Below are 57671 nucleotides of genomic sequence, written 5' to 3'. Positions count from 1 at the left end.
TGTCCGGTTCGGCGCCAGCGCCAGGAATTCCGCGCCCTTGATGAGCTCTCGAAACGCCCTGTTCAGCGCCAGGTAATCGAAGGCCTTGCCTGCATCGCCGACAATGACCGCCCTTCCATCCCCGCCCGCCACATCGTGGAAATCCACCACCAGGTCCGGGTGAACCAGGAGGTATGGCGATCGATTGTGTTGACCAAGCCATTCACGCGCTATTTGCGCTGGAGTTAAAAGCTCGCTGAATGAGACAGAAAAGCCAAGCCTGTCGAGCTGCTTAAGAATGGATTCTTTGCTCGACCGTGTCGTGTTGCTCACGAAGCGTACAGGAAGGTTAGCCTCGTGCAGGCGGGCAACAGCATTCGTTGCGCCCGGAATAACCTCTTTGCCATCATAGAGGACGCCAGCAAGATCCAGAAGCACACCGCTAATCATCGAAGCAGAATGGACGTGGACAAATTGGGCGTCAACGTCTTCAAGCGACCTTCCAACGATCAACGTTCGTCTCGGAAGGCTTCAGGGGATGAGGAAACCGGCCTGTCCGAAAACTATCCTGACTTTTACAGTACCCCGCAGTTACTGAGAAACGATCCTCTGAAAAGCCGTGCTAAACGCTTCTTGGAAGGGAAGTGACCGCGGTAATAACCGTCCTTCTTGTGCTTTGGTAGAACCACGATGTTCAGGAGATCCGAAATGCTCGAGACTACGCCTACCCTTCTATTCACGATCGAAGCACATGGCCGACTTGTTTATGGTCCGATAAAGACCACAGCTGACGCTCTGGCCGAGAAGCTTCGGACTATCGGCAAGTTCAGCGACGACGAGGTTGAACAGGTGTTACATGAGATCGACAACCTTGGGAGCGTCGAGGTCAAGCCGGACGAAGGGAAACATGAAACAATCACCATCTCGAAGATACTCGCATCTTGAACATGCCGTCCGATGGCATTGTCACATTATTTGAGAGAGGTGAGCATGAGCAGCGATGTGAATGTCCCGGGATTCAAGCCGACATTTGTGTCAGAATTCTTGTTATTAAATCGACTATCTGCCCTTTGCTTAATCAACACATACAATAGGGGCAGGCAGCAGTAACCGTTCGTTTGAAAATGCCGATAAGAACGGTTTTTGATTGTGCCCAGAAGTCTTCAATACTAGAAATGGACCAACGGAGAAATCCGCTTCGCACCCGCTAGCAGGGGCACGCCCTCCCCGACGGGTCCAGAGCTGTTTCTGTTGGCGGACCCGTATGTTTGCCTAAGTTTTGGCGAGCGGCGTAAGCCAGCCTACCGAAGATCATTTCTTGAAACGCTCTGCTTCTTCGGACCCGGCCGTCGCATCGCCGGTGCTGTAGGAATGTGCACCTGCACCTGCAAGTTTCCCGCCGTCAACGATCAGATACTCCTCGCGAATGGACCGCCCTTCGAACCAGCATTCAAGGATTTCTCGTGTTCCCGCCGCGTAGCGCGCCTGGGCGGACAAGGATGTTCCGGAGATGTGCGGCGTCATTCCGTGATGCGGCATAGTCCGCCACGGATGGTCTTTCGGTGCCGGTTGCGGAAACCAGACATCCCCTGCATACCCGGCCAACTGGCCGCTTTCCAATGCTCTGGCGACAGCATCACGATTGCAAATCTTGCCGCGGGCGGTGTTCACCAGATAGGCGCCGCGTTTCATTTTCGAGAGCATTTTCTCGTTGAACAGGTTTTCCGTTTCCGGATGAAGCGGGCAGTTGATGGTCACGACATCACAGACCTTGACCATGTCCTCGACCGTGTCATGCCATGTCACGTTAAGTTCCTTTTCGACGGTGTCCGGAAGCCGGTGCCGGTCATGATAGTGAAGATGCATGTCAAAGGGCTTGAGACGACGCAGCACGGCCAGACCAATACGGCCTGCGGCGACTGTTCCAACGTGCATCCCCTCGACGTCATAGGAGCGGGCGACACAATCAGCGATGTTCCAGCCGCCTTTGACTACCCATTGATGGGAAGGAATGTAGTTTCGCACCAATCCCAGGATCATCATGACAACGTGTTCGGAGACACTGATGGAGTTGCAATAGGTAACCTCTGCGACGGTAATGCCACGGTCGATCGCGGCCTGAAGATCGACGTGATCAGATCCGATTCCCGCCGTGAGCGCCAATTTGAGCTTCGATGCCTTGGTAATGCGCTCTGCAGTCAAATATGCCGGCCAGAATGGCTGTGAGATGACGATTTCAGCATCAAGCAGTTCCTTCTCGAACACTGAATCCGGACCATCCTTGTCGGCGGTGACCACAAGCGTGTGGCCAAGCGATTCAACATATTTTCGGAGACCCAGTTCACCCGAAAGGCTTCCGAGCAGCGTTCCGGGTTGAAAGTCTATTGCCTTGGGTGAAGGGAATGTTTGGCCTCCGGGATAGTGGTCGATTTTCGGAAGACCGTCCCGTGCATATGTTTTCGGATAGCCGTCGACCGGATCATCGTAGAGAACACAAATTATTTTGGCCATGATCGTTTCCTTTGCTACACCGGAAACACACCTGACTAAGCCTGAGGCAAAGCCAGCTACATGGATCGTCATGCGGTGAGCGAGAGGTTCTCAGATCGAGCCCGAGAGACCCCGGCTCCTTGTGTTTCCTCGTTCGGAGGTTGCCGCGTTCCGCAGGCCTGTCTCACCGAACACTGGAATTTTCTCACGATAGGTGGATGTGTTCAAATCACTTCGAATGACCGAATCTCTTCGGCGTCAAGGTCGATCTCTATAACAATGGGCATTGCGATGGGATAACGTCCTCCGCTTCTCGCGACGGTTGCAATCACCCCACTATGGCACGTCGATGCCACCGAGGCGTGTGTGTGTTGGGTGCGCGAATTTCAATGCGCATATGGCAGAAGCAAACGCTCTGATGTAAGCTGGACCATGGGCCTGATGAGAAAATTCATCGCAGATTGGTTCGGATATAATCGTGCCGCCCTTTCCGTTGCCGTAGTGTTACTCGGTAGCTTTTTGTCCGTATTGCCGAACGATGCACAGAGCGCACGTACAGTGCTGGTCCTGCAACTCGAAGGCATCGTTGGCCCAGCCTTATCCGACTATATATTGCGTGGCTTGCGAACGGCGGCAGAGCGCAACGCGCCTCTCGTTATTCTGCAAATGGACACGCCCGGCGGTCTGGACACGTCCATGCGCGACATCATTCGTGGCATCCTCGGCTCCCCGGTGCCCGTAGCCACTTATGTCAGTCCAAGCGGCGCACGCGCAGCCAGCGCCGGCACCTACATTCTCTATGCCAGTCACATCGCGGCGATGGCGCCCGGGACCAATCTTGGCGCAGCGACGCCCATCCAGATCGGCGATTTGCCATTTCCAGGGAGCGGCGAGGACAATAAGAACAAGGATCAGGACGCCAGGACAAAAAAGGATGGGGACGACACGGTCACTCCCCCTACGCCGCACAGCCCGATGGAAACGAAAGCGATCAACGACGCGACGGCCTATATCCGCTCACTGGCTGAACTGCGCGGCCGGAACGTCGACTGGGCCGAAAAAGCGGTGCGTGAAGCGGCAAGCCTTTCCTCCAGCGCGGCGCTCAACGAAAATGTGATCGATATCCTCGCAACGAGCGTGGATGACCTTCTGGCGCAGGCCAATGGCCGCAAAGTCAGCGCGGGAGGAAATGAGATTACGCTCGATACCAGAGGTCTTCCTCTTGACCAGATCAACAAGGACTGGCGCACGGAGCTGCTGATGGTGATCACGAACCCGAATGTCGCGCTGATCCTGATGATGATAGGTATCTACGGACTTATCTTCGAATTCATGGCTCCGGGTTCGTTTTTTCCGGGAACCATCGGCGCGATTTGCCTTCTGATCGGCCTATACGCACTCGCTGTGCTTCCTGTGAATTTTGCTGGTCTTGGTCTCATTATCCTCGGTCTTGCGATGATGGCTTCCGAAGCGTTCGTGACATCTTTCGGCGTTCTGGGCATTGGCGGCGTCATCGCTTTCATATCCGGCGCCACGATATTGATCGATACCGACATTCCAGCTTTTCGCATTTCCTGGCCGCTGACCGCAGGCGTCGCCCTGACCAGTCTGGCGCTTTCCTTGATCATCGTCCACGTGGTCTTTTCCTCGCACAAACGCCCGGTGGTGACGGGCAGCGAGGAGATGGTGAGAGCGCATGGCGAGGTCCTGGAGTGGCGTGGACGCCGCGGGCATGTCCTTGCCCATGGCGAACGGTGGGCGGCAGTATCCGAGACGCCGCTGAAAAAGGGACAGCAGGTCCGTGTGGCAGGCATCGAGGGCATCGTCCTCAAGGTCGAACCCGATCAGCCGGAGAGCAATTAGTGGAGGACTTTCCAATGCTTATCACTGTCTTGATTCCGATTCTCATCATCCTGCTGATGCTCTTGGCTGCCGCGATCAAGATATTGCGGGAATATCAACGCGGCGTGGTGTTTACGCTTGGCCGCTTCACCGGCGTTAAAGGACCGGGCCTGATCATCCTCATCCCCTTCGTCCAGCAAATGCTGCGTGTCGATCTGCGGACAGTGGTGCACGATGTGCCAAGCCAGGACGTAATCTCGAAGGACAATGTCTCGGTGCGCGTCAACGCAGTTCTCTATTTCCGTGTGATCGATCCCGAGCGGGCGATGATCCAGGTCGAGGACTTCCTGATGGCAACGAGCCAGCTTGCCCAGACGACGTTACGTTCTGTCCTTGGCAAGCACGATCTTGACGAGATGCTGGCCGAGCGAGACAAGCTCAATAGCGATATTCAGGAAATTCTCGACGCGCAGACTGACGCATGGGGCATCAAGGTTGCAAATGTCGAGATCAAACATGTTGATCTCAACGAAACGATGGTGCGCGCCATCGCCAGGCAAGCCGAGGCCGAACGCGAACGGCGAGCCAAAGTCATCAACGCCGAGGGCGAGCAGCAAGCTGCTCAGAAATTGCTAGAGGCCGCCCATATCCTGGGGCAGCGCCCTGAAGCCATGCAACTGCGTTATCTCAGCACGCTGAATGTGATCGCCAATGAGAAGAATTCAACGATCGTGTTTCCATTCCCGATGGAACTCGGCGACTTCTTCAAGGTTGCGGCAACTAAATCCAGATAGCGGTGTACAAGTGAACCGCGCCAATGCGAACGACCGTATTTGTTTGGCGAGCGGCCATAGTGGCATCGATCGTCAGGAGTTTTCTGACGGAGGCAATAAGAGTGACCATTTTGGGTTTGCCGACCGCAACATGCCATTGCGGACGCTTGTCACAACGTGATTATGGCGGGCGGATAGCGTAGTCGCGAATGCGTTCCTGCGCTGCGAAATCCGAAGCATCTGCACCGATTGTAGAGATCCATAGAATAATCAGCGACTTCGCCACCTTCGTAGAGATCTCAGTACCAGGTCCGCCTTTCTTGTAGTGTAGCAATCCAGTCTATGGCCATGACTCCTCCATTCCACCCGTAGATTTACGGGAGATATCGGAGAAACCGTCAAGCGGCGGCGCCGTCATTTTCTTACCGTGATACCTATCGGAGAATAGGACTTTCTCCATTTGTCATGCGGAGTGCACCAGTTTGAGCAAGGAAGGTTACGGCGTCGACGAAAACGCGAATCACGAGAACACTCAATCCCGGCGGCCCGCTGGTGGTCTTGTCCAAGAGCCGAGAGCCTCAGCCAAGCTAATCGTAGATCGTCACCAGGAGGTTTGTTACGATTATCAAACCGATGGCTGTAAGCGACATAAAGGCAATGAGGTCATTCATCGACGGCCCCCTCCGTGGAGGCAGTATACGATGTAATTATAGACCTTTACGGCAATCTGGAGAAATGGTCTTTTGTCGTTGCGGCTCAAGTCGCAGTCCTGATAAAAGCCTGGCCAGACATAGATCCAAATTTGGCGTGAGATAAGGCTGGTAGTCTTTCCTGGAACTGATTCCATCACGCTTCCGTGGCAGGTCAAGATGCCAAATATCATTCGGCGAAGGCCGCTTGCGACGAAGACGACGGATATAGCTGGGACCAAACTTCCTGCCCCATCGACGGATCGTTTCATGGGAGACGACGACGCCGCGCTCCAGCAGCATCTCCTCCATCAGCCGCAGGCTCAAAGGAATCGATGAAAGCGATGGTTCTTGTAACTGACGTCGGGCTTACTCATTTTTCAACGAATTAGCCCCGAACAGTTAAGTCAAAAATAACGTGGCAGCTCCCGCTGTTCTACCGCAAAAACCAACCGAACAGCGATAGCGAGGTGAGAACTGATCCTATCCAAACGAATTCTCTGGCCCTGAGAAACCGTTCTTGGCCGCTTTGCCATGATTGATCCCCTTTGGCTTTTAATCGGTGTGGGTCTGAGCGCCAATGGACTCTGAAGAATGACCCGACCACGCGCGCCCATTTGGTCAAACCGCACCTCGTTGTCAGAGTTTAACGAGCATGGCAGTGGTGTACATGAAGGCGGTACCTGCTGCTAATCCGCCAAACGCTGACGGTGACAGCAATGCAGTAATACCTTGGTTTTGCGGCCGAGCGATGAGCGCGCTGATTTCGACAATAACCTGGGCGATAGCCCCTGCGCCGATGGCTAGAGCAATGGCGGTCCATTGTGGCGCGTATGCGAGACTGCCCACCCATATTCCGGCAACGGCGGGGCTACCAGCCAACAGTGCCAAGCCTGCGAACGAGGCTAGCGTGGGGCTCTTCTTCAACATAGGAGCCGCAATTCCGATGCCTTCTGTGATGTTGTGCAGTGTAAAGCCGAGCACGAGGAACGTCCCGAGCCCGGCCGCGCCAGCGGTAAATGCCGCGCCTATCGCCAATCCCTCGCCGAAATTGTGCAGACCGATGCCGAGAGCGATGTATGTTGCTAAAGCCAGTCCCGTCGGTGTTCCGTGCCGCCGACCAATACCCATCAGCACAAGGAAGCTGGTAATTGCGACGAGCACAACCATGACGCTACCCTGGAAGATTGGCGCTGACTTTTCAGCAAATTCAAGCGCCTCGACCACGGTGTCAACCAGCAGGAAGGCCAGCAGCCCAACAGTCATGGCCAGAAGAAATGTCATTGTTCCGGGACCCGCGCCACGCAGGGCGGGATAACACATCAGGCCGATGGCGACGGGTAGAATTCCCACGAATGCACCGAGAATGGCTTGTGACCACAGGCTTCCGGATGTGGCGATCGGTGTCGGCACCGCCACGGCAATCTCGTGCTCGAACGTCGCTCCGGTATTTGTGACAAAATTCACCTTATGCGTCTCCCCGAGTACCCACGGGAAGGGCAAGCTGATCCAGGTTGTGTCGCCCCTTGCAATGGGACCCTGCGGGTCTTTCTGGAATTCCCAATAGGCATCATCGACCTGAACCTGCGCAATCACCATCGGATCGGAGCCTCCGGCGCGAACGAGCAACCGCAATCCGTTGTGGTCAAGGATCGTCCGCTCGATCGTCAGGTTTTCGACGGGTGGTGCCCCGTTGTTAAAACCTTGGAGAGGATTTGCCTGGAACAACCAGACGATTGCCATTGCCAGAATGGCGACGGGGACCAACAACCAGAGCAAAGGCGACAATCCAGACGATGCCGGCGCGCGCGCCGGGGTAACGTTGACAGGTTCGTGCATCATGACACCGTCTCCCTGACATCGAACATGCCCATCCAGCCAAGTTCCGTAAATTCCGATTGATGCGCATGGAACATGTAGAGGCCGGGCTCATGTTCCTTGAACGTAAACTCGAGAATGCCACGCTGCGCCTGGCACTGCATGACCAGGTCGACGGTCTTCAGCGTTGGCGTCAACGTCGTTCCCTGATCGTAATAGTCAAAGAAATTGGCATGCAGATGGAACGAGTTAATCGGGTCAAACTCGGTGATATTGACCAAGTATATACGAACGGGCCGGTCACGCACGATCTCGATCGGTTCCTTCGCATAGCAATGAGCAATCGTATTGCATGCGTAGAATTCATTTTCGCCGTCGAAGTTCGTATCGAACGCGTTCATGACCATGGCCAATTCTTGCCACTGCGCATTTTCTGGCGAACCAAGAAGACGTGATTTTGCAATGTCGGCATATTCCGGATGCCGCGCTGGATCAGGATCGACCACGAACAGACCATACATGCCTTTGTGCAGGTGTCTGGTCAGCGGCAGAGCATGGCAATGATAAAGATGGCAGCCAAATGGTTTTGCATCGAATTCATAAACGAACTCTTCGCCTGGATCGATGACCCCCGCGCCGGGAACGCCATCCATCCGCGCGGAATGGATCCCATGGAAATGCAGGGAATGGGGATGTGATCCATTGTTTTTGAGAGTGATTTTAAGACGGTCGCCCTCAGTTGCGCGAAGCGCAGGACCCGGTACTCGGCCGTTATAAGTCCAGGCCGGGAACATGACACCCGGCGCGATCTCTATCTCCTTCTCTTCGACAGTGATCTCGAAACTACGTTGTTTGCGGCCGTCCGGGAGTTCACTGACGACGCCAGTGTACCAATCCGTTAACATCGTTGTCGGATCGAAACCATTACGGGCATTGTCGACCGAACCAACAGTGATCATCGCTCCGTGCGCTGACCTATGGGCAGATGTCGCCGCGTCGGCGTTCGGTGTCGATCCTCCGTGATTTCCATGGACTTCCTGCGCCGTCGCACCGCTGGAACAGATCGCTGATGCGCCGATCGTCGCGATGCTTCCGCCCAACAGACGCCGCCTGCTCAGATTCGTCTGTGCCCATTTCAGCATTATTCAGTCGGCGCTCCGATTAGCTACTTAAATGAAGTAAAGCATCATACTCATAGTATAGCAAGTGCTATATTTGGTTGATTGCCCCATTCGCCGAGACTTGAAAATTTCCTGCAGTGTGGAAATTTGTCAGATATGATGGAAGAATAGCCAGGGCTATGTTAGAAAATTCTTGCTTTAAAAAATTTACCGAAAGTGAAGAATCATATGAGTCCCGATGACAAACCGCACAGCGATTCCGAGAGTTTGCTCGTTGACCCCAGCACACACATGGAGAGTTTCCGGCGAACCCGTCACAACCGGCGGACGGAGTTGGTCGAGGATTATGTCGAGCTGATCGCGGATCTTATCGAGGACGGGGGCGAGGCCAGGCAGGTCGATATAGCACTGCGTCTTGGAGTGGCTCAGCCGACCGTAGCGAAAATGCTGAAGCGGCTGGCTGCGGACGGCTATATTCAACAGCGCCGATATCGTGGCATCTTTCTGACGGATATCGGCAAACAGCTCGCGGAACAGAGCCGTGAGCGCCATCACATAGTTGAATCGTTTCTATGCGCTATTGGCATCAGTATTGAGACGGCAAGAATTGATGCAGAAGGCATCGAGCACCATGTCAGTCCGGAAACCTTGGAAGCCTTTAAACGATTTGTCACGCAGACTATCGCTTTCTCTTGAGCCGTCTGATGGTGGAAGGTTGATATCTTGAAGGCAATAATCCCAAGTTCAGTTTGCGCGATCCGCTCGAACTGATCCGTCGGCTCAAATGGCAGTTGTAGCGGTCTCCGTGACAGCAAGCCGGAAATGTGAGCAACCGAACCGAGGCACTGCTGCAATTGTGCCTCTCATTCGTCGTTGACTTCGCAGGTTATGAGAGGAGAATGTCTTTTTATGCCTCACCACGCAACATGAGGGGCGCCTACGATGACAATCGCAACGAAACTCCGGGACTATATCGACGGTCAGGGTATCCCCTACGACACCGTCGCTCATCACCGTACAGCAACAACCAGCCAGTCGGCGCGGGCGGCACGTGTTCCAGGCGGCAGGCTGGCCAAATCGGTGGTCGTGCATCACGAAATGGGGTACGTGCTAGCCGTTGTTCCGAGCACGCACCGGATCGAGCTCTCCACATTGCAGGATGTGGTGGACAGGCGCCTTGGTCTCGCCTCAGAGGAGGAGGTCAGTTCGCTCTTCGCCGATTGTGACATTGGCGCGGTGCCGCCAATCGGGTCGGCCTACGATGTGCCGGTGATCCTCGACGAAAGCCTCGGCGACGCCAGCGACGTCTATTTCGAGGGCGGTGACCACAAGACACTGGTGCACGTCAGTGGAACAAACTTTCGCAACCTCATGAAGGATGCGCGGGTCGCCCGCTTCAGCCACCTATCGTAGATGTCGCGATCTTGGTCGCGCCTCGGCGGCCGACGCGGAGTTAACGCCTGTGGCTGGGGCCTAGCTAGGCCCGCCCAACCCATTTGATCATGCCAAAGAAGCTGGGCGACAACAGTGGTTGCAATGATCCTGGCGCGGATCAGCGAATGATCCGCACCCAAAAGTGCGCATCAAACCACTCGTATCAGATGTCCTGAGTCCGGACACACCGTGCCAGCGACGACATAGTTGTGATGGCATTGCATGTGGTGCGTCGCCGTCGTACCGTGCATTAGCGGAAAGTGCTCAGTACGGCCGGAGCCAAAGTCCGGTCGCGCGTTTCAACCCCGTTGAATAAGTAGTCGCGGATCATGGAACTTATCGTCGCCCTTGGCCTGATTGCCTTCAAGGTCGCGTTGTTGATTGCGATCCTCCTGCTGCTGCCCTTGCCGTTAACCTGGCTGGAACGCAAGATTGCCGGGCGCATGCAGCAGCGGATGGGGCCGATGCGGGTGGGGTGGCACGGCCTGCTGCAGCCGGTGGCGGACGGAATCAAGCTGTTAACCAAAGAGGACCACATCCCGGCAGAGGCCGACCGCTTCCTGTTCAAACTGGCGCCAATCCTGGCTCTCACCCCGCCTTTTGTGGTGTTCGTCGCGATCCCATTCGGCGAAACCGTCTCGGTCCTCGGCGCCGAGATCACACTCTACGTCTCCAACATGAATGTGGCGCTCCTTTTCGTCTTCGCGGTGATCGGGCTCGAGGTCTATGGCGTCATCTTCGGCGGTTGGGCCGCAAACAGCAAATACGCGGTCCTTGGCAGCCTCAGGACCTGTGCGCAGATGATCAGCTACGAGATCCCGATGGGGTTCGCGGTCATCGGCGTGGTAATGTTGGCGCAATCCATGAGCCTGCTCGAGATCGTGCGGGCGCAAGCCGACGTCTGGAACGTCGTCTACCAACCGGTCGGCTTCTTCGTGTTCTTCGTCGCCGGACTGGCCGAAGCGCAGCGCATTCCCTTCGACCTGGCGGAAGCGGAGGGCGATCTGGGGGCCGGGTTCCATACCGAATACAGCGGTATCCGCTTTGCCTTCTTCATGGTCAGCGAATATGCCATCGTGTTGCTGGTGTCTGTCCTGGTGGTGATCCTGTTCTTCGGCGGCTGGAACGGCATGCTGGTCCCTCTGCCACCGCTCCTCTGGTTTCTGCTCAAGGTCGCGTTCTTCGTCTATTTGTTTATCTGGTTCCGCTTCACTTTCCCGCGCTACCGCTACGACCAACTGATGGCGATCGGGTGGAAAGTCTTGCTTCCTCTGTCGATGGCGAACATAATAATAACCGGTATTGCTTTCTTATAGGGGCCATAGCGGCCCCGTAGCGAGGCGGCGATGTCGCACGCGCGGCACGGAGTTGGAGCATGGATCGGATGGGCGTTCTTCGCTGATCTGGTGAGTGCATTGGCTTTGACCTTCGGCTACATGTTCTCCAGATCCGTGACCATGCAGTATCCGGACAAGGAAAAATGGTTGCCCTACCCGCGTTACCGCGGGCATCACTTCCTCACGCGCGACGACGAGGGCGAGATCAAATGCGTGGCCTGCGAACTTTGCGCACGGATTTGCCCCTGCGACTGCATCGAAGTCATTCCCTATGAGGACGACAAGGGCAGCCGGCACCCGGCAAAGTTCGAGATCGACATGGCCCGGTGCCTATTTTGCGGGCTGTGCGAGGACGCCTGCCCGGCCGACGCGATCGCGCTTGGCCAACAGTATGAGTTTTCGAGTTTTTCCTCGCGTGACCTAGTAGTCGGGCGGGAAGATCTGCTCGGCAAGCCGGGCAAGGCGAGGACCGGTGGCGGTGTGGTCGCTGCGCGCCTGAACACCGAGCAAGATGTTCTCGTCGAGACGAGCGAGCGGCGGGGATACAACTGGTGGCGGAATATCCGGCGAACGTAACCGCGCGCCGCCAATCAAGCCGGAGCGCGCAAAGAGGAGGCTTAGATGCACGTCTGCCAAATCTTGAAGAGTAAGTCTCCCGAGCTCATTTCGGTCACACCAGATGAGCCGATGGTAGAAGTCCTGCGGCTGTTTCGAGACAATAACATCGGTTTTGTGGTCGTCAGCCGTTCGCCCGGGGAATGCCTGGGCACTCTGTCGGAGCGGGACTGCTGCAATGCGGTGGCTGAATACGGAACCGAGGCGCCCATAATGCGGGTCGCCGACATCATGAACCGCAGTGTGGCGACCTGTTCGACAGAGGATTTTCTGCCCTTTGTGATGGCGATCATGACCGAGCGGCGCACGCGCCATGTATTGGTCATGGATGGCGGCGCCGCTGTCGGTGTGGTGAGCATCGGCGACGTGGTCAAGCACCGCCTCGACGAAGCGCTTCGCAACGAGCAGGCGCTACATGAATACATTGCCGGGACCGCTCATCACTGACATCGCCGGCTTGAGGTCCAGACGCAGGGCAGGTGTCAGTGAGCCCGTAATGCCTCAGCTCAGATCCCGGGCCCCGCCCCGACTCCGACGACGGTGGCGATCTCGAAGGCTGCGTGCGCCTTTTGAACGTTGACCGGACATGGATATTCGCCCCGCCGCATCAGTCCGTTGAGACGCAGGGCTCTGTAATTTTCGGGAACGAACACGAGGCCCGTGGGAAACCGCTTGTTGACCTTTAGCTGCGCGGTCAGCTCGCTTTGGGCGGATCGCACGACCACCTGATCGCCATCCGAAAGGCCTAGCTGCACTGCATCCCGCGCGCCCATCTCGACATAGGGGTCATACGCGACCGTATTCAGGATTTCCGAATGTTCGGACAGATATCCGTTGTGGAACAGGCAGTTGCCGGTGATCAACATGAGCCGGTCGGTTGCAATGGGGGCAAGCGGCGGGGCGAAGAACTCGCCAACTGGCGGCACACGGGACGCCTTGGTGAATGCTCCGTCAACGCCAAGCTGGTCCTGCGTTAGCCCCCCGTAGGCCGGAACCAGCCGAGCAATCTCGTCGAAAATCTCGCTTTGAACCGATGGCCGCAACGCTTGGTTGCGAAGCGCCGCGACGAAGTCGAAGATCGCCAGATTGCCACGCGCATCGAGGGCGGGTTCGCGGAACTTGCTGACCTTCTGGACCCGGCCCTCGTTATTGGTAAAAGTGCCAGATTCCTCGCCATAACTCGCAGCTGGCAGCACCACATCGGCCAGGCTCGCCGTATCGGTGAGGAAGGCGTCCTGCACGATCAGGAGATCGGCGGCACGAAGCGCCCGCTGCACGAATTCCCGGTCGGGATAGGACATCAGGGGGTCGCTTCCGGCGATATAGAGCATCCCCATTCGCCCCCTGTTACAAAGATCCAGCATGCCGTCGAAATCCGCGCCAGGTTGAGACGGGATCTCGGCGCCCCAGGCCCGATCGAGAGCCCCGCGCGCCGCATCATCAGTGACCGCGCGCAGCCCCGGCAGCACCGCCGGCAGAACTCCCATATCCCAGGCGCCCAACTGATTGACACGGTCGAAGAGCAACTGCATCGCAAGTCCCTTATCCAGTACGCGGAGAACCTGCAAAAGGTTGTTGAGCTGTTGCAACGTCGCGCGCGCTAGCGGCGACCTCAGGAGGTCAGCACTGACCAGCACCGTAACGCTCCGGCCTTCCAGCAGCGCTGTGGCCAGACGGTCCGTTTCGTCACTGCCGGCGGTCGCTGTTGTCGCGCCGATCTTCGCAAGCATCTCGACTGGCAAGGCTTCACCGGCCGCCGCCACGATGCTGGCCACCACCGCGGCAAGGCTCGCAGCCTCACCGCCCGGCGAAACGCGAACGACCGCCAGGGCATCAGCGTCCAGACGGGATGGTCGCGCCGAGAGCATGAGCAACCGAACCTGCCCCCGCCGTGCGCCGTCCCGCAGCAGGTATTCGGTGATCGGGTTTTCGTCGGTCACGTTGCCACCGACGACAAGCACGCAGTCGTTGCCGATCACTTCCTCCAGCGGCGCGCGGGTGTAGAAGCCCGCCACCAACGGGCCGAGCGCGTCGAACGGCGTGGACCAGCGCGACGCGCAGTCTATGTTGTTGGTCCGGAATACCGTCCGCATCACTTTCTGGAATTGATAGAGCATCTCGTTGGGAAGGCGCGGCGATGCCAGCCCGCCCGCGGCCTTTCCCTCGACGGCCGACAGGCGCCGTCGCAGGTAGTCCCCCGCTTCTTCCCAGGAAACCGGAACGAGGGCGCCATCACGACGGACCATAGGCCGCTTGATCCGGTCCTGGCTCATGACGAAATCGAGGCCGAAGCGCCCCCGCACGCAAAGCGTTTCGCGGTTAACCCCGTGCTCCGCTTTTGAGCGGACCCGCATGAACTCCCCCTTGCGCGTGCCGACTGTCAACTGACAGCCGGTGCCGCAATGCGGGCAGACGGTGTCGGTCTCGGCCAGATCCCAGGGCCGCGCTTTGTAGCGATAAGGAAAGCTCATCAGTGCGCCAACCGGACAGACCTCGACGCAATTGCCGCATTGGTCGCAACTCGCGAGGCTGCCCTCGAAGCCGGTCACGGCGGTATCCATGCCTTTTTCGACAGTACCCAAGGCGACCGCACCGACCACCTCCTCGCACATCCGGACACAGCGCTGGCACTGTATGCAGCGGTTGACGTTCATGATGATGACCGGGCTGAGGCGGATGTCCTCGGAGTGGAACACACGTTTGGTGTCGCGGAAGCGGCTTTCGCGGGGCCCGTACGCCATCACCATGTCCTGGAGCTCGCACTCGCCGCCCTTGTCGCAGATCGGGCAGTCGAGGGGGTGGTTGGCGAGCAGCATGTCGAGCATGGACGAGCGTGTTTCATCAATCAGCGGCGTATTCGTCCGCACGACCATTCCGTCAGTGACGGCGGTGGCGCAGGAAGGCTGCAGCCGCCGGTGGCCCTCGATCTCCACGAGGCACATGCGGCATGAGGCCAGCGCCGGCAGCCGCTTCAGATAGCAGAAGGTCGGGATGTCGATGCCTAAGCGCTCGGCAGCCTGCAGCACCGTAGAGCCCGTCTCCACTTCCAGCGTTTGTTCATTTATCGTGACACGAACCATGACTTTCTTACCGCCTTCTCCCCTGCTCTTCAGTGAAACGGGCACCTGTGCTCCTCGATATGGGCGACGAACTCATGCTCGAAATGCGTCAGTGCCGCCCGCAAACCGATAGCCGCGCCGTCGCCCAGAGCGCAGAACGTGTTGCCGAAAATGCCCTTGCAGAGCGCCTCCAGCTGTTCCAGATCGCCCGGCACCCCCTGCCCCGCCTCGACCCGGCGCAGCACTTTCACAACCCAATTCAGTCCTTCGCGGCACGGGGTACACTTGCCACAGGACTCATGGTGGAAGAATTCGATGATCCGGGTGGCGACCTTGACCATACAGGTCGAGTCGTCGATCACGATTACCCCGGCCGAGCCGAGCATCGAACCGGCGGCTGCCAGCGAATCGAAGTCCATACCAACATCCAGCCCGTGCGCCGGAATCAGCGGCGCCGAGACCCCGCCGGGGATCACTGCCTTTATTTTGCGACCCGGCAGCGGCCCGCCGCCGCTATCTTCGACCAGTTCTCGCAGCGGTATACCCATTGGCAGCTCGTAAAGGCCCGGCTTCCGCACCTGCCCGCTAAGACAATAGAGCTTCGGGCCGGGGCTTTTGTCGGGACCGATGTTGCGGAACCAGCCTGCCCCCCGCAGCACGATATGCGGGACGCAGGCCAATGTCTCGACGTTGTTGATCACTGTCGGGCTTGCGTAGAGCCCTTCGACCGCCGGAAACGGCGGTTTCAGGCGTGGCTGCGCTCGCTTGCCTTCGAGCGAGTCGAGCATTGCGGTCTCCTCGCCGCAGATATAAGCGCCGGCACCGCAATGGATGTGCACGACGAAATTGAAATCCGAGCCCCTGATCCGCGTTCCCAGATAACCCTTCGCATGGGCCTCAGCGATCGCCTGCTCCAGCCGCTGGATTGCCAGGGTGTATTCCCCGCGGATGTAGACATAGGCGGTTTCAGCACCGATCGCGTAGCCACTGATCGCCAGACCCTCGATCAGCTGATGCGGGTCGCGTTCCATGATGATCCGGTCCTTGAAGGTGCCCGGCTCGCCCTCATCGGCATTGCAGCACAGGTATTTCGGCTTGCCGGCACGCTTCGGCACAAAGCTCCATTTCAGTCCGGTTGGAAATCCGGCCCCACCGCGACCCCGCAGGTTGGATTCTTTGACGAGACTGATGATCTCGTCAGGCGTGTGTTCATCAAGCGCTTTCGCCAGCGCCTGGTAACCGCCGCCGGCCCTGTAGGTGGCGAGCAGATGGCCGTCCGGCACGTCCACGTTCCTCAGAAGGATCGGTTCGAACATGGCGCTACTCTCCCGGTGGCACTGTGGCGGCGAGATCAGCACCAGTCGCTTGCCCCGCTGTCGCCCGCAACCTGTCCAACAACGCGTCGATCCGCGCGATGTCGAGATCGCCTTGATAGTCGTCACCGAGCTGCATCACCGGGGCCATTTCGCAAGCGCCGAGGCATTCGACGGTCGAAAGTGTGAACAGCCCGTCCGGGGTGGTACCGCCCTTCGTGATTCCCAGCACCTCCTCCAGATGCCTCAGCAAATCCTCGGCGCCACGCAGCATGCAGGATACATTGTCGCAGAGTTGCAGGTGGAACACACCCACCGGTTCTGTATGGAAGAGGGTGTAGAAAGTCGCCAGCTCGTAAACCCAGATCCGCTCGACATCGAGGATATCCGCGACCTCTTCCAACACGGGGCCGGGCAGGTAGCCATGTTCCTTCTGCGCGATCAGTAGCGCGGGCATGATCGCCGAGCGCTGGTCCGGATACCGCGCCGCCGCTGCTTTAATCTTTTCGCGCATGTTCATCGCGTCCAAATCCCTGCTACTTGTCGACCTCGCCCATCACCGGGTCGAAGCTGCCCAGCACGGCGATCATGTCCGCCAGGTACTGCGCATTGCTTGCCACAAACAATCCCTGAAGGTTGACGAACGACGGTGCCCGCACCTTCATGCGGAACGGCTTTTCCGAACCGTCGCTGATGATGTAAAATCCGAGTTCGCCCTTTGGCGACTCAATTGCCGAATAGACCTCGCCTTTCGGCACCTTGAAGCCATAGGCCGACAGGTCGAAGTGCTGAATCAGCGCCTCCATCGAGCAATGCACCTTGTCCTTGTCCACCGGGAAAGCGATCGTCGGCATGTCGATCTGGAACGGCCCCTCGGGCATCTGGTCGAAGCATTGTTCGATGATGCGGACGCTCTCGCGCATCTCCTCGACCCGGCATTGCCACCGGGCATAACAATCGCCCTCATTGCGGGTGATGACGTTGAAGTCGAGCCGGTCGTAGATCTCATAGGGCTCGTCGCGGCGGATGTCCCAGTCGACGCCCGAAGCTCGCAGGTTCGGGCCGCTCAGGCCGAGATCGATGCCGTCCTCGGCGGAGATCACGCCAATCCCCTGCGTGCGGTTCAGAAATACCCTGTTGTTTTCCACGAGCCGTTCATAGTCGCGGATCCGGTTCGGGAAGATATCGCAGAACGCCCTGATCTTGGGGATAAAACCGTCCGGCAGGTCCTCGCGCACACCGCCGACCCGGCAGAACGAGGTATGCATCCGCGCGCCACTGATCATCTCAAGCAGGTCCATGATCATTTCACGCTCGCGCATGGCGTAGAGCAACGCGGTCATTGCGCCGAGGTCCAGCGGCAGCGCGCCAGTGATCAGGAGATGACCCGAGATTCGCGCCAGCTCGGCCATCATCACGCGGATATATTGCGCGCGGATCGGTGCCTCGATGCCCAGGAGCTTCTCCACAGCCAGCGCGAAGGCCAGGTTGTTCGACGGCGGGCAGAGGTAATCGAGCCGATCTGTCAGCGGAAAAATCTGGGTGTAGGTGAAGCTCTCCGCCAGTTTTTCGGTGCCGCGGTGGAGATAGCCGATGTGCGGGTCCACCCGCTTGACATATTCGCCTTCCAGTTCAAGGACAAGCCGCAGCACCCCATGCGTGCTGGGATGCTGCGGACCGAGGTTGAGAAGCACCTCCCTGGTGTCGAGCGCTTCGCCTTCCGGCCTGCTCAGTTCCGTGACTTCGGTCATCTCAAGTTCCCGGTGAAGCGGCCTCCCTATGGAATGTTCTTGGTGGCGAGGTCGGGCTGCGTCGGCGGCGTGCCTTCGACACCAAACGGGTTCAGCTTGTCCTTGTAACCCCGGAGCGGAAAGTCCTTGCGTTGCGGAAAGCCCTCGAAGCCTTCCCACATGTAAATCCGGCGCAAGTCGGGGTGGCCCTCGAACCTTATCCCGTACATATCCCAGGCTTCACGCTCATGCCAGTTGGCGGTCCGCCAGACCCCTATCACCGACGGGACGCGCGGCGGATCGCCGAGCCGGGACTTGATGCGAACGCGCCATTTGTTCGGCAGGGAATAGAGGTGGTACACGGCCTCGAAGCGCGGCATCTCAGGGTAATGATCGACCCCGCATATGTCCGACAGGAAATTGAACCGGAGCGCCGGGTGTTCCTTGAGAAACCGGCAAAACTCGACGATCATTTCAGGCGGAGCGGCGAAGGAATGAACACCATGTGCAAAACCAAGATCGTCGATTGCCTCGCCGAAACGCTCCGTGATCGGGGCGCGATCGAGGGGCACCTCCATGCTCATCGCGCCGCAACCCTTTCCAGAGGAGTCCCCGCTAACGCCCGGGTTTTCTTGATCTTCTCCTGAAGCAGAAGGAAGCCATGCATAAGCGCCTCGGGCCGCGGCGGGCAGCCGGGCACATGCACGTCGACCGGCACGAAGGTCTCCGCCCCCTGCACCACGGCGTAGGTGTTGTAGACCCCGCCCGATATAGCGCACGTACCCATCGCGATAACCCAGCGCGGTTCCGGCATCTGGTCATAGAGACGGAGCACGACGGGAGCGAATTTCCGCGTCACGGTGCCAGCAATAATCATCACGTCGGATTGGCGCGGCGACGGCCGGAACACGACGCCAAACCGGTCGAGATCGTAGCGCGCACAACCCGCCGCAATCATTTCGATTGCGCAGCAGGCGATACCGAACGTCTCGGGCCACAGCGCCGACCTTCGGCTCCAGCTGATGACGCTGTCGGCCGTGGTGAACAGCACGCTGTCGCGGATCGTATTGTTTACGCCTCCCATTCCAGCGCTCCCTTCAGCCATGCGTATGCGAAGCCCACGACGAGCAGCAACATGAAGACGAACATCTCGACATAACCGACCAGCCCGATGTCTTTCAGGACAACGGCCCAGGGGAACAAGAACATCGTCTCGACATCGAAGACCACCAACAGGATCGCGAGGATGAAGAACTGCACTCTGAAACGGCCTCCGGCTGCCTCGCCCGCCGGGTCCATCCCACATTCATAGGGCATGTTCTTCGCGGGATAGGGATTGGACGGACGCAGTAGCGAGGAAACAAAAAGCGTCACGCCCGCCACCAGAACAATTCCAGCGACCATGAAAAGAACTGGCAGGAATTCCATTGCAGCTGTCATATCGCATCGCCCCGGTCATCCACCGAGGGCTTTGCTCAGGCCGCGACCGAATCCGCTCTGGACCGGTGATGCGGTCGCCCCGGGAAGTGACTTGGGCAGTCCTTTCCTGAATTGAAAGTGTATTCCGTCGGGCAGTTCATTGCAAATCCAATCGATCAGCCGCCAAATACCGACTGTTGAGCGAGTCTCAAAAACCACGCCGGGAATAGGCCAATGCCGATCGTGCCGGCGGCGGTGAAGGCGAGCGCGGCGCGGACCAATGGCGTCAGTGCCGGGTCGAACGCCCTCTCCGGCTCGCGCATGTAGATCACCATGACAATGCGGATGTAGAAATAAGCGGCGACGGCGCTCAGCAGCACTGCGATCACCGCGAGAATGACGAAGCCTCGCTCGACGAGCGCGACCAGCACGTAGAACTTGGCGAAGAACCCGGCCGTCGGCGGGATGCCGGCCAGCGAGAACAGATAGAGTAGCATCAGAAGCGCCAGCCCGGGATGCGGCTTGGCGAAACCGGAGTAATCTTCAATAACCTCGCCGGAGATGTTGCCGTTCCGCATCATGATGACGATGCTGAAAATGCCGAGATTCATGAAGGTGTAGATCAGCAGGTAAAGCATCACGCTGGCGATCCCATCCGCACCGCCAGCCACCACGCCGAAAATGGCGAATCCGGCATGGGCAATGCTTGAATAGGCCAGGAGGCGCTTGAAATTATCCTGCACCAGCGCCACGAAACTGCCGAGCGCCATCGTCACGACGGCAATGACCGCGACGACGATCCAAACGTCCGTTGCTGCGACCAGCGGATTGAGGAACACCCGCAGGATCACCGCGAACGCCGCCGCCTTGGGGCCCACTGACATAAAGGCGGTGACCGTCGTCGGCGCGCCTTCGTAGACGTCCGGCACCCACATATGAAACGGCACCGCGCCAACCTTGAAGACCAGCCCGGCGACGATGAAGACCACGGCCAGCAGCAATCCGGGATCGAGCGGATCGCCTGCCACGGCCGCAGCCATTCCATCCAGCTGCGTGGTGCCCGCAAGCCCATAGACCAGCGAAACGCCGTAGAGGAAAATCCCCGTCGAGACCGCACCAAGGATCACGTATTTCAGCGCCGCTTCGTTCGACCGCCGCTGCTGCCGCAGATAACCAGTCAGCACATAGGTGCATAGCACCATCAGTTCGAGGCCCACATAGATCGACAGGAGATCTGTCGCCGAGGCCATGATCATCATTCCCGAAAGCGCAAAAAGCAGCAGGACATAGTATTCGCTGCTGCCGATTCCTTCGACATCGGCGTATTTGGGCGAAAGGAGGAATGTCAGAACGGTCGCCAGGTAGAACATGACCTTGAAGAAGGCCGCGAAGCGGTCGGCAATGAACATGCCCGTGTAGGCTGGCCGCACCTCACTCGCCAGCATAAGCGTCCCTACGGCGGCAATCAGCACGATCGCGACAGAAGCCCAGACAAGGAAATGTTCCTGCCCTTTCCGCACAAACTGCCCCAGGATCAGCAGGATGCAGGCGCCAGTGACCACCACGATCTCGGGCAGGCTCGCAAGGATCGACTGAAGGAGGTCGGCGGCGGTCATTGGCCACCCCCTTTGGCGTGCACCTGCGCCAGCAAATGCTTCACCGAGGCGTCCATGATGTTGAGAAAGGGTTTGGGATAGAGACCGACCCAAAGCACGAAGACTGCCAGCGGCAGGATCGCAGTCATCTCGCGGGCGTTCACGTCGCGTATCTTGAACCGGGCGCCGACACTGGCCGGACCAAGCGCGACTTTCCTGTACATGCCGAGCAGATAAGCGGCGCCCAGCAATGCGCCCAAAACGGCAGCCGCACCGACGGCCAGGTTGGCAGCAAATCCTCCCGACAGCACCAGCAACTCGCCCACGAATGAATTCGTTCCCGGCAGCGCCATCGACGACAGCGTGAACAGCGCAAGAAACGTCGTATAAACCGGGGCCGCCTTCATCAACCCGCCATAATCGGCCATGCTGCGCGTATGTGTGCGCTCATAGATCAGGCCAACAAACAGGAACAACGCGCCCGTCGTCACGCCATGATTGAACATTTGCAGGATGCCGCCCTCGAGCCCGCGGAAGTTCAGCGCAAAAATCCCCAGCGTCACGAAGCCCATGTGACTGATGCTCGAATAGGCCACCAGCTTCTTCAGATCGTCCTGCGCCAGCGCAAGCAACCCGCCATAGACGATCGCAAGCGCCGACAGTACCAGCATCAGCGTCGAGTAATGCACCGACGCCTCCGGCAGCATCGGCAGCGAGAACCGCAGGAATCCGTAGGCGCCCATCTTCAGGAGCACGCCGGCGAGGATGATGCTACCCGCCGTCGGGGCCTGCACATGGGCGTCGGGCAGCCAGGTATGGACCGGGACCATCGGTACCTTGACCGCGAAGGCGAACAGGAAGGCGAAGAATAGCCAGGCCTGGACCTGGAATGGCAAATCCTGCGCTGTCAAGGCGAGTATGTCGAAGGTCTCGCCGCCGTGGAAATAGAGTACGATGACACCGATGAGGAACAGCAGGCTGCCCGCCAGTGTGTAGAGGAAGAATTTGAAGGCCGCATACACCCGGCCTTCGCCTCCCCAGACACCGATGATCAGATACATCGGGATTAGCATCGCCTCCCAGAAGACGTAAAACAGGAACAGGTCGAGCGCGCAGAACACCCCCAGCATCAGCGCCTGCATGACCAACAGACTGATCATGAACTCCTTAACCTTTCGGTCAATCGCGACCCATGAGGCGAGCACGCAAATCCAGCCTAGCAGCCCGGTCAGGAACACGAAGAGCGCGCTGATTCCGTCGATGCCGAGCGCATATGTGATCCCGAGCGCGGGCACCCACGGCCGCGTCTCGGTGAACTGCATTGCGTGGGTAGCGGTGTCAAAGCGGGCCAGCATAAGGATGCAGAGGGCGAGGTCGATGACGGTGACGGCCAGTGCCGTCCACCGCACCGCATTGTCGCTGCGCAGCAAGATCAGAACCGCTGCCCCCGCGGCGGGCGTGAAAACGATGAGACTAAGCAGCGGGAACGCCATTGCCCCCCCTACCGCCACGCCACGGCGAAGACGACGATGGCTGCGATCAACCCGACGATCATCGCCAGCACATAGTGGGTCACGACGCCGGTCTGGAGTCGTCGCAGTGCCCCGCCACCACGCAGGATCGAGCGGGCGACGCCGTTCACGACGGCGTCCACGCCGGCGACATCGATCCGCAGTCCCGTTCGTGCCGCCCCATGCAGGAAGGGCAGCACCGCGGTCTCGGAAACATTGCTCACCGCTTTCTCATAGCGCGCCAGCGGCTTCTCCGCGAGCCACATGAAATACTTCGCTCCCTTGCGGTAGAACCAGTCAGTGTCGATGCTGATTGTGTTCTCGGGGTCGAGGGACTTGAGGAAAAGCACGAACCCCAAGGCGGTGAACATCAGCACGCCGAGGCTCTCGGTAATATGGACGCCCGTATAGGGTTGGAAATCAACCGGATAGGGCAGCAATGCATAAAGCGGCTGGGGGAACACGCCAATCGCCATGCAGAGCACCGCCGCCATGCCCATCGCAACCAACATGTTGCGGGGAGGTTCCCGCGCCTCCAGCTTCTGGTCCGTGCCGAAGAACATGTAGTACGGGAGCTTGAGTCCGGTGTGCAGGAACGTCCCCGACGATGCCATCGTCAGTGCCAGCACCACCAGCGCGCGGTGATCCTGTCCGGCCGCGGCCACCACCATCGACTTCGTGACGAAGCCCGAGAAGAATGGAAATGCCGAAATCGCGAAGGCGCCGACCATGTAGAGCGCGACAGTAAGCGGCATGGTCCTGTAGAGTCCGCCGAGCTCGGTGAGCTTTCGCCGCCCGGTGACGTAGATCACCGCCCCCGCCCCCATGAACAGCAGCGACTTGTATAGGATATGCGCGAAGGCATGGCTTGCGGCCCCGTTCACCGCCATTTCGGTCCCGATCCCGATCCCCGCCACCATGTAGCCCACCTGGCTGACGATGTGATAGGCCAGGAGCCGTCGGCAGTCGTTCTCCAGCACTGCGTAGATGACACCATAGAGCGCCATGATGGCGCCGAGCCAAACCAACAGCTCGGTCCCCGGAAACGCCCGCGCCAGTACATAGACGGCAGTCTTCGTGGTAAAGGCGCTCATGAACACGGCCCCGGTGACGGTCGCCTCCGGGTAGGCGTCCGTTAGCCATGCGTTGAGCGGCGGCACTGCGGCGTTGAGGGTGAACCCGGCAAGGATCAGGTAGGCGGCGGCGCCCATTTCGCCCTCAATCGGACCGAAGAGCAGCGAACCGGTGGCGACTCCGTGGAGAATGATGCCACCAAGCAGAACGACGCCGCCGGTGATGTGGACCATGAGGTAGCGGAAGCCCGCGGCGACCGCCTTCCGGCCGCCTTGGGCGAAGACCAGATAGGCAGAAGCAAACGCCATACCTTCCCAGAACAGGAACAGTGTCAGGTAGTCACCGGCGAATACCACGCCGAGTGCACTGCCGACGTAGATGAATGCAGCCACATGCTGCCCGGCATGCGTTAGATGCAACGCGTAGACCATCCCGATCAGCGCCATGATGGTGAAAACGGTAGCGAAGACGATACTCAGCTTGTCCACCTTCGCGACCAGGATTTCCTGCCCGATGATTTGCGCAGCGCCGTAGTTGCCCGGCTGTATCGTGAGCACGACGACGATGGCCAGCGCCGGGATCAAAAGCAGGTACGCCTTGCCGATTGGCCCTCTCAGGAAGGGGATCGGCAAGGCGCCGAGAATAAACAGCAGCGTGGGATGGACAAAGTCAGTCATAGTAGTCCTCGCGCCGCATAATCCCACACTGATGGCCAAGGAACTTGGAAACGAAAATCAGCAGCACGCAGGAGCCGAAGCCGTAGACCGCCGACCAGCCCGGCAGGCGGTCCCACAGGTATTCGGCATGTTCGCGGGGGACCAGAAAATCGGCGATGACGACCAGAACGAGCACCAGATAGAACAGCCGGCGTCGCTGGCTCGCGTATCTTTCGTCACCAAAGAAATCAACCGCGCGTTTTATCATCTGACAACTCCTTGCGCCAGGGCGAGAAAATAGTCGGGGAAGATGCCCATCAACACCGACAGGATGGCCGTCGCGACCAGCGGGACCGTCATCATCGGAATTTCGCGAACAGTCGCCGGGCTTTCCTGAGACGACGTCCCGAAAAAAGCGACATAGCTGACCGGCAGAAAGTAGGCGGCGTTCAGGACCGAGCTCACCAGGAGCACGATCAGGAACGCAATATCCCCCGCCTCCACAGAACCCAGCGCCAGATACCACTTGCTGACGAAGCCGGCGGTCGGCGGCACTCCAATCATGCTGAGGGAGCCGACAAAGAACGCCCCCATCGTCCAGGGCAGCCTTCGGCCAATACCGGCCATGTCGCTGATGTTCCGCTTGCCAGACGCGCAGTAGATCGACCCGGCACAGAAAAAGAGCGTGATCTTGGAGAACGCATGAGCTGCAATGTGGATGATCCCGCCGACCATCGCGACCGGTGACAGGAGAACAGCGCCCAACACGATGTAGGAGAGCTGGCTGACCGTCGAATAGGCGAGCCTCGCCTTCAGGTCGTCGCGCGTCAGGGCGTAGATCGATGCCATCAGGATTGTGAACGATGCAAGATAGGCCGTGGCGATGCCGAGGCCGAGGCCGTCCACGAGCCCTGTGCCAAAGATGTGAAACACCACGCGAAGCACGCAGAACACGCCCATCTTGACAACCGCAACCGCATGCAGGAGCGCACTGACCGGAGTCGGCGCCACCATCGCGGCAGGCAGCCAGGCATGCATCGGCATCACCGCAGCCTTGGCGAAGCCGAAGAGATAGCAGAAATAGACGACCGTCAACAGTGCCGGCGAGGCATTGATGCCAGCCAGCAGCCCGCCGGCCACAAAGTCGAGCGTCCCCGCAATGTGGTAGGTCAGCGCCAGCGCGGCGAGAAGCACACTCTTCGACGCCCCCATCAAATAGACCAGGTATTTGCGGCTGCCCGCCCATCCTTCTTCGTCTTCGTGGTGGTAAACGAGCGGATAGGTAACGAGGCTGAGCACCTCGTAGAAGATCACCAGCGTGAAAAGGTTGGCGGAGAAAGCACCCCCGACGGCCGCCGCGAGGCTAGTGGCAAAGCAAGCGAAGAATCGGGTCTGCGCGTGCTCGTTCAAGTGCCGCATGTAGCCGATGGAATAGATCGCCGCCACGATCCACAGCAGCGACGAGACCGTGGCGAACACCATGCCAAGCGCATCGACCCGGAAGGCGAAGTCTATCCCTGGCAGAATCTCGAACAGGTGTAAATCGATCGTCCCACCTGCCAGCACGGTGGGCGCCATCGAGACGACAATCGCGAACATGGCAATCGCGGCCAATGGCGAGACGACATCGCGGAGTTTCTCGCGGTTGTTCAGAAGGAGAATTGCAAGGGCCGCCAGACCTGCGACAGCGACGGCAAGCAACGGCCGGATGGATGTCACCGGGTCCAAGCCGCTATCCCTTCATCATGGTCACGTCGTCGACCTTGAGGGTGGACTTGTTCCTCACGAGGGCGACCAGGATGCCGAGGGCGACGGCAACCTCCGCCGCGGTGATTGCGATGACGAAAATCGCGAAGATCTGTCCGCGGAAATCGTCGTAGTAACGCCCGAAAGCGATGAAGTTGATGTTGACCGAATTGAGCAGCAGTTCGAGCGACATCAGCACGACCAGAATATTGCGCCTGAGCAGCACGCCCGCTGCTCCTATCACGAACAGAACCACTCCGAGCAAAATGTACCACCAGAGCGGAACCATTACCCCGACTCCTTCCGTGCCAGCACGATGGCGCCGACCAGAGCCGCCAGCAGGATGACGGAGGCAACTTCAAACGGCAGGAGATAGTCGGCGAAAAGTGTTGTGCTGAGCTGCCTGATATTATCGCCGCCGCCCATAGCTGCAGGCTCCGCGACCGCAAAGCGGTCACTCCAGAGCACCAGGGCAACCATCTCGCACCCAAGCAAGGCGACCAGCACCAGAGCCGGCAGGTTGCCGCCCGGCACGAACCGTTGCAACACGGCTTCGCGCACATCGATCATCATGATCACGAACAGGAACAAGACCATGATCGCGCCGACATAGACGAAGATCTGGATGACCGCGAGAAACGGCGCTTCAAGCAGGACGAAGATTGCCGATATCTGCAGGAAGCACGCCATCAGCGCCAATGCGCTGTGAACCGGATTCCGCGCCAAGACCACCGCCAGGGCCGTGATCACGGACACCGTAGCGAACAGAAGAAAGAACCCCTGATCCATCGACGCCGAGCCTCCAACACGAACTGTCACTCGGCGCGAGACGGGCGTATTTGAAACAGCGCCGCACTTCAGATGCGTTCACAAATTGTGCCCTAGTATCGGATTTTTCACAAGATTATTGTCATCGGCGGAGTAAATAGACGACCTAAAGCGCAAGCTTTGCCCTGACTTCAAGAGCTCGTCCGAATGAACGAGACGGTGCTTAGAACCAGCCTTTCGGACCATTACACTTTTATATGGAATTTGTCCGAACTGACTAGCGCCAGAATGCGATCTTCACCTTCGCCAGACTACTTCGATGATGCGCGTGGTAACCGACCGCAGGTCAATTCCAGGCAACTTTGGTGAAAACTTCTAAGCGTTTGTTCAAAGTCGGTTCCCACGGATAAACGTTCGTTTGAAAATGCCGATATCAGCGGATCTTCCACCGAGCCCGATTGGTTCATAAGATTTCTACAATCACTCTTTAGAGCATATCGGGATGAGTGATTTCCAGTGAGCGCCTTGAATTCTAGAGAGAAATAGCTTGGCCCAGACCTAGGCGTTTGGCCTCGCGGTAAGCGAGGTCGGCTGCCACCATATCCTCCATGGCGACGCCCATGGCTTTGTAGATCGTGATCTGCTGATCTGACGTCCGACCTGGTCGCAGTCCCAGCAACATCGCACCAAGATCGGTGCCTGCCTCCGGATCGATATTTGCAAGTTCGCAACAACCCACGGGTGTTGGCGAGAAGGCGTCCCGCGTTTCAACGAAGAGCTTGCCGCGAGCGATCAAATCGATCGGAAGTTCGCCGCCGGGTGGCGCAACACCAACCGAGGACACGTGCGTTCCTGGTTGAACCCATTCTGCGGATATCGCGGGAACGTAGGAGTGCGTTGCGAGGCACACGACATCTGAAGAGCGTACCGCGGCCTCGAGGTCCTCGACGGCTGTGATACCTGAATGACGTGACGACAGAGCCTGCACATCAGCAAAATCCTTCGAGAAAACTCGGATTTCCTGGAAATCTCGAACTAGTGGCAACAGGTGAAGGTGCTGGCTAGCTTGAACGCCAGCGCCCACTACGGTCGCGACCTTGGCATTACGCCTGGCGAGCTCTCGCACTGAGAGGACAGCCGAGCCAGACGTGCGTACGGCCGTGATATAGGTGCCATCCATAATGCAAACAGGCATTCCTGTTTCTGGATCGAAGAGATGTATTGTTGCGAGGTGACTTGGGATGCCCCGGGCGATATTGCCTTCGAACACGTTGACCAGTTTTACGGTCAAATGCATGCCCTTTATCCAGGCCGGCATGGCCAACGAATAGCCTGCATTCGGAATATCGAGTTGTGGCCGCGCTGGGTTGACGACTCGATCTTCGGAAAGCGCTTTGAACCCGTCCGCTAGCGCATCTAGCAGCTTGCGCAGGTCGATACATTGTTTGATCTCCGCTTCGCTCAGCGAGAGAATCTTGATCTCACCCTTTGTGTGATTGCTCGAGGCAGGTTGTGTACTGTCCATGATGTTGCCTGCCTTCGTTCCGGTTATGCGTTTAGTGCTTTCCAAGCATATTGAGCAAACCGGCGTGATGAAATATAGTGATTTCGATCTCTTTGCGTGATTATCACGCATTCAGACCGGGGAAAGTGTGAATCCAAAATGAACGATCTGGACCGTATCGACCGGATGTTGCTCGGGCTATTGCAAGAAGACGGTCGCCGGACCGTACTTGACCTCGCCGAACGCGTTGGACTGTCACCGACCGGCGCATCACAGCGCATCAAGCGGCTTTTCAGTGAAGGCTTTATCCGCGCCGTGCGGGCTGTGCTGGAGCCCTCAAAGATTGGACGCGGCACTCTCGTCTTTGTCGAGGTAAGACTCGATCACACCGCGCCGCACGTCTTCGACCGCTTTGCAGAGGCTGTTGCGAAGGCACCCGAAATCATCGAATGCCATATGGTGATTGGTGGATTCGACTACCTGGTCAAAGCACGAATAGCTGACATGGCGACGTTTCAGGAATTCCTGCAGCGGGTCATTCTGCCGCTTCCTGGTGTCAGGGAAACGCACACTTACGCATCAATCGGTGATGTGAAGCCTGACGCATTGTTGCCGCTATGACGCCTCCGGTTTTCTGGCCGGTTGAAGCTGAAATATCTCGGTCAAGACGGAGTTTTCGGCATGAAGCCGTCATAACGTATCGCCTTAAAGGGTTTCGAATGTGCGGTTCCAGTCGAGACAGATTTTCAAAGCACGGACGTAGCAATTGAAGATTTGTGCCCGTGGGAGATGCGAGAAGTCGATGACCTGAATGGGCACGGGATGGACCCGATCCGAATAGGTAAAACCAGAACAGATCTTGTAACCCACAGCCCGCGAACAAGATCTGGAGCCAATCCGCGAATCACTAGCGGTCTCTCGAAATGCCGCAATCAAAGGCCTCACAGAAGAGCGTATTTGATCACACGCTCACACAGACGAACGATTATTGTTGGAACATCTTCATCGCAATTCCATTTGAGCGGACATGAGAATACTCGTTGGAATGTCCACGTTCTTTCTGCTCGTTTCCGTCATCGTCGCTGAAGCTGCAGAGGTCGAACCCGACGCGATCAATTCTGCATCCCTGTCCGCAATCCCGGCGGAACGCGCTTCGAAACCATCGACGGATCCCGATCCTGCGATCGTCCGCCTTCAGGTTCTCCTCGACCGTGCGGGTACATCGCCGGACGTGATCGACGGCATTTATGGAAAGAACGCTACCAAGGCGGTGGCCAGTTTCGAAAAGATGACGGGGATGCCCGGGACGGCACAATCGACCCCGATGTAATCAGCAGGCTGGAGACGGGTGGCCCGATTATCGGCACCTACACGGTCACGGCGGACGACGCGAAAGGCCTCGTGGACCATATTCCCGCAGACTACGGTGAAAAGGCGAAGATGCCCAGCTTGGGTTACACCAGCGTCGCCGAAAGGCTTTCAGAGCGTTTCCACATGCATATCGACTTGCTGACTGCGCTTAATCCAAGTTCGGATTTCGTCCCTGGCGAGACAGTCCAAGTAGCGATACCGGGTCCCGCGCGCCAAGGAAATGTGGCCCGCATCGAAGCCGACAAGACGGCTGGACAGGTCACGGCTTACGATAATCGCGATGTCATTTTAGCGGCGTATCCCGCGACAGTTGGCAGCGAGGACAATCCTTCTCCAGGGGGAACGCACAGGGTGAAGGGCGTCGCGCGGATGCCCGTCTTTAGGTACAATCCAAAGGTCAACTTTAAGCAAGGGAAGAATGACAAGGTCCTCACCGTTCCCAAGGGCCCAATGGGCCGGTCGGAAGTGTCTGGATCGATCTAACCGAGCCAACCTATGGCATTCATGGAACGCCCGATCCCGAGCTTATCAACAAAGTCGGGTCGCATGGCTGCGTTTGCCTGACGAACTGGGACGCCGAGGAGCTAGCTGGAATGGTGAAGCCGGGCGTCGTTGTCCGGTTCGTCAACTAAAGGTATCGGCCGCCGTGTTCCGATCAGCCTTGAGTGATGTCAGAAAGTGGTCGTCTGGCGTGCGATGGTGGTTTCTTTTCTGCAAGACTATAGTGGGGCCGAGCCAACGGTTGCGTCAACGACGCTTGTCTGATTCATATCCCTTGCTCGGGATGAGCTGATTTGATTCGTTTTCGGTATTTCATCCGGCAATCCCATCCCGTGCCAACTATGCCAGTTCGCTGCAGGCAAGGAAGGACAAAGTGATGTCGAGCAACCCCAAGCATCCGGAAATCACCGAAATGAAGCCAAATATAACTGTGATTGGTGTCGGCGGTGGTGGCGGCAATGCCGTCAACAACATGATCCGCGAGGGGCTTCAGGGAACGGAATTCGTGGTCGCGAATACCGATGCCCAGGCACTGACCATGTCGAAGGCCGGCCGCTTGATACAGCTCGGTGTGAATGTAACGCAAGGCCTTGGAGCCGGATCGCAAGCGGACATCGGGAGAGCCGCGGCTGAGGAAAGCATCGACGAGATCATGGACCATCTCAACGGAACCCATATGTGTTTCGTAACCGCCGGTATGGGCGGTGGAACTGGGACAGGAGCTGCTCCCGTGATCGCACGAGCAGCACGCGACGCCGGCATATTGACGGTGGCTGTCGTGACGAAGCCATTCAATTTTGAAGGGACCCGCCGCATGAAGTTCGCAGAGGACGGGCTCGAATTGCTGCAAGACAGCGCCGATACGCTCATCGTCATCCCAAACCAGAATCTTTTCCGCGTTGCAGATGCGTCGACCACGTTCGCTGATGCTTTCGCAACTGCGGACCGCGTACTTTATTCCGGTGTTGCCTGCATAACAGATCTGATGGTCCGCGAAGGGCTAATCAATCTGGACTTTGCCGATGTTCGGGCGGTGATGCGCGACATGGGCCGCGCCATGATGGGTACCGGGCAGAGCTCAGGTACTGGCAGAGCGATCGCAGCGGCCGAAGCGGCCATTGCAAATCCGTTACTTGATGTCGCTTCGATGAAAGGAGCCAAGGGGGTCCTGGTTTCCATTTCTGGCGGACGGGATATGACCCTGTTCGAAGTTGATGAGGCGGCCACGCGGATCCGCGAGGAAGTAGACGACGAAGCCAATATCATTCTGGGAGCCACGTTCGACAATGCTCTTGAAGGAACATTCCGGGTTTCGGTTGTTGCTACCGGCATCGATCCTGTTGATGGCGCAGACACAGTAAGTGCGTTTGGTAGTGGCAATGGGAACGTTTCGTTCTTGCCACGGCGCGCGCTGTAGCACTGTAAGTGACCGCGTCCAGTCCGCTTCTCGCTAGTGGATCGAATGGTTCTCCCCTGTGCGGCTCGTTTTGTAGTGTCTCAGTTTGACGTTTGTGACAATCCTCAAGGTTCTAGATCATGGCCATCGATTGGGTTTCAACGCTGCAGGAGCAAGCGGACTTCGCCAAGCAGATCGCCGACGATGTTACACAAACGCGAGAGATCGCTGATTTGAGCGCTGCGCAGGCGGCCAGGCTTTACCGCGTGGTCGAGCAAGGAGCTCAGACCTTTGATCGCATCATCGAAGAAATGGAACAGCACGACATCGACGACGACCTTACCCAAGCGGCCGAGCCGATAGCCGACATATGGACCAACCTGTCCGTCACGACTGCGAACAAGCTTCGTGTCATGCAGGGTCTGGCACCGATTGAGTTTCCACCAAAGATCACTGAATAGGGGCGAGCCGACTGATACGCTGCAGAGGTGATGTCCGATGAAATGAGATATCCTTTCAGGAGAAAGGTATCATGCCAATTCCGAGACCGCACTGTTCTAGAAATCATCCCGAGCGTTTTGATGCATGCCAGTTGGCGATTGAGAACAAACTGATAGAACTGGTCGGCCAAGCGTCCGACGTAGGCTGGCACAGGGATGAGATACTGTCGGCCATTATCGAAATAGCCGACAACCTATCCTTGGCGCGGCGTGACGAAACCAGTTGTCGAAATTGATAAAGAAAAAGGATGTGTGAATTGGCTGACGCCAATGATCATCCCGCGCGTCTTATCGTTGTTGTCGTATTCAGCCGAGCGGACAATGGGCAACTTGTGCCTGCTTACGATCCGATGCAATTCGATACCCCGGAAGACGCCACTCGAATGGCGCGCTATCTCGCGCTAAAATGTACGGGCGTCACTGGCGAGAGCCAATCCGAGGGCCGCTTCGAGGCGCTCCATGGGATGCGGTTCACGTCGCTCGTCGGCCGCCAGCAGGAAATGGCCTTGCTTCACGAATGCTGGCAGCGGGCCAAGGATGGCATGGGTCAGGTAGCGCTGATGTCGGGCGAGCCGGGCATCGGCAAGTCGCGCATCGCGGTCGCCCTGCACGAGCGGCTCCGTGGCACGGGGAAGGCGGAGCACAAGAACGGGAATTGTCGGCGCAATATCGCGGCTGGGCCGAAGCTCTGCAATTCACGCACCCCTATTTGTCCTCATCCTTGCCCGTTGACATGGCGAAAACATACGAGAGAGAGGCCGAGCGTGAGGACGCCGAAGCGAGCATCCGCCGACGACTTCGTCACTGAATAAAGCCGAGTGGTTCTCTAACAGCCCCGTTTCGGGCCGAAAGCGTGAGATTGCCCTCTCCGAAACGCGCCATGAGCAGCCATTAATGTCGAAATAATGGTGCGGATAGAGGTCATCCCTATTTCGTGGATGATTGACTGTCCGCAACCGGCCAACCAACCGACCAGCAATGGTGGGTATATCCCGATTGCACCGAATCGTTAAGAGCTTGTTTTCAAATGATAACTATGGATGTCTGGCGGAGAGGAAGTCGGCCGTCTGCATTGATAACGGTGACGACCGACTACAGTTGCCCGCGTTGTACCCACGATTCGGTTGAGTTGAAGCACAGTCAACCTCTAACTGTTCACCACGACGGGCTTCGATAATTTGAATAATCACAAATATGTGTGACATCATCAATTTGAGGTGGATTGATAGGTGGATTGGAATCTTATAGAACATCAAAAATCCAATAAAATCAATCACCTACCTAAGAGAAGTGGTGCCCAGACGCGGATTCGAACCACGGACACGCGGATTTTCAATCCGCTGCTCTACCAACTGAGCTATCTGGGCACTTCGTGGCGTTTCCGTTATCCGGCAAGCCTTGTCGACGGGTTGGTTTTCCGTCAGAAGCGCGTGGGTTATAACACTAAAAATCGTGCTGTCCAGCATCAACTCGCGAATTTTTTGCCGTTTTTCTGCCTCTTGCAAAGGGCATGCATTGGTGCGTTTGTTGAGGCTTGTAGACGGGATTCGTATTGCATGGATGAAACGGGGGAGAAGACAACCAAAGACCGGGTCTTTGGTTGGGGGATTATTGGCAGCGGCGAAATTGCCCGGCGATTTGCGTCGGACTTGATGCTCGTGCCGGATGCCGCGCTTATTGCTAATCACTCTCGGAGTGCGCCCAACGCACAGGAGTTCCGTAGTGCTTTTGGCAGCCGCCGCGCTTATTCGGATCTCGATTCGTTTTTGAGCGACCCGTCCATCGATGCAGTCTACATTGCGACGCCGAATTCCCTGCACCTGGCGCAGGCGCTGAAGGCCATACGAGCCGGCAAGGCAATCCTTGCGGAAAAGCCCCTCGCCCCCTCGCATACGGAAGCCTCTGTCATCCAGCGGGAAGCAGCGCGGGTGAATGTCTTTGCCATGGAAGCGATGTGGACGCGGTTCCTGCCGGCCATAGTTGCAGCTAAAGCGAATATCGATGCGGGCGAGATCGGCGCTATTCGCAAGATAACGGCGGAACTGGCCTATGCACACCAGTATGATCCAGAAAGTCGCTATTTCAGCCGATCGCTTGGCGGCGGCGCCAGTCTCGACCTCGGTATCTATTGCGTATCGCTCGCTATGTACTTTCTAGGCCAGCCACAGAAGGTTTCAGGCCTCTGGTACCCTGCGCCGAATGGCGTCGACATGAGTTCGGAGATAACGCTGCATTACGACGAAGCGGAAGCGCAACTCACGAGCGGGTTCGACCGTGATGGTGCAAACCATTTCGTCATCGAAGGCACAAAAGGTGTTCTCCGGTTGGATGCGCCCTTCCTGAAGGCGCAGCGACTGACGGTCTATCACGGCTTCGCGCAGGGCGCGCCCTTTGGCCCGCTGCAAGGGCCATCCGGGCTTGTCGGCAAAATACTCGATCGACTTCCACTGCCCGGACGAAGGGTGGAAGACTATCCCTTCAAGGGCAATGGCTTACAATTCGAAGCGATGGCTATGATGGACGCGATGGGTAAAAACGAAAAAACCTCGACGGTCATGCCGCTTTCAGACAGCATCAACGCCCTGCGCGCCATCAACATCGTCTTGGCGCAACCAGCGACAACGCGCATCATCAAGCTCTAGAAAGTGCTTCGCATCTTGTAAGGCTGGGGCAGCGAACCGGCGTTGTTCAACGCGAGCGCCAACTCGGTGATGTGAAGCGCAGCCTTGCCCGACGAAAACAGCGGCGTGCCTTGTTCGATGGCGTCAGCCTGCGCGGCAATGCCCCCAGCAAAATCGATCTGCGATGGATAAGCCGGGAGCTTTGCACGTCTTGCCGAATTGTCATAAGCGAGTTTGCGTCCCGGCAATGGCTTCCAGTGCAGGAAGCGCTTGAGATGCACTTCCATAAGATCGACAACCTTGGTGCGTAGCGTCCGGCCTTCTGCGGCAGTTTCAAGATAGATTGCTGATCGGTGATCCCAAAGATCCTCCGCCGTCAGTGTTCCCCTATCACCGAGAATCATCAACGATCGGTCGCGCGGCGCCGCAAGACCGCAGGTGAGACGAGCGATGACACCCGAATGAAACTGCAGGCAACCAACGGAAAAATCGGGCGCCATCTTGATTGCCCCGGTTCCAGGTCCCTTGTCCGGAAATGTGAGCGTCGAGAATGCGGCAAGGCTTTCGACAGGACCAAACAAAGAAACCAGCCAAGATAGCGCATAACCGGCGTGTTCGAGCGTACTGCCTATTTCGAACTCATGCAGACCGGGCCACCGCGCACCCGAAACGGAACGCCATCCCTGCCAATTGGCGCGGAAAACCGGACCGTCCTCTATCTGGGCATAGATCAGCCGTGGTTTACCGATATCGTCAAGCGACTTGGCGACGAGCCTGTACGCGTCGCTCATGGCGTTGGCTGGTGCTGATGCCAGGATAAGATCAAGGCGTTCGGCAAGCGCTACCAGTTCTGCCGCTTCTTGGTAGCGCATGGCAAGCGGCTTTTCGCAATAGACATGTTTGCCTGCTTCCAACGCCCGTTTCGAGAGCAAGTAATGGTTTTCGGGTGTCGTCAGATTCACAAGGATACTAACTTCGTTGTCAGCGAGGATTGCTTCGAAGTCTGGATAGGTCGCGACCTTATAGTAATCGGCAAACTGTTTCAGGCGGGCTGGATCACGGTCATAGACGCCACCCAGCATAAGTTGCGGATGGTTGACGAGCGTCGTCATATAATAATCGGCAACGAAGCCGGTGCCGATGATCGCAATCTTCATGGAGCGTTCCTGTCCTGACCAGGGCAGAAATTAGCGGCATCAAATGAAAAGAACGTGAAGCGGCTCAGCTATTCCTGCTCGTCGTCGCTGTCGTCCGCACTTTCGACGGCTGGTAACACATAGGCTCCGGTCAGCCAGCGACTGAGATCGATGTTGCGGCAGCGTGCCGAACAAAAGGGATAATGTTCCCGTTGCGAAGGGCGCTTGCATTCCGGGCAAGGTCGCGTTGGCCGCAAGGGCGTCACGTTTGCCGTGCTTTTCTTGGTCTCAGTCAATGGATCAGTTCCGTTTAACGTCCTGAAGATTGCCAGTTGGCATAGACCGGATAGCCTTCACCATGTAGAAGGCTGGCAGTCTCGTAGAGCGGCAGTCCAACGACATTACTATAGGAGCCAACCAGCTTGACGACAAAGCCGCCTGCAAGTCCCTGGATCGCATATCCGCCGGCCTTGCCGCGCCATTCACCAGAAGCAAGATAGCTCTCCAGTTCCTCGCGCGAAAGACGTTTAAAGCGCACGCGGGTTTCGACCAGATCCTGACGCTGCTTGCCTTTGGGTGTGATGAGACACAGCCCAGTATAGACGCGATGGGAACGGCCTGAGAGTAATCGGAGACACGCAGTCGCATCGTCGAGGATTTCCGCTTTTGGCAGAATGCGGCGGCCAACCGCGACAACCGTATCGGCGGCCATGATATAGGTGTCGCCGAAATCCGTATCGTTCTTCAGTTCGTCTGCGATTTTCTCTGCCTTCAGGCGGCACAGACGACGCGCGAGCGAGCGCGGATGTTCGGCCCGCAGCGGGGATTCGTCGACATCCGCAGGTAGCAGACGATCCGGCTCGATACCGATCTGGCCCAGCAGCGCCAGACGGCGCGGCGAGCCCGATGCAAGAACGAATTTGTGCTGGTCGCTCATTGACGTCGAATATCCTGCGGAACGCGGAGCTGATTATTTGAAGCGATAGGTGATGCGACCCTTGGTCAGATCGTAAGGGGTCATTTCAACGAGAACCTTGTCGCCGGCGAGAACGCGGATGCGGTTCTTGCGCATGCGGCCAGCTGTGTGTGCGATGATTTCATGATCATTTTCGAGCTTTACCCGAAACATCGCGTTGGGCAACAGCTCCGTCACGAGACCGGGAAACTCCAATACTTCTTCTTTCGCCATGCGTAGTGCTATCTCCGATAAGGGAATTTGAGGTCATGCTCGACCGCAATTTTGCGCGGAACCTATAGTATTGCGCACCATTTGTGAACAAGGGAGTTCGATACAATTATGATGCTGTCAGCCGGTTCAGCCGGTTCTGCCGAAACGCTCCAGAATGTGACGTTTCAGATTTTCCCGAACATCACGATAAGCGTCCATTATCTGATTGCGACGGCCCCGCACCAAGGTAGGATCGGGTGTCGGCCAATATTCCACATGTACAGACGTTGTGCGGGTTAGTTCGAGTGCCATATGGTGGGCCTTGGGCGACAATGTAATGATCAAATCGAAATAATCATCTTCCAGCTCTTTGAAAGTGCGCGGCTGCGCAGAGATTCGTTTTAATCCGACCTCCTCCAGAACCGCGTCCACAAAAGGATCGGGCTCGCCTTTCTCGACGCCTGCCGAGGCGATATAGATCCTCGATGGCAGCAGACTGCGTGCGAGTGCTTCCGCTATCGGTGATCGGATCGAATTCAGGCCACAAATGAACAAGACCGCACTCGGCACCACCGCTTTTGCGGGTTCCTGGTCGTCAGGCAGCTTTTCCGCTCCGATAGTCATTGGTTCGTCTAGCCCCGCCAATGCAGCACACATACCAACGTGAAAAGGCGGCGGGCGGTGTCGAAATCCACCTCGACCTTGCCATTTAAACGGTCCATCAATGCCTGCGAACCCTCGTTATGCAATCCGCGCCTACCCATATCAATAGCTTCGATCTTGCTTGGGCTGGAAGCGCGGATGGCCTCATAATAGCTCTCGCAGATCATGAAATAGTCCTTCACGACCTTGCGCAACGGTGTCAGCGACAGGATATGCGTGACGACTTCATCGCCATTTTCGCGTGCGATGGCGAATATCAGCCGGGATTCCACCAGTGATATCTTAAGCCGATAGGGACCGCTCCCCTCATCGCCCACCGGGCGAAAACTGTTCTCTTCGATTAGATCGAAAATGGCGACAGCACGCTCGTGCTCGACATCCGGCGTAGAACGGCCGATCGTCTCGTCCAGCTCCACATCAATCAGTCGCGCCATGTCCGTCGCTGTCATTATTTCCCTACAGGTTCAACCGGATTGCAACGGAATTGCCATGGGCATCAAGGCCCTCTGCACGCGCAAGTTCGATCGCTGCCGGACCCAAGGCGCGCAGCTGCTCCACACCCAATTTCAGGATGGAGGTTCGCTTCACATAGTCAAGTACCGAAAGGCCGGAAGAAAATCGCGCCGACCGTGCGGTGGGCAAAACGTGATTTGAGCCACCCACATAGTCGCCGATCACCTCTGGTGTGTAACGTCCAAGGAAGATCGCCCCGGCGTTGCGAACGCCTGCCAGCAGTATTTCGGGATCGGCAGTCGCGATCTCGAGATGCTCGGCAGCGATCCGGTTAACGAGCGGTAGCGCCGACAACAGGTCGGATACCAGAATAACAGCGCCGTAATCGCGCCAGCTTGCGCTTGCGGCCTCCGCTCGTGGCAATGTCAGTAGCTGGCGTTCCACGGCGGCGATAACTGCGTTGCCCAAGGCCTCGTCGTCCGTGATCAGGATCGACTGCGCGGCGCTGTCATGCTCGGCCTGCGCCAAAAGGTCGGCCGCGATCCAGTCGGGATCATTGTCGCTGTCCGCCAGGATCAAAACTTCCGACGGACCCGCAATCATGTCGATGCCGACCTTGCCGAACACGCGGCGCTTGGCGGCTGCCACATAGGCATTGCCGGGACCTATGATCTTGGCGACCGGTGCAATCGTTTCAGTGCCATAAGCGAGCGCCGCAATGGCCTGCGCGCCACCAACGCGGTAAATCTCGGAAACGCCGGCAAGCCGCGCTGCAACCAGCACGAGCGGATTGAGCTTGCCCTCTGGCGACGGCACAACCATGACGATACGTTCGACGCCGGCGACCTGCGCCGGAACAGCATTCATAAGCACAGAACTTGGATAACTCGCCGTGCCGCCCGGAACATAAAGCCCGACCGATTCGACTGCCGTCCAACGCGAACCGAGTTCTACACCCAGCGCGTCCGTGTAACGATCGTCCTGCGGCATCTGCCGCGCGTGGTGCGAATGAATCCGATTGCGCGCCAATTTCAGCGCTTCGACCGTTTGTACAGGCGCAGAAGCCACGGCTGCGTCGATCTCGGCCGAGGTGATCGCGATGCCGTGTTGCACAAGATCGATCCGGTCGAAGCGCTGCGAATAATCAATCAGTGCGGCATCGCCCTCTGTGCGGACGCGATGAATTATATCGGCAACAGCGCGGTCCACGTCCTCAGAAACCTCACGCTTGGTCACGAGAAACGCAGAAAACCGCGATTCAAAATCGGGTTCGGACTGTCTCAGCACAAATGCCACGCTAATCACTCCTCAGATTTCGTGTTCCGGTTTGAACGTGGTTTCCCAAGCAGGACCGAGATCGGTCAACTGGGCCTCGATGGCTTCCACTTCCAGCCTCAGCGCCTTGTTGGCGGCGAAGGTCAACTCGACAATACCCGAAGGTGCGTCCGAAACGATGAAATGGATTGCAAGAAGCGACAAGATATCGTCCCCGTGCCGGCGATCAATGCCAGTGGCCTTGACGTTGCGCACCCGATCGAAAAGCAATGCTGTGCGGCGACGTTCAAAGGTACGGCGGCGCTTGCCATCGACAGCCTGTTCCCAGACGAATCGATTCACGCCGAGAACAAGTTTCTTTTCAGCAGCCAGATATTCAACGTCATCAACTTTCAACACAGAATCCTGCAGATGCGCCGAAAGGATCTGCAGATCTTCCTCATCAAGCGCGATGAGTTTGAGCGTGTCCATGTCTTCCCTTTGCAAAATTGAGCGAGATCGCGATGCCGATCCGGCACCACGACATCTTTCCTGTTAGAGGAAAGTGTAGGGAAATGGAATTATGCGCTGCGTAGAATCTGTGTTGACGCTACGAAAGTAGGATCAGTCACTGATACGTTCGACAACCGCGCCGCAGCGCGTCAGCTTTTCCTCGAGACGTTCAAAACCGCGATCGAGATGGTAGACGCGATTGACGACTGTCTCGCCCTCAGCGGCAAGTCCAGCAATGACCAGCGAGACCGAGGCCCGCAAATCGGTCGCCATCACGGGCGCGCCCTTCAGCCGTTCGACACCTTCGATCTTAGCCGTCTGGCCCGATAGTGAAATCTTGGCGCCAAGCCGCGCCAGCTCCTGCACGTGCATGAAGCGATTTTCGAAGATCGTCTCCGTGATGTAGGACGTACCTTTCGCCTTGGTCATCAAGCCCATGAACTGCGCTTGAAGATCCGTCGGGAACCCTGGGAACGGCTGAGTCGTCACATCGACCGGCATGATACCATGGCCATTGCGGACAACACGCAAGCCTGAATTTGTTTCGGAGATTTCCGCCCCAGCCTGACCGAGCGTGGTCAAGGCAGCGCTGAGCAAACTGGCATCAGCGCCTTCGAGGATGACGTCCCCGCCGGTCATGGCTACCGCCATGGCATAAGTTCCGGTCTCAATTCGATCTGGAATGACGCGAACGCGCGCTCCGGAAAGGCTCACGACACCTTCAATGGTGATTGTCGGCGTACCGGCACCGCTGACCTTCGCCCCCATAGCATTGAGACAGTCGGCCAGATTGACAACCTCCGGTTCCTGCGCAGCGTTTTCGAGGACCGTCTCGCCTTTGGCCAGAGTCGCGGCCATCATCAATACATGGGTCGCGCCAACCGAAACTTTCGGGAAAACGTAGCGGGTACCGACAAGACCGCCCTTCGCACTGGCCTTGACGTAACCATTCTCGATCTCGATATCGGCGCCCAGCGCGCGCAGGCCATCGATGAACAGATCCACAGGACGCGTGCCTATGGCACAGCCGCCTGGCAGCGAGACCGTAGCAACCCCCATCCGCGCAAGAAGCGGGCCAATAACCCAGAAACTTGCACGCATCTTGGAAACCAGCTCATAGGGCGCCGTCGTATCGACAATATTGCGCGCGGTGAAATGGATGGTGCGTGAATAGGCGCCGTCCTGGCGTTCGCGGCGTCCATTGACAGAATAATCGACACCATGATTGCCGAGAATACGGATTAGTTGTTCAACGTCGGCGAGATGAGGAACGTTTTCCAGCGTCAGCGTATCATCCGTCAGAAGCGACGCGATCATCAATGGCAGGGCCGCGTTCTTGGCGCCCGAAATTGGTATGACGCCATTGAGCTTGTTACCACCAACAATCTTGATGCGATCCATATTGTGTCACTTTCGCGGGAAACTACCCGTCCTGTCGTTGAGACTCTTTGCAGAGCCGGTTGCTGTAAACCATCACACGAAATGGTTCAAGAAAGGCTTATGACCCTTTTTTGGGCCTTTATGATTCCTCTTGGGAAGAATCGGAAGGCTTTTCGGTTGCGGCAACAATGCCCTCGTCGCGTTCATCGGCGTTACCTGCCCGGCGCGAGCGCGATTGCTGTTTTCGGCGTGCCAGGTTTGCCCGCAACTGTTCGGACCGTCGCTTCTCGCGGTCAGTTTGTTCGGAATTCGGGTTTTTCGACGGCGAAGTCATATCGTGTCTCATATATTCCGAATGAGTTTCATGCCATTTTACTCCCAACGAACCATCGCTTTCGCCACACACACACATAATTTGGCAAAGAGATTACGATTGCTTGCTTGCGATTTCAGCAATGATATGGCAGAAGTCCGCCGCGTTCGCAAATCGGCTGCAACTCGGGTAGAGCACTTCGCTGCGAGGTGGTATACGGGAAACGAGGCATGGTTGCGATCCGCATGGGACATCGAAACGCTGTTGTAGCTCAGTGGTAGAGCGCGTCATTGGTAATGACGAGGTCGGGAGTTCAATCCTCCCCAGCAGCACCATCTTCTCCCAATGAATTCCGGCACTTCAGTAAAACCGATCAAAGTAGGTGCGCCTCCACTTTGCTTTTTGGGCACAGATTTGGGCACGGTAGACAACTTCGCGCCATCGGCGGATATTGGCCTCCTTTCATCGATGGACTGTATCCCATGAGCGCGAAGGCTTCGGCCTATAGTTTCCTGCGGGAAGAGCCAGAAGCGTCTGTAAACATCTCTCAGAGCGCTTTCCAGTCGCTTCTGAGGCGGATGGAGGAACTTGAATTGGCCGTGATGGAGTTGCAGCGGAGAAATGACACCACCGACATTTCTTCACCTAATCCCGTCGATGTTCTTCGCGAATCATGTCGCGACCGTAACATTCCGATTTCCGGCGACGGCTATGTGCGCGAGGCCGATGCGGCGCGGCTGGTCAATCGCTCGGCGCATACGCTGCGGAACTGGCGGCAGCAGCATTGTCCGCTGGCGTTCCGGCGGCTTGGCAATCGGGTCGAATATTCCCTCGATGTCATCAGCGAATTCCTGGTTTGCCAAAACCCGACTGAACCCGACTGGCGGTGATCCAGATCGAGGTGCTTGATGTTCCACCCTGGAATATCAGCAAAGGATCGCACCATGAACGCCATCTCCACCTTGCCTCGCGGCCTCATGTTCACGCGCTACGTCAAGGCACTGGCATTGAACAAGGGCAGTCTCGAAGGCGCTGCCGCCTATAGCGCCGAGACTTACGGTCCGATGTCGCCTATTGCCCGTATCACCAAAGCTGCAAGCGATGCCGGTAGCACGCTGCCATCGAGCGACTGGGGATCGCAGCTGGCGGATTACTCCAGCACCGTGGCGAGTTTTCTCGCCATTGTTTCGGAGCGATCGATTCCGGGCCGCATCGGCGGTCTGGTAAGAGTTCCGTTGTTGACCCGACTGATCACGCAGATCGGCCCCGCTGTCGCGGCATGGGTTGGCCAGACCTTGCCAAAGCCGGTAAGTGAAATGGCCTTCGCCGCCGATGAACTGCCGCCGCTGAAAATCGCCGCGTTGAGCGTCGTGTCGAATGAATTGCTCAGGTCCGCGAATCCGGTTGCAGAGACGTGGTTGAGGGATGCGCTCGTCAATGCGCTCGTCCTCGAACTGAACAAGGCATTCATCGATCCGGCCAATGCCGGCACGGAGGATGTCAAACCGGCCAGTGTCCTCCACAATGCGCCGACGATCCCGGCGACAGGCGTCTGGAAGGATGACTTGGGCGCTTTGCTCGGTCTGTTCGAGGGCAATGCCGAGTCGGCCAGCATCATTTTGAATGGCAAGACTGCGGCTGGCATGACCGGCGCGGACCAGCCGGGACTGGACGTGCGCGGCGGCACATTGTCGGGCTTTGCGGTCGTGACCGATCCCAGCGTTCCCCTCGGTGTCGTCGGTCTGATCGATGCGGCTCAGGTCAGTTACGGCGAGGACGCGCTGCGGGTCGATGCCTCGCAGCAAGGCACGCTTGTCATGGATAGCGCACCAGCGCCAACGGCACCGGCCACCGTCTCGTTATGGCAGCGGAACTTGGTGGCCATTCGCTGCGAACAAGGGGCGAATTGGTCTGTCGGCAAGGTCGGTGCGACGGCGTATTTGACCGGCGTGGGAGGTTGAGCCGATGGACATCGAGAAGACAGCCGACGCGATCTTCAACAGCGTCGAGGCGTACATCACCAAACGATTGGCCCCGCTGCAAGCCGAGGTGAAGGAACTGCGATCCAGACCCGAACCGCACTACTGCGGCGTCTGGACGGATGGCACCTACGATCCCGGTGCATTGGTCACCGATCACGGCTCGATGTGGTATTGCAACGAGACGACCAGCAGCCGCCCCGGCAGCAGCAAGTCATGGAGCCTATCGGTCAAGAGAGGTGTCCCGCGATGATCAGCAAGCAGCAGGCGCTGCGCCACGCCAGTCGGACGATCAATGATTTGATGCATGATTCCGTGCGTCGTCTGAGGCGCGACATGACGGCAGCAGGCATGACACCCGACCAGATCGCAGACAGCATCGATGCGGCGATGGCCACGTTCATGGTCGAAAAGCCAAAGGTGCTGGATGCGCTGGCGCTCTGGTTGCAGGAGAACGATCCGGACGAACTGTCGCTGGCGCTGCGGATCGGCAAGCGGGAAGAGCTGCATTGAGGCGCGCTGGTGTCTCATCTGATCCAGGTGGAACAAGTGATTTAATTGCCAAGGAGTGTCCAAGCTTCCAGAGACGAATCGCGATGTAAATGCGCAACACTCCACATCCTAAATGCGCAATAACTCATATATGCATTTTGTGACAGCGGGCGGAGAATTCTGCTCAGCAAGCCTTTACCTCCGCCCAATCTACAGCAACCCTTTCACAAATCGATGAAGGGGTAGCAGAAATGAAATACGCATCGGTAAATGGGTTCCGTCAAGAAGCAGAACCAAAGCTCCGTGGAACTTGTCCGAACTGCGACGGCGAAGTGGTCGCCAAGTGTGGTCGGCAGCGGATTTGGCACTGGTCTCATCTCGGGAAACTCGAATGTGATCGCTGGTCGGAGCCGGAGACCGAATGGCATCGCGCGTGGAAGGCTTTATTTCCGCAGGATTGGCAGGAGTTCCCACACATCGCCGATGACGGCGAACGTCATATCGCGGATGTTAGGACCGATAAGGGATTGGTGATTGAACTCCAGCACTCGCCCATCCATCCAGACGAGCGGCTCTCCCGCGAGAACTTCTATGAAACCATGGTCTGGGTCGTGGACGGCATGCGCTTCAAGCGTGATCTTGGCGCCTTTCGCGAGGCTGTGGCCGAGGGAGTACTGCAGTTCAACCCTTTGTACCTGCTTCCTCCGCCAAGAGCCGCTGGAATATTCCAACGTTGGGCTCGTCTCCAATGCGATGTGTTTATCGACTTTGGAGACGAGGAGTTCCGCATCGCAGGGTTCCAGCTTCATAAACGTGTCCTTTGGCAGTTGATGCTGTATCGAGGAATAGGACCCGTTGTGATCGCTCCCATCACGCGAGAGAGCTTCATACAGTACTGCTTGGATGGTAGCGTGTTGCAGCAACTTGCAGTGAAGCAACGCGCGAGAAGGCGCTACCACCGCTAATTCTCACCGGAGGCGATACGTGGGGGGCGGTGTGTTAAGTCCGGTAGCGTTTCCAGCGGCCACCCGTCTCGCCGTTATTTGGAGAATTTTTCTGCCGGAATTGCTTTTTGGCGGGGCGTTTTGGCCTATTCCTGACCTATTCCGGACTCATCCTGACCATTCCCGGCCCGATGTTATAGATATATTTTGGCCTATATAACGCTCAGCCATTGCGAAATGACAGATGGAGATCTTGGTGGTGATTCAGTGACCTCGCGCCCGGTGCGCTGATACAACATAGACCAAGGCCGAGAATGCGCTGACACCGGCTAAAAAGACCTTAACGACGATCCTGCGGGCGTGGAGGGTATGGGTGAACGCCCTTTGTTGTTCTGGCGGTGGCGGGCGATCAAATCGGGCAGTGAAACTTGGCGATGAAATTTACAGCGCATACCGAATCATCGGACAATCGCGTAGCAAGCCCGGGGAACCAAATGAACAATCCAGCACCAGACCAGCACGGCGATCGCGAGTTCGAACTGTCGCGCGTCAAAGCCATGGCGGAAACGATGTCGCACCAGGCGAACTGGATTAGCAAATTGTTCTTCTATTTAATGACGGCCAACACGGCCGGCCTCGCCATCGCATTTAACACCGTTCTCGCCGAGGGGAGGTTTGCCGATGTCGCCAGTGAGATCCTTACCTATTTTGCGTTTGGGGCCGGTGCAGGGATGGCTGGCTTCAGTCTGGTCAACCTTGCTATCAATAGTACCGCCGAAAAAACGCTAAGGGCTATTGCGAGGATAGAAAACGCTGAGGCTGTTAAGCACTTCATGACCACCTTCGCGAATGACAGAATCGCACCCCGCGAATGGGTGGCGCGCACTTTCGTGGCAGCGTGCATAATCGTCTCGATAGGCGGTCTGGGTTCTGGCATCAGTTATGCGATGGGCTCGTCGCAGGGGTATTTCAAATATAAGGCCGAGCACCCACCAGCCGTAACCGCCCCGTACCAGCCAAAGGCGACCACCCCATAGACACCCGACATGTAAAATTCAGTTTTGCGTACGCAGCACACATTCAGGCGCTTCGCCCGCTATGGGCTGCGGACCATAGGCCAGACCCGAGAATGCGCTGACGCACCCGGAAATCGGCCTTAACGGGCATTCCGTAGACAGGAGCAGGAAGCACTTTCATTTGTGGGAGTTGGACTGTTGAACAGCGAGTATTTCTCGCAGCGCGTCGACGGACAGCGTATCACTGGTTCGATGCAACATGGCGTGGCAATTGGGGCAGACAGGAATCAGATCGTTGATCGGATCAACTTTGTATTCCTTCCCGATCTTCGAGATCGATACAATATGATGCACGTGGATATAGTTTGCACCAAGCTCGCCATATCGTTCGCCAAAATGCATATCGCAGACGCGGCAACGACAGCCGTAGTGTTTTAGACAACGGTTTCGGGCTTCTCGATTCCGCTCATAAGCATTCACAAGAACCGTCGTTTTAGCACCCTCTGGGAAAACCTCCTGTTCCTCAACACCTTCAAGCACCTCGGGTATGGTGTCATACATTCCAACTTCAGCAGCGACATACCAGGCGCGAGGTAAGGCAACCAACCGCACATTCTCTAATTCGGGGGTAAAATCTTCAATTGCAGACGGGGAAAGGTCGCCTTGTTCTGGGAACCGTTTGACTCCGCGCATCGAGAACGTGCGGAGAGCATATCCCTCATCCTCAACTAGCCTGATATGCTCGACTGCCTGAGAATAGCCGGGCTGCTTGATACCCTTCGCGCTAATCTCCCAATCGTTATGCAGGACGAGACGAAACTTACTCGTATCTTCCCCCTCCCATACGCCAAAAATTACAAAGCGATCATCGTGATTGACGAATGACCAACTCCACGTCCAATTTTTGCAACTGGCCCCATGCGACTGAATAAACTGCTTTCTATTCATTTCGTATCCCACCCGCGTCAATTGCTGCGCCTGCATATTCAATCTATCAGTTCAGACTTTCCCCTCTTCAAATACATAGGCAAACTCCGAAAGCTCTCACCGCTGCGACTGACGAAGCGCTTTTGCAGGTTAGATTTTTCCAACGGCTTGTCGAGGAGTCAGGATAGAATCGGCTGGGATCATGCCGATCAAAACGAGCTTTCTCCGAAAATTGTCGTCACTGGTAACAAAATGGTCTCTAACGTAATACAAGTGCGCCCAAAATGCCTGAGCGTCGCACAGCATGTTCTTCCAGCGTCTTCCAGCTACTGACGATAGGTCATTGGCATCAGCTCCATTGGCGGCAGCGTATTGTGGCCAAGACGCAGAGTGCTGTGGGAACAATGCCTCGAATATACTCGTTTCCCTCGCCAGCATTTCGTCACTCGGATATATCGCATGGCCCCAAAAACTGATGTCCAATTTTCCTATTGGTTTGAGCAATTCTATCGATTGGAACCCAAGCGCAGTCATGCGGGCTTCGAAATCTGAAATAGTATGTAGATAGCCTCCGCCAGGCTGTCTCTCAGACGCACCGGATGCAACCATGGCAAGATCGATGTTTCCTGCGTTTGCTTGCTCAATCAAAGCAAGGACATCAGCTTTCTCAGGCTCATCGTTTTCGATGGCAATCAGACAATTCATATCGAGCGTGAAAGAAGTCACAGATCGCTCCGCGGGCCCGACCGTGCCACCGCATCGGAGTGAACACTGCCATATTCGTCGTATAGTTCGCGATCAAGCTGATACAAATTAGAGAAGAGGTCTTCATCGCCCAATGCCTTGGCAGCTGTTGCAATCGCCGATAACGCCCTCGAAGTATATTGGCTAAATTGGTCCCTTATTGTCTCCAGCGGATGATCGCCCTTCGCCATAGGCACACGGAAACCACGCCCATCGTAAGCGTCCAGTGTATGCACAGCAGCACCATGAACGTATCCCGAAAAGGTGCTATCAATTGTCTCCGTTACCGAGACAATGTCGCTTACGTTCATCCCGCCTTGATAGGTCCGAGCCACATACGCTCTGATTTTTCCGCGGTTAACGCGGTGCCTCTTCTGTGTCGACTTTAGGGGGTCAGAGTGATCGAATTCTTCCTGAAAAAATTCTTTCAGATATTGCTCGTGACTCTTCTCCGGGGCAGTGCGGAATATGATCGGACCAGCCAAGAATAGGATGTCAGAGCCAGCCTCATCCAAGATTCTCATCGACGCGCCGGCATCTAAAAAAAAGCCGGCCTCCAGCAATGTCCTCCCAGCAAGAAGAGCGCTGAGAATACGGACAGATTTCAACACCAGCGCTTGGCCGACGTCCGCTTCCAGATATCGATAATTTGGTCCTACAACTGTTTGAACTACTACAGGCTTAGGGACGGAAGCAGTCATTCTGTCAATCGCCGATCGCATAGCGAGAACTGATCTGTTGAATGCAAGACTCTCTGCTGAACTCATCCGCTCCTCCACCTATGGTTGTGGCACAATCAAGGATGCCAAGGCAACGTCTTTAGGGAGACACATTGCCAGACGGCAGCAAACACCGGAGCCTCATGGACGGCCCGTCAATCCAAACATGCCGGAGAGTGTCTCTCTCTCGCTTTTCTCGGCGGTCTTCAGGATATCGAATTGATCGCGCGGCAGATGTTGAAGAATGGCGTCCTCGACCAGGTCGCGAAGCATCTGCGGATCGATAGCATCCAGCTCGACCGAGATATCGCCGAAGTTCTTCGCTCGACTGTCTGACTTCTTGGTCGGTCGGGTCGGCAGCGCCCATTCCTTGATCTGACGCTCCGTCACCGCCAGCCTTGTGAAATTGATTTCCGCGTCAGGCGCGAATCCCCTCAACGATGTCTCAGTCGCCCGTGCCGCATCCTGACCGGACGGGTCAAAGTCGCCCAGATGGTAGATGAAGGCTGGCACGTCGAGTCCGGCGATATATGTGCCGCTTGTGTGCAGGAAGGACAGACTTGCATAGCCCCGCGCCGACATCAGCGGCACGTCGAACATGCCGGTGATTGGATAGACGACGCCAGCCAGTGCATCCTTCTCAAGCCAAACCTCGACATAGCAATCGGCGTCGCGCCACAGGCTCTTCCGGTAAAGCCTGGCCGTTTCCCGAAGCGCTTCCTCCACGTCGTTATAAGTGAGCGGTTTGCGTTCCCATCTTGTGAAGTCGGCAAGCCAGTCGTAAGGCAACCACCCAGACTTGCGCATCTCCGTGAGGTCGTACTGAACCTGCCGGTAGCCGTTCTCCGTCTTGTCGACGATGCCGTGGACCGTGCACTGATAGAACGTCTGCCGCACGGTCATCGGCGCACCGCGCTTGACTATCGTGTAAATCTCTGCGCGCCGCAGCCCGGTTTCGGCCTTTGTGGCGCGGTGGCGTTTTATTGTACTAGGTCGATAAACCATCTGTCTCCTCCTGTTTTCGATGAGGGTGGCAGGCACGGGAGCGCGCATGATGGTCCTCGTAAGGAGGAGAGTAGCGAAGACCCCGGCACTCGGAGCGAAATTCGCTCTCGGTGAACTTTTGGAGAGGTTTCTTTCACGATGTTCTGTCTTGCCTCGCGCGCGCGAGAAATCATTGAACTTTCCTGTGACGATGTGACGTTCGTGACGCACTTTTGCAAAGTCGCTACGTACGCGCGCGGGTAAGAGGAAAGTTGCGGAAAGTGCGTCACAATCGTCATTCCGTCACACCGCCTGCGTCAGGTAGAATTTCAGGCCGGTGAAATAGACGCCGTAGCGGTCCTTGTATTTGGCGAACCGAGGGTCTTTTTGGAGCTTGCCAGCCAGCGCCCTTCCGGTGATTTTCCGGTCTCCGCTCCACTCCATGTAAGCCTTGTGCAGATTGACGAGGGTGTCCCTCTCGGTAGAGCCGACCTCGCACATTTCGATGATGAACTGCCCCAGCGTGTCCTGTTCGGCGAAATAGCTTTCGGTGGCTGCGATGACGGACGCTGGCCGTGTCAAACCATGCGCATACCATTCTCGCGCCCCATCGATCAGCCAGCCCAAGATTTGCGGCCCTTCCTGTTCGATGAGCCGGTCCTTGAGATCGGGATCAACCTTGGCCGGTTTGTGGATGAACGGGATAATGTTGACGCGCCGACGAATGGCCTCGTCCACGTTCTCTAGGCTTGGCGCATGGTTGCCCGACATCGTCAGGGTGAACTGAGGCTGGAAGGTGAAATTATCCTTGTACATGAAGCGGGCTGTCACAGCGTCTCTGCCGGTTAAAACCTTGATCCGTTCCTCGTCCCACTTATGCCCTGCCTTAGTCTCCTGTGCCGTTACGAGCCGCGCCCCTGCCAGCATGGCCAGATCGGTGCTGTGCCGTTCAAAATCGCTGGACGTGAAGACCGCCATCGGAGCGGTTCGGGCATAATCGCCAGCGAGGGAGACGATGGTGCTGAGCAGCACACCCTTGCCGTTTCCACCGGGACCGAAGATGAAGACGAGTGCTTCCTCGCTGGTGCAACCTGTCAATGAATAGCCGAACCATCGCTTGAGGAATGTAATCATCCCGGCATCGCCGCCTGTCGCTTCGATGAGGAAGTCCAGCCACTGGTTCGGCGGACGACGGTCGGGCGCTACCGCAGTCTGTTTGCTGATCAGATCAGTCGGACGCGGCGTGAAAATGCGGCCGGTCCGGAGGTTGACGGTTCCGCCGGGAGTGCCGAGCAGATCGGGGTCGCGGTCCCAGTTCGCTGCCGTGCATGATATCCTTTTGTCGGTGCGAGCAAGGGTTTCGACGTTGCTGGCAAATCCGGCTCGTCGGATGTCCCTGATTATCCGCGCCTTGTCCTCGCCGCTGGTGATGTTTTGCGCCAGTCGCTTGAAGGCTTCGTAGACAAGGCGGGTTTCATCCTTCCGCCAGAAGGTGCCATTCCACACGAACCACGACCGTGCGGATTGATCGAAGCGGACCCGCTGCTCCGCGAGACTGACGAAGGTGTCAGCCGTATCGATCTCGTTGATGATCCCGGCAATCGTGGCATCTTTCATCAGCAAGTCGAGATCGACCGGGATCTTCGCTTGCGCCCTCATCCTGTCCATCGCCGCCTCGATCTGGCGGCGTGTGACTTCTTCGCCGTCCTCGCGCATGGCATCGTCGGCATCACGTTTGTCTTCCAGCGACAAACCAAGCTCCTTGAGGGTGGGAATGAGATATTTCTCGGCGTGCTGTTCGATGGTCAGCGAACTGCCCTCGGCGTAGGCCGGGATCGGCAGTGGCAGCAACCCCGCCAACGGCATCGGGACATCGAGCGGAATCATGCTTCGCGTCACTCGCATGCCGATGCGGCGGGCATTGAAACTCTCGCCGCAGCACCCGCAGATTACGCTCCTCCAAGGAAATGCAACAAACATCGTCATGGCAACCTCGCTTTCGGGTGCCGCTTGACGCAATGAGATGGGAACCGTATTTTTAAGACGTTGAAGTCTTGAGGTTTCCCGGCCCGTCGCGCACCATCGCGGCGGGTTTTCTTTATGGCTCCACTCGTTCGGATTTTGTCCCTTTCGGTACCGCTGCCGGTGGGTAGACGGGTGGAGGCCGCAGGTTTTTATCGAGCCATTTGTTCACCAAGACCTTCGCGAAAATCCGTCGAGCCTGCAAATTGTCATTGAACTTCAGACCGGCAGGAAAGCCCCGGTTCGCGATCAGGTCCGGCAGCTCGGATCGGTCGGTGATGATGTTTCGTTTGAGCAAGTCGCTGATGGTATAGAAATCATAGAGGTCGTCGGGGTCGTCGTCGGTGTTTGGCACGATGCTCCTCCATCATTAAGCAATATGGAGTATTGTTGCACTTTATGTGCTCTTTGTACATCCACCAAAACTGTGAACTAAATGAACACTACTTATGAACTTAAATTCCCTACCGGTTAACTATCGGTCTATTCTTGGTATTAGTTCACTGTGGATGAACTTTGCTTTGCCGCGACAATAGCGGCGATGGCATCGGCCCAAAGCGCTAAAGCGGCCCCTTTTTGCGGCTCCAAGGTGCTGCGCATGTAGCGGGCAGACACCCCCGGTATCGCATGGTTCAGGATGGATTTGATGACCTGCTCGTCGATGTCGAGATCCTGCAAGCCGCTCGCCGCCGTGCGCCGCAAGTCGTGGAGCGTCCAGCCGGTGACGCCAGACTGCCGGTCAAGCTCGGGCTTCATTTTCGACCAGCCCGACATGCGGCCCGTCCGACCCGCAAACACGATGTCCCGCGCCTCGCCCGTCCCGACCAGTTCGATTGCCAACGCTGGCAATGGAATGGCGTGTGGCCGGTTCGCCTTGTTCTTCGACTGCCTCCAAGTCGCGTTCAGGATATCGCCATGCCGCAGATCGGCGCACTCATCGCGGCGTTGCGCCGTCAGTAAGGCGAACCTTACCAACCGACCGAAGGCCACCGACGATGGACCTTCCAGCCTGTCGCAGGCATGCCAGATGGAACCGATCTCGTCGTGGGTCAGGACGCGATCTCGCGCCGTTTCCTTGGACTTCCTGATATCGCGGACGAAGTTGACTTCGATCAAATCTTCCTGTGCGGCCCACGTGAAAACCGGCCCCAGCGCGCCGAGAAACCGATTGGCGGCGGATGGTTTTTTCTCGCTGACCTCATCGCGTACCGCGCGCAGATTGGCCTTGGAGAACGACTTGGCCGGCAAACTCAAATAGTCTTTGAGGAAGCGCCGGATGGCCGACCAGCCATTCTCCATCGCCGTGCTGACCGGCCCCTCCTTGCGGCGCATTTTTTCGTACTTGTCGATGAGTTTGCCCAGCGTCAGTTCCTGCCGGGGGTGGACCACCGGCTCCACGATGGTTGGCGCACCGCTGTCGATCCGTTCCGATATCTTCCGCGCCGCATTGCGCGCCTCGACTAGCCCCATGTTGTTCGGGGCATCCGGTGCGTCGGGATGATAATAGCCCAGTTTCTCGCGGCGCTGCGCTCCGCCTACCCAATGGCGCAGCGTCCATGTGCGACGGTTTTTGCCGACACGGAATGTCAGGCCGGGAAAGGTGGCATCGGGGTAATCGCCGGGGCCGAGGGTTTTGATATTGAGGACGGTGAGCTTGATGCGTCTGGTCATGTCGGGTTCCATTTTTGGGCACAATTGGGCATAAGCCCTTGTCCATCATATATCACTATATGATTTTATATGGAACCTCCAAGCCCCGTGGGATAAGGCTTTTCATGGGGAAAAGGGGCCTCCCCGTTGGGCACAAGCACATCATTGGTAATGACGAGGTCGGGAGTTCAATCCTCCCCAGCAGCACCATCCCTTCACTTCTCGAGACTTTTATAACGTGCTACCAGCACTGCGAGTTCGTCGCGGCTGGGCAGAGCCATAAACGCACCCCGACGTTGTGCAGTCAGTGCAGCGGCGCTTTGAGCGAGGTTGATGGCGGTCTCCTGGCCCAAACCCATCGCAAGCATCGCTGCAAACACTCCGCAAAAAGTGTCGCCGCAACCAGTCGTGTCAATTGCACGAATTTGTGAGGCTGGGTAGTGGCAGATCGTTCCGTCGCTATCGGATGTAAGGCACCCGCCTGCTCCAAGAGTGATGATCGCAATGGACGCACCGAGCCGGCACAGGGCTGCGGCGGCTTCAGGCGGTTGAGAAATGCCCGTGATGGCCTCTGCCTCGCCGCGATTTGTGACAACAATATCGCACAACGGCAAGAGCGGCCCGACGTCCCACCATAGCGGCGCAGGATTGAATAATGTTGTTGCGCCGCGGGCAGTTGCGGTCGCGAGAGCGGCCAGGGTACTAGCCTGTGTAAGATTGCCTTGCAGCAGTACAACGTCGGCCGCATTCGCCTTCGCAGAGAAGATTTCTGCCGTTTCCTCGGTCAGTGCAGCGGCACAACTTCCCATACTTACAATGCTATTTTCACCGTCCGGCAACACCATCAGAAGTGAGAAATCACTCGAATAAGGAGCCTGGTGCAGTTCGAGTTCCGTCATGCCTTCTGCCGCCAAGGCTGCTCCAATTTCTGCGCCTTGTGAGTCGCGTCCGATGGCAGTATGGAAGACGACCTGCGCGCCGGTACGCGCGGCGGCAACTGCCTGGTTGAGCCCTTTCCCACCGGGCGCGCTATTGGCGCTGTCACCGAGCAGCGTTTCACCTTTTTCCGGCAAGCGCGGCACCTGGAGCGTTAAATCGAGGCCCGCATTGCCGAGAACGAGCACTTGGCCCACGACGTCAGCTCCGCGCTTTCTCGACAGCTTGCATGAAGACCTGCAGCCGATCCGGATCGACCGGGTTCCACCAAGCGCCCTCATGTTTGAGATAACTTGCAACAATCACCGCGTCAGCAACAGTAAAAATGTCGCCTACATTATCCGGTGTGACACCGGAACCAACGGCAACAGGCAGCGACGTACCGGACGCTATAGTCTGCAGTTCATCCATTGTGGCGCTATCGCCCGTGCGCTGGCCGGTGGCTATGGCCACGTCGGCATCGAAAAACTCATTGTCGCGCGCGAGTTCAGTGATGGTGCGGTCGCCAGTAATAGCATGAGCGCCGTGCTTCACGTGCACATCGGCAAAGATGCGGACGGATTTAGCGCGCAACCAGGCCCGATAGCGCGCCGCCTCGCCTGCAGGTCCGTCCATCAGACCTTCATTGGCGACATAGGCATTCGACCATTGGTTGACGCGAACGAACGCTGCACCGGCAGCCTTGGCCACCGCCAGCGCCTGAACCGCCCCGTTGGCGAGAACATTGACGCCGATGGGCAGGCCGCTATGACGGCGAACAGCATCGGTCATGACTGCCATGGCAGCAGCGGTTTCCGGACCAAGGCGATCCGGCTTGGCAAAAGGGATATCGCCGTGGTTCTCGACAATCAGACCATCCACACCGCCAACTTTGTAGCGCCCGGCTTCCGCCACGGCGAAAGCGACAATATCCTCCATTGGCTCTCCATCATAGTTCGGAGAACCCGGCAGCGGCAGCGAATGAATCACGCCGATAACGGTCTTGCGCCGGGCGAAGATTTCCTGGATGGCGTTCGGCTTGGCGCGATAGATGGACTTGGGTTGCGAGGTCATGGTGATGCTTTCTACATGCGGTTAAAGCGGGGGACGTTCCGTCGTTGTTATGAACGGGCGAGACCAACCTGGAAGCTGTATCGATCCGCCCGATAGTGCAGGACGACATATTCGACGGGCTGCCTTGCCGAATTCCACGACATGCGATGGCAAACCAGAACCGCGGCCGGTTGTTTTAGTCCGAGGCTCCTAGCGGTAGTGGCATCGGCAATGGCCCCTTCGATTCGTTCATGGCCGCCGGTCAATGCGACGCCTGCAGCCTCTTTGAGCCAGCCATAAAGTGATCCGTTGTCCAGAGCAGTGACCGTGGGCAGTCCGGACCGTTCGAATGCCACAGGAGCCAGGTAGGTCAGCGATGTCGCCATGGGACTTTCATCCGCCAGCAAGATGCGATCTATCTCGAGTACTGGAGAATTAACGGCAATTCTCAACTCCGTCGCCACGAATTCACTCGCCAGCGTAAGTTTCAGTGACCGTGTTCGATAACTGGGCTTCAGGCCCCTCACCCCCATGTCCTCGGAAAAAGATGAAAGACGATTTAGGGTTCGTTCGATGCGCGGCTCAATGACAATCGAGCCGCGACCCGACTTACGGCTTATCAATCCTTCCGCCTCCAGAAAGTCGAGCGCCGCACGCGAGGTCGTCCGACTCACGCCGAAACGGCGGTTGAGTTCCGCCTCACCCGGCAGCGCCTGGCCCGGCCTGAAGGTGCCGTCCTCAATTGCCCGTCGCAGTCGCTCTGCAATCTGCGACCACATTGGCGTCCGGCCTTCTATAATATCTGTTTCGTACCACATAATGCCAAACAACATGACGTCATGACATTTGTCAATGATTGAAACCGATCATTCGAACTTAGCCAATTCCTGCTTGAAGCGGTCAACCAGCCAAGTGGCTGCCGGTCCGAGAGGGCTGTCTACCGGATAGAGCGCCAGCAAGGGATAGGAAGCATCCGGATAAGGTTCGAGGTCGAGATGTACGAGCCTCCCTTCGGCGAGATCGTCCTTGACCATCCATTTTGCCAGACCACCCCAGCCCAGGCCCGCCAGCATCAATTCGTGCTTCGTTCCAACGTCGGTCAACCGCCATGTTTTATAGGCGAATACGCCGAAATCCCGGCCCTTCGTTTGTTCGCTCAAATCGGTGACAACGAGTTGCACGTGGTCGCGTATGAAGGAAAGAGGCACCGGCCCCTCGTAAAGAGCGAGAGGGTGATCGGGCGCTGCAACTGGTGTCATCGCAGTTTCCCCGACTTTTACGGATACAAGCTGGTCATAGGCTACTAACGGCGGGCCCCCAATGCCGAAATCGGCCTGCTTTTTCAGCACGAGATCCCAGACCATACCAAGTGCACCCACGTGCAGGCGCAAGCTCACGGTTGGGAACTGCAGTTGGAACGACTTGAGTACTGCCGTCAGAACGGGCGAAGGCAGCGTGACGTCGACGGCAACCGCCACTTCTGACTCGAGCCCCTGCTTCAGTCCCTCGACCCGCGCGCGCAGGCTTTGCAAGACCGAAACCATGCGTCGCGCATCCTCGAGCATGGCTTTTCCACCTTCTGTAAGCCGCGGTTCCCGGGTTCCACTTCGGTCAAAAAGTTGCAGCTCCAACTGCCCCTCCAGATTGGCGATCGTATAACTGACGACGGACTGCGAACGATTAAGCCGTCGCGCTGCTGCCGAAAAACTCCCTGTCTCGGCGACGGCAACGAATACTTGAAGCTGATCTAGTGTTGGGTTGGGTTGCATGGCCACAACATATCTATCAATTCGATGGATTAGATCGATATTTTCCCAGTTTTCTAAATGGATGTCGAGAACCAAATTACCCTCATTGATCGTTTCTTTTCGAGACGACCTCCCAATTGAAGGAACTTAGGCTATGTCTTCCATACTTCTTGTTACATCGAGCCCACGCGGCTCTGCTTCCCATTCCACACGCGTCGCAACAGAACTCGCCAATAAGCTGCAAGCGAAAACGCCTGGTGCGAAGATCGTTACCCGCGACCTCGCGAGCAACCCGCTTCCCCATATTGATGCTGACTACGCTTCGGGCATCTACACACCCGTCGAGTCCCGTTCTGTCCAACAACAAAATGTTGTCGGCGTATCCGACGCAGTTGTAGACGAACTCTTCGCTGCTGATGCCGTCGTCATCTCTACTGGCATGATCAACTTCAACATCTCGTCGACGCTTAAGGCCTGGATCGACCATATTGCTCGCGCCGGCAGGACGTTCAGCTATGGCGCCGAGGGCCCGAAAGGTCTTGTAACTGGTAAGAAAGTATATGTAGTGATCGCATCCGGCGGTGTTTATTCGGATGGTCCAGCCGCTGCCTTCGACCATGCGACCCCTTATCTGAAGACAGCACTCGGCTTTCTCGGTATGACCGATGTCGAGGTAATTCGCATCGAAGGCGTTGCCATGGGACCGGAAGCGGAAGCCAAGGCGATTTCTTCGGCC

At 57.3% G+C, this 57671-nt stretch carries 59 protein-coding genes, 2 tRNA genes and 3 pseudogenes (1 of these 64 running past the window's edge); 22 read left to right on the top strand and 42 right to left on the bottom strand.

The features are described 5' to 3' along the window. Positions 1–429 carry the 5' portion of a TIGR01458 family HAD-type hydrolase gene (locus LB462_RS21020; protein WP_224512259.1) on the bottom strand. The gene continues 351 nt to the left of window position 1, outside the view, so the window shows 429 of its 780 coding nt (coding positions 1–429); it begins with the start codon at positions 427–429; its stop codon lies beyond the left edge, outside the window. 258 nt (positions 430–687) lie between these two features. Between LB462_RS21020 and LB462_RS21015 the strand changes: the two genes are divergently transcribed. Then, entirely contained in the window at positions 688–924 is a 237-nt protein-coding gene (locus tag LB462_RS21015) for a hypothetical protein (RefSeq protein ID WP_224512044.1), read from the top strand. A gap of 366 nt (positions 925–1290) precedes the next feature. Here LB462_RS21015 and LB462_RS21010 read toward each other — a convergent pair whose 3' ends face one another. After that, positions 1291–2490, bottom strand: a complete 1200-nt coding sequence (locus LB462_RS21010; RefSeq protein WP_224512042.1) for an NAD-dependent formate dehydrogenase — start codon at positions 2488–2490, stop codon at positions 1291–1293. A gap of 420 nt (positions 2491–2910) precedes the next feature. Between LB462_RS21010 and LB462_RS21005 the strand changes: the two genes are divergently transcribed. Beyond that, a complete protein-coding gene (locus LB462_RS21005) occupies positions 2911–4332 on the top strand; it encodes an NfeD family protein (RefSeq protein ID WP_224512040.1) in 1422 nt (473 codons plus the stop codon). A gap of 14 nt (positions 4333–4346) precedes the next feature. Further along, positions 4347–5105: a slipin family protein gene (locus tag LB462_RS21000; RefSeq protein WP_224512038.1), complete on the top strand. Its 759-nt coding sequence runs from the start codon at positions 4347–4349 to the stop codon at positions 5103–5105. An 842-nt stretch (positions 5106–5947) separates the two neighbouring features. Here the strand turns inward: LB462_RS21000 and LB462_RS20995 are convergent. The 3 genes and pseudogenes from LB462_RS20995 to LB462_RS20985 all read right to left on the bottom strand — a co-directional run. Beyond that, a pseudogene (locus tag LB462_RS20995) lies at positions 5948–6150 on the bottom strand (IS6 family transposase); the annotation flags it as partial. A gap of 262 nt (positions 6151–6412) precedes the next feature. Further along, positions 6413–7612: a ZIP family metal transporter gene (locus tag LB462_RS20990; protein WP_224512257.1), complete on the bottom strand. Its 1200-nt coding sequence runs from the start codon at positions 7610–7612 to the stop codon at positions 6413–6415. Next, positions 7612–8733, bottom strand: a complete 1122-nt coding sequence (locus tag LB462_RS20985) for a multicopper oxidase domain-containing protein (RefSeq protein ID WP_224512036.1) — start codon at positions 8731–8733, stop codon at positions 7612–7614. The genes LB462_RS20990 and LB462_RS20985 overlap by 1 nt, the downstream gene beginning before the upstream one ends. Positions 8734–8940: 207 nt before the next feature. Between LB462_RS20985 and mntR the strand changes: the two genes are divergently transcribed. The 5 genes from mntR (at position 8941) to LB462_RS20960 (ending at position 12545) form a co-directional block, all read left to right on the top strand. Next, entirely contained in the window at positions 8941–9408 is a 468-nt protein-coding gene (mntR, locus tag LB462_RS20980) for a manganese-binding transcriptional regulator MntR (RefSeq protein WP_224512033.1), read from the top strand. Positions 9409–9654: 246 nt separating this feature from the next. Further along, positions 9655–10125 carry an aminoacyl-tRNA deacylase gene (locus LB462_RS20975; protein WP_224512032.1) on the top strand — a complete coding sequence of 157 codons (471 nt, stop codon included), beginning with the start codon at positions 9655–9657 and terminating at the stop codon, positions 10123–10125. 350 nt (positions 10126–10475) lie between these two features. Beyond that, positions 10476–11462 (top strand): NADH-quinone oxidoreductase subunit NuoH, encoded by a 987-nt coding sequence (nuoH, locus tag LB462_RS20970; RefSeq protein WP_370637249.1) that lies wholly within the window; start codon positions 10476–10478, stop codon positions 11460–11462. Between the two features lie 30 nt (positions 11463–11492). Then, on the top strand, positions 11493–12059 hold the full coding sequence (locus LB462_RS20965; protein ID WP_224512030.1) for an NADH-quinone oxidoreductase subunit I: 567 nt from the start codon (positions 11493–11495) through the stop codon (positions 12057–12059). 45 nt (positions 12060–12104) lie between these two features. Beyond that, positions 12105–12545: a CBS domain-containing protein gene (locus LB462_RS20960; RefSeq protein ID WP_183661531.1), complete on the top strand. Its 441-nt coding sequence runs from the start codon at positions 12105–12107 to the stop codon at positions 12543–12545. A gap of 59 nt (positions 12546–12604) precedes the next feature. Here the strand turns inward: LB462_RS20960 and nuoG are convergent, their stop codons facing one another. The 15 genes from nuoG to LB462_RS20885 all read right to left on the bottom strand — a co-directional run bounded on the left by nuoG (position 12605) and on the right by LB462_RS20885 (position 28494). Next, a complete protein-coding gene (gene nuoG / locus LB462_RS20955) occupies positions 12605–15178 on the bottom strand; it encodes an NADH-quinone oxidoreductase subunit NuoG (protein ID WP_224512255.1) in 2574 nt (857 codons plus the stop codon). Between the two features lie 29 nt (positions 15179–15207). After that, positions 15208–16473: an NADH-quinone oxidoreductase subunit NuoF gene (gene nuoF, locus LB462_RS20950; RefSeq protein ID WP_224512028.1), complete on the bottom strand. Its 1266-nt coding sequence runs from the start codon at positions 16471–16473 to the stop codon at positions 15208–15210. A gap of 4 nt (positions 16474–16477) precedes the next feature. Further along, on the bottom strand, positions 16478–16990 hold the full coding sequence (gene nuoE / locus LB462_RS20945; protein ID WP_224512025.1) for an NADH-quinone oxidoreductase subunit NuoE: 513 nt from the start codon (positions 16988–16990) through the stop codon (positions 16478–16480). 16 nt (positions 16991–17006) lie between these two features. Then, positions 17007–18221, bottom strand: coding sequence for an NADH dehydrogenase (quinone) subunit D (gene nuoD / locus LB462_RS20940; protein ID WP_224512024.1), 1215 nt, complete (start codon positions 18219–18221; stop codon positions 17007–17009). Between the two features lie 26 nt (positions 18222–18247). Next, positions 18248–18784: an NADH-quinone oxidoreductase subunit C gene (locus tag LB462_RS20935; RefSeq protein WP_224512022.1), complete on the bottom strand. Its 537-nt coding sequence runs from the start codon at positions 18782–18784 to the stop codon at positions 18248–18250. Continuing rightward, complete coding sequence (locus LB462_RS20930; protein ID WP_224512020.1) at positions 18781–19284, bottom strand: NuoB/complex I 20 kDa subunit family protein; 504 nt, start codon at positions 19282–19284, stop codon at positions 18781–18783. The genes LB462_RS20935 and LB462_RS20930 overlap by 4 nt, the downstream gene beginning before the upstream one ends. Then, positions 19272–19640, bottom strand: a complete 369-nt coding sequence (locus LB462_RS20925) for an NADH-quinone oxidoreductase subunit A (RefSeq protein ID WP_224512018.1) — start codon at positions 19638–19640, stop codon at positions 19272–19274. Before LB462_RS20925 ends, LB462_RS20930 begins: the two co-directional genes overlap by 13 nt. A 155-nt stretch (positions 19641–19795) precedes the next feature. Continuing rightward, complete coding sequence (locus LB462_RS20920) at positions 19796–21235, bottom strand: NADH-quinone oxidoreductase subunit N (RefSeq protein WP_224512016.1); 1440 nt, start codon at positions 21233–21235, stop codon at positions 19796–19798. Continuing rightward, positions 21232–22707, bottom strand: coding sequence for an NADH-quinone oxidoreductase subunit M (locus tag LB462_RS20915; protein ID WP_224512013.1), 1476 nt, complete (start codon positions 22705–22707; stop codon positions 21232–21234). Before LB462_RS20915 ends, LB462_RS20920 begins: the two co-directional genes overlap by 4 nt. Before the next feature lie 8 nt (positions 22708–22715). Further along, positions 22716–24476 (bottom strand): Na(+)/H(+) antiporter subunit D, encoded by a 1761-nt coding sequence (locus LB462_RS20910; RefSeq protein ID WP_224512011.1) that lies wholly within the window; start codon positions 24474–24476, stop codon positions 22716–22718. After that, on the bottom strand, positions 24469–24723 hold the full coding sequence (locus LB462_RS20905; protein ID WP_224512010.1) for a hypothetical protein: 255 nt from the start codon (positions 24721–24723) through the stop codon (positions 24469–24471). The genes LB462_RS20910 and LB462_RS20905 overlap by 8 nt, the downstream gene beginning before the upstream one ends. Beyond that, a complete protein-coding gene (locus tag LB462_RS20900; protein ID WP_224512008.1) occupies positions 24720–26183 on the bottom strand; it encodes a monovalent cation/H+ antiporter subunit D family protein in 1464 nt (487 codons plus the stop codon). The genes LB462_RS20905 and LB462_RS20900 overlap by 4 nt, the downstream gene beginning before the upstream one ends. A gap of 4 nt (positions 26184–26187) precedes the next feature. Beyond that, positions 26188–26490, bottom strand: coding sequence for an NADH-quinone oxidoreductase subunit NuoK (nuoK, locus tag LB462_RS20895; protein WP_023800378.1), 303 nt, complete (start codon positions 26488–26490; stop codon positions 26188–26190). Next, positions 26490–26990 (bottom strand): NADH-quinone oxidoreductase subunit J, encoded by a 501-nt coding sequence (locus tag LB462_RS20890; RefSeq protein ID WP_224512006.1) that lies wholly within the window; start codon positions 26988–26990, stop codon positions 26490–26492. The genes nuoK and LB462_RS20890 overlap by 1 nt, the downstream gene beginning before the upstream one ends. A 511-nt stretch (positions 26991–27501) precedes the next feature. After that, positions 27502–28494: an ornithine cyclodeaminase family protein gene (locus LB462_RS20885; protein ID WP_224512004.1), complete on the bottom strand. Its 993-nt coding sequence runs from the start codon at positions 28492–28494 to the stop codon at positions 27502–27504. Positions 28495–28632: 138 nt separating this feature from the next. Between LB462_RS20885 and LB462_RS20880 the strand changes: the two genes are divergently transcribed. The 5 genes and pseudogenes from LB462_RS20880 (at position 28633) to LB462_RS20860 (ending at position 33053) form a co-directional block, all read left to right on the top strand. Then, complete coding sequence (locus LB462_RS20880) at positions 28633–29094, top strand: Lrp/AsnC ligand binding domain-containing protein (RefSeq protein WP_224512002.1); 462 nt, start codon at positions 28633–28635, stop codon at positions 29092–29094. 406 nt (positions 29095–29500) lie between these two features. Then, positions 29501–30476, top strand: a pseudogene (locus tag LB462_RS20875) (L,D-transpeptidase family protein). A 245-nt stretch (positions 30477–30721) separates the two neighbouring features. Continuing rightward, positions 30722–31693 (top strand): annotated as a pseudogene (ftsZ, locus tag LB462_RS20870) (cell division protein FtsZ); the annotation flags it as partial. 188 nt (positions 31694–31881) lie between these two features. Then, positions 31882–32202 carry a hypothetical protein gene (locus LB462_RS20865; protein WP_224511999.1) on the top strand — a complete coding sequence of 107 codons (321 nt, stop codon included), beginning with the start codon at positions 31882–31884 and terminating at the stop codon, positions 32200–32202. 296 nt (positions 32203–32498) lie between these two features. Further along, on the top strand, positions 32499–33053 hold the full coding sequence (locus LB462_RS20860; protein WP_224511997.1) for an AAA family ATPase: 555 nt from the start codon (positions 32499–32501) through the stop codon (positions 33051–33053). A 479-nt stretch (positions 33054–33532) separates the two neighbouring features. Here the strand turns inward: LB462_RS20860 and LB462_RS20855 are convergent. Next, positions 33533–33608, bottom strand: a tRNA-Phe gene (locus LB462_RS20855). A gap of 189 nt (positions 33609–33797) precedes the next feature. Between LB462_RS20855 and LB462_RS20850 the strand changes: the two genes are divergently transcribed. Further along, on the top strand, positions 33798–34883 hold the full coding sequence (locus LB462_RS20850; protein ID WP_224511995.1) for a Gfo/Idh/MocA family protein: 1086 nt from the start codon (positions 33798–33800) through the stop codon (positions 34881–34883). On the opposite strand, the gene LB462_RS20845 is transcribed toward LB462_RS20850, so the two are convergent. The 10 genes from LB462_RS20845 to LB462_RS20800 form a co-directional block, all read right to left on the bottom strand. Then, positions 34880–36019: a Gfo/Idh/MocA family protein gene (locus LB462_RS20845; protein WP_224511993.1), complete on the bottom strand. Its 1140-nt coding sequence runs from the start codon at positions 36017–36019 to the stop codon at positions 34880–34882. The two genes, LB462_RS20850 and LB462_RS20845, sit on opposite strands and share 4 nt — an antisense overlap. Positions 36020–36087: 68 nt before the next feature. Then, positions 36088–36294 (bottom strand): DNA gyrase inhibitor YacG, encoded by a 207-nt coding sequence (yacG, locus tag LB462_RS20840; RefSeq protein WP_224511991.1) that lies wholly within the window; start codon positions 36292–36294, stop codon positions 36088–36090. A gap of 14 nt (positions 36295–36308) precedes the next feature. Next, entirely contained in the window at positions 36309–36935 is a 627-nt protein-coding gene (locus LB462_RS20835) for a Maf-like protein (RefSeq protein WP_224511989.1), read from the bottom strand. A 33-nt stretch (positions 36936–36968) separates the two neighbouring features. Continuing rightward, complete coding sequence (gene infA, locus LB462_RS20830) at positions 36969–37187, bottom strand: translation initiation factor IF-1 (RefSeq protein WP_008122731.1); 219 nt, start codon at positions 37185–37187, stop codon at positions 36969–36971. Between the two features lie 126 nt (positions 37188–37313). After that, positions 37314–37790, bottom strand: coding sequence for an arsenate-mycothiol transferase ArsC (locus LB462_RS20825; protein WP_224511987.1), 477 nt, complete (start codon positions 37788–37790; stop codon positions 37314–37316). 8 nt (positions 37791–37798) lie between these two features. Then, entirely contained in the window at positions 37799–38278 is a 480-nt protein-coding gene (locus LB462_RS20820) for a UPF0262 family protein (protein ID WP_112526258.1), read from the bottom strand. 7 nt (positions 38279–38285) lie between these two features. Further along, positions 38286–39578 carry a histidinol dehydrogenase gene (gene hisD, locus LB462_RS20815; protein ID WP_224511985.1) on the bottom strand — a complete coding sequence of 431 codons (1293 nt, stop codon included), beginning with the start codon at positions 39576–39578 and terminating at the stop codon, positions 38286–38288. Between the two features lie 12 nt (positions 39579–39590). Next, a complete protein-coding gene (locus tag LB462_RS20810) occupies positions 39591–40028 on the bottom strand; it encodes a DUF2948 family protein (RefSeq protein WP_224511983.1) in 438 nt (145 codons plus the stop codon). Positions 40029–40160: 132 nt separating this feature from the next. After that, on the bottom strand, positions 40161–41450 hold the full coding sequence (gene murA, locus LB462_RS20805; RefSeq protein WP_224511981.1) for a UDP-N-acetylglucosamine 1-carboxyvinyltransferase: 1290 nt from the start codon (positions 41448–41450) through the stop codon (positions 40161–40163). A gap of 118 nt (positions 41451–41568) precedes the next feature. Beyond that, positions 41569–41763 carry a hypothetical protein gene (locus LB462_RS20800; RefSeq protein WP_224511979.1) on the bottom strand — a complete coding sequence of 65 codons (195 nt, stop codon included), beginning with the start codon at positions 41761–41763 and terminating at the stop codon, positions 41569–41571. Between the two features lie 239 nt (positions 41764–42002). Between LB462_RS20800 and LB462_RS20795 the strand changes: the two genes are divergently transcribed. The 7 genes from LB462_RS20795 (at position 42003) to LB462_RS20765 (ending at position 46194) form a co-directional block, all read left to right on the top strand. Beyond that, positions 42003–42077 (top strand) — tRNA-Thr (locus LB462_RS20795). A 147-nt stretch (positions 42078–42224) separates the two neighbouring features. Further along, complete coding sequence (locus LB462_RS20790; protein WP_224511977.1) at positions 42225–42632, top strand: hypothetical protein; 408 nt, start codon at positions 42225–42227, stop codon at positions 42630–42632. Positions 42633–42686: 54 nt separating this feature from the next. Next, positions 42687–43703, top strand: coding sequence for a phage major capsid protein (locus tag LB462_RS20785; protein ID WP_224511975.1), 1017 nt, complete (start codon positions 42687–42689; stop codon positions 43701–43703). Positions 43704–43707: 4 nt separating this feature from the next. Then, complete coding sequence (locus tag LB462_RS20780) at positions 43708–43974, top strand: hypothetical protein (RefSeq protein WP_224511973.1); 267 nt, start codon at positions 43708–43710, stop codon at positions 43972–43974. Next, positions 43971–44234 carry a hypothetical protein gene (locus LB462_RS20775; RefSeq protein ID WP_224511971.1) on the top strand — a complete coding sequence of 88 codons (264 nt, stop codon included), beginning with the start codon at positions 43971–43973 and terminating at the stop codon, positions 44232–44234. Before LB462_RS20780 ends, LB462_RS20775 begins: the two co-directional genes overlap by 4 nt. Positions 44235–44464: 230 nt before the next feature. Further along, complete coding sequence (locus LB462_RS20770; RefSeq protein WP_224511969.1) at positions 44465–45178, top strand: competence protein CoiA; 714 nt, start codon at positions 44465–44467, stop codon at positions 45176–45178. Between the two features lie 473 nt (positions 45179–45651). Further along, entirely contained in the window at positions 45652–46194 is a 543-nt protein-coding gene (locus LB462_RS20765; RefSeq protein ID WP_224511967.1) for a hypothetical protein, read from the top strand. Positions 46195–46350: 156 nt separating this feature from the next. On the opposite strand, the gene LB462_RS20760 is transcribed toward LB462_RS20765, so the two are convergent. From LB462_RS20760 to LB462_RS20710, 11 genes are all read right to left on the bottom strand, one after another. Further along, positions 46351–47121, bottom strand: coding sequence for an HNH endonuclease (locus LB462_RS20760; RefSeq protein WP_224511965.1), 771 nt, complete (start codon positions 47119–47121; stop codon positions 46351–46353). Positions 47122–47250: 129 nt separating this feature from the next. Further along, positions 47251–47826 (bottom strand): hypothetical protein, encoded by a 576-nt coding sequence (locus tag LB462_RS20755; RefSeq protein WP_224511963.1) that lies wholly within the window; start codon positions 47824–47826, stop codon positions 47251–47253. Beyond that, complete coding sequence (locus tag LB462_RS20750; RefSeq protein ID WP_224511962.1) at positions 47823–48611, bottom strand: hypothetical protein; 789 nt, start codon at positions 48609–48611, stop codon at positions 47823–47825. The genes LB462_RS20755 and LB462_RS20750 overlap by 4 nt, the downstream gene beginning before the upstream one ends. Before the next feature lie 93 nt (positions 48612–48704). Next, entirely contained in the window at positions 48705–49568 is an 864-nt protein-coding gene (locus tag LB462_RS20745) for a hypothetical protein (protein ID WP_224511959.1), read from the bottom strand. A gap of 282 nt (positions 49569–49850) precedes the next feature. Further along, on the bottom strand, positions 49851–51533 hold the full coding sequence (locus tag LB462_RS20740) for a phage/plasmid primase, P4 family (protein ID WP_224511957.1): 1683 nt from the start codon (positions 51531–51533) through the stop codon (positions 49851–49853). Between the two features lie 112 nt (positions 51534–51645). Further along, a complete protein-coding gene (locus LB462_RS20735; protein WP_224511955.1) occupies positions 51646–51924 on the bottom strand; it encodes a hypothetical protein in 279 nt (92 codons plus the stop codon). Between the two features lie 140 nt (positions 51925–52064). Then, a complete protein-coding gene (locus tag LB462_RS20730) occupies positions 52065–53240 on the bottom strand; it encodes a tyrosine-type recombinase/integrase (protein WP_224511953.1) in 1176 nt (391 codons plus the stop codon). Between the two features lie 194 nt (positions 53241–53434). Continuing rightward, positions 53435–54352 (bottom strand): ribokinase, encoded by a 918-nt coding sequence (locus LB462_RS20725; RefSeq protein ID WP_224511952.1) that lies wholly within the window; start codon positions 54350–54352, stop codon positions 53435–53437. 4 nt (positions 54353–54356) lie between these two features. Next, complete coding sequence (locus tag LB462_RS20720; protein ID WP_224511939.1) at positions 54357–55208, bottom strand: BtpA/SgcQ family protein; 852 nt, start codon at positions 55206–55208, stop codon at positions 54357–54359. A 47-nt stretch (positions 55209–55255) separates the two neighbouring features. After that, on the bottom strand, positions 55256–55966 hold the full coding sequence (locus LB462_RS20715) for a GntR family transcriptional regulator (protein ID WP_224511936.1): 711 nt from the start codon (positions 55964–55966) through the stop codon (positions 55256–55258). An 87-nt stretch (positions 55967–56053) separates the two neighbouring features. Then, positions 56054–56956, bottom strand: coding sequence for a LysR family transcriptional regulator (locus tag LB462_RS20710; protein ID WP_224511934.1), 903 nt, complete (start codon positions 56954–56956; stop codon positions 56054–56056). Positions 56957–57089: 133 nt separating this feature from the next. On the opposite strand from LB462_RS20710, the gene LB462_RS20705 reads away from it, so the two are divergent. Further along, the coding region (locus tag LB462_RS20705; protein ID WP_224511932.1) for an FMN-dependent NADH-azoreductase at positions 57090–57671 on the top strand (582 nt) is incomplete at its 3' end.

This window comes from Phyllobacterium chamaecytisi (genome assembly GCF_020164455.1).
GTDB lineage: Bacteria > Pseudomonadota > Alphaproteobacteria > Rhizobiales > Rhizobiaceae > Phyllobacterium > Phyllobacterium chamaecytisi.
This window is presented reverse-complemented; position numbering and strand designations above follow the sequence as displayed.

Coding starts and splice junctions, on each gene's coding strand:
- LB462_RS21015 (WP_224512044.1), top strand. CDS start 688: ATGCTCGAGACTACGCCTACCCTTCTATTCACGATCGAAGCACATGGC.
- LB462_RS21010 (WP_224512042.1), bottom strand. CDS start 2,490: ATGGCCAAAATAATTTGTGTTCTCTACGATGATCCGGTCGACGGCTAT.
- LB462_RS21005 (WP_224512040.1), top strand. CDS start 2,911: ATGAGAAAATTCATCGCAGATTGGTTCGGATATAATCGTGCCGCCCTT.
- LB462_RS21000 (WP_224512038.1), top strand. CDS start 4,347: ATGCTTATCACTGTCTTGATTCCGATTCTCATCATCCTGCTGATGCTC.
- LB462_RS20990 (WP_224512257.1), bottom strand. CDS start 7,612: ATGCACGAACCTGTCAACGTTACCCCGGCGCGCGCGCCGGCATCGTCT.
- LB462_RS20985 (WP_224512036.1), bottom strand. CDS start 8,733: ATGCTGAAATGGGCACAGACGAATCTGAGCAGGCGGCGTCTGTTGGGC.
- mntR (WP_224512033.1), top strand. CDS start 8,941: ATGAGTCCCGATGACAAACCGCACAGCGATTCCGAGAGTTTGCTCGTT.
- LB462_RS20975 (WP_224512032.1), top strand. CDS start 9,655: ATGACAATCGCAACGAAACTCCGGGACTATATCGACGGTCAGGGTATC.
- nuoH (WP_370637249.1), top strand. CDS start 10,476: ATGGAACTTATCGTCGCCCTTGGCCTGATTGCCTTCAAGGTCGCGTTG.
- LB462_RS20965 (WP_224512030.1), top strand. CDS start 11,493: ATGTCGCACGCGCGGCACGGAGTTGGAGCATGGATCGGATGGGCGTTC.
- LB462_RS20960 (WP_183661531.1), top strand. CDS start 12,105: ATGCACGTCTGCCAAATCTTGAAGAGTAAGTCTCCCGAGCTCATTTCG.
- nuoG (WP_224512255.1), bottom strand. CDS start 15,178: ATGGTTCGTGTCACGATAAATGAACAAACGCTGGAAGTGGAGACGGGC.
- nuoF (WP_224512028.1), bottom strand. CDS start 16,473: ATGTTCGAACCGATCCTTCTGAGGAACGTGGACGTGCCGGACGGCCAT.
- nuoE (WP_224512025.1), bottom strand. CDS start 16,990: ATGAACATGCGCGAAAAGATTAAAGCAGCGGCGGCGCGGTATCCGGAC.
- nuoD (WP_224512024.1), bottom strand. CDS start 18,221: ATGACCGAAGTCACGGAACTGAGCAGGCCGGAAGGCGAAGCGCTCGAC.
- LB462_RS20935 (WP_224512022.1), bottom strand. CDS start 18,784: ATGAGCATGGAGGTGCCCCTCGATCGCGCCCCGATCACGGAGCGTTTC.
- LB462_RS20930 (WP_224512020.1), bottom strand. CDS start 19,284: ATGGGAGGCGTAAACAATACGATCCGCGACAGCGTGCTGTTCACCACG.
- LB462_RS20925 (WP_224512018.1), bottom strand. CDS start 19,640: ATGACAGCTGCAATGGAATTCCTGCCAGTTCTTTTCATGGTCGCTGGA.
- LB462_RS20920 (WP_224512016.1), bottom strand. CDS start 21,235: ATGACCGCCGCCGACCTCCTTCAGTCGATCCTTGCGAGCCTGCCCGAG.
- LB462_RS20915 (WP_224512013.1), bottom strand. CDS start 22,707: ATGGCGTTCCCGCTGCTTAGTCTCATCGTTTTCACGCCCGCCGCGGGG.
- LB462_RS20910 (WP_224512011.1), bottom strand. CDS start 24,476: ATGACTGACTTTGTCCATCCCACGCTGCTGTTTATTCTCGGCGCCTTG.
- LB462_RS20905 (WP_224512010.1), bottom strand. CDS start 24,723: ATGATAAAACGCGCGGTTGATTTCTTTGGTGACGAAAGATACGCGAGC.
- nuoK (WP_023800378.1), bottom strand. CDS start 26,490: ATGGTTCCGCTCTGGTGGTACATTTTGCTCGGAGTGGTTCTGTTCGTG.
- LB462_RS20890 (WP_224512006.1), bottom strand. CDS start 26,990: ATGGATCAGGGGTTCTTTCTTCTGTTCGCTACGGTGTCCGTGATCACG.
- LB462_RS20885 (WP_224512004.1), bottom strand. CDS start 28,494: ATGGACAGTACACAACCTGCCTCGAGCAATCACACAAAGGGTGAGATC.
- LB462_RS20880 (WP_224512002.1), top strand. CDS start 28,633: ATGAACGATCTGGACCGTATCGACCGGATGTTGCTCGGGCTATTGCAA.
- LB462_RS20865 (WP_224511999.1), top strand. CDS start 31,882: ATGGCCATCGATTGGGTTTCAACGCTGCAGGAGCAAGCGGACTTCGCC.
- LB462_RS20850 (WP_224511995.1), top strand. CDS start 33,798: ATGGATGAAACGGGGGAGAAGACAACCAAAGACCGGGTCTTTGGTTGG.
- LB462_RS20845 (WP_224511993.1), bottom strand. CDS start 36,019: ATGAAGATTGCGATCATCGGCACCGGCTTCGTTGCCGATTATTATATG.
- LB462_RS20835 (WP_224511989.1), bottom strand. CDS start 36,935: ATGAGCGACCAGCACAAATTCGTTCTTGCATCGGGCTCGCCGCGCCGT.
- infA (WP_008122731.1), bottom strand. CDS start 37,187: ATGGCGAAAGAAGAAGTATTGGAGTTTCCCGGTCTCGTGACGGAGCTG.
- LB462_RS20825 (WP_224511987.1), bottom strand. CDS start 37,790: ATGACTATCGGAGCGGAAAAGCTGCCTGACGACCAGGAACCCGCAAAA.
- LB462_RS20820 (WP_112526258.1), bottom strand. CDS start 38,278: ATGACAGCGACGGACATGGCGCGACTGATTGATGTGGAGCTGGACGAG.
- LB462_RS20810 (WP_224511983.1), bottom strand. CDS start 40,028: ATGGACACGCTCAAACTCATCGCGCTTGATGAGGAAGATCTGCAGATC.
- murA (WP_224511981.1), bottom strand. CDS start 41,450: ATGGATCGCATCAAGATTGTTGGTGGTAACAAGCTCAATGGCGTCATA.
- LB462_RS20800 (WP_224511979.1), bottom strand. CDS start 41,763: ATGACTTCGCCGTCGAAAAACCCGAATTCCGAACAAACTGACCGCGAG.
- LB462_RS20790 (WP_224511977.1), top strand. CDS start 42,225: ATGAGCGCGAAGGCTTCGGCCTATAGTTTCCTGCGGGAAGAGCCAGAA.
- LB462_RS20785 (WP_224511975.1), top strand. CDS start 42,687: ATGAACGCCATCTCCACCTTGCCTCGCGGCCTCATGTTCACGCGCTAC.
- LB462_RS20780 (WP_224511973.1), top strand. CDS start 43,708: ATGGACATCGAGAAGACAGCCGACGCGATCTTCAACAGCGTCGAGGCG.
- LB462_RS20775 (WP_224511971.1), top strand. CDS start 43,971: ATGATCAGCAAGCAGCAGGCGCTGCGCCACGCCAGTCGGACGATCAAT.
- LB462_RS20770 (WP_224511969.1), top strand. CDS start 44,465: ATGAAATACGCATCGGTAAATGGGTTCCGTCAAGAAGCAGAACCAAAG.
- LB462_RS20765 (WP_224511967.1), top strand. CDS start 45,652: ATGAACAATCCAGCACCAGACCAGCACGGCGATCGCGAGTTCGAACTG.
- LB462_RS20760 (WP_224511965.1), bottom strand. CDS start 47,121: ATGAATAGAAAGCAGTTTATTCAGTCGCATGGGGCCAGTTGCAAAAAT.
- LB462_RS20750 (WP_224511962.1), bottom strand. CDS start 48,611: ATGAGTTCAGCAGAGAGTCTTGCATTCAACAGATCAGTTCTCGCTATG.
- LB462_RS20745 (WP_224511959.1), bottom strand. CDS start 49,568: ATGGTTTATCGACCTAGTACAATAAAACGCCACCGCGCCACAAAGGCC.
- LB462_RS20740 (WP_224511957.1), bottom strand. CDS start 51,533: ATGACGATGTTTGTTGCATTTCCTTGGAGGAGCGTAATCTGCGGGTGC.
- LB462_RS20730 (WP_224511953.1), bottom strand. CDS start 53,240: ATGACCAGACGCATCAAGCTCACCGTCCTCAATATCAAAACCCTCGGC.
- LB462_RS20720 (WP_224511939.1), bottom strand. CDS start 55,208: ATGACCTCGCAACCCAAGTCCATCTATCGCGCCAAGCCGAACGCCATC.
- LB462_RS20715 (WP_224511936.1), bottom strand. CDS start 55,966: ATGTGGTCGCAGATTGCAGAGCGACTGCGACGGGCAATTGAGGACGGC.
- LB462_RS20710 (WP_224511934.1), bottom strand. CDS start 56,956: ATGCAACCCAACCCAACACTAGATCAGCTTCAAGTATTCGTTGCCGTC.